The sequence below is a fragment of the Hyphomonas sp. KY3 genome (genome assembly GCF_017309975.1).
Taxonomy (GTDB): Bacteria; Pseudomonadota; Alphaproteobacteria; order Caulobacterales; family Hyphomonadaceae; genus Hyphomonas.
The window spans coordinates 952,719-1,006,281 of record NZ_CP022271.1 but is presented as its reverse complement, the minus strand read 5'-3'; the positions used below and the strand labels follow the sequence as shown (position 1 = coordinate 1,006,281).

66 protein-coding genes (2 of these 66 only partly in view) are annotated in these 53,563 nt (G+C 59.1%); 21 read left to right on the top strand and 45 right to left on the bottom strand.

Translation table 11 applies throughout. The features are described from left to right. The 4 genes from CFA77_RS05180 to CFA77_RS05165 all read left to right on the top strand — a co-directional run. Nucleotides 1-369 carry the final stretch of an SDR family NAD(P)-dependent oxidoreductase gene (locus CFA77_RS05180; protein WP_206992535.1) on the top strand. Its footprint begins 399 nt before the window's first position, so 369 of the gene's 768 nt are visible here — the last part of the coding sequence; its start codon lies off the left edge, out of view; it ends in the stop codon at nucleotides 367-369. A gap of 3 nt (nucleotides 370-372) precedes the next feature. Next, nucleotides 373-744 carry a tRNA-binding protein gene (locus tag CFA77_RS05175; RefSeq protein WP_206992534.1) on the top strand — a complete coding sequence of 124 codons (372 nt, stop codon included), beginning with the start codon at nucleotides 373-375 and terminating at the stop codon, nucleotides 742-744. Further along, nucleotides 741-1,220: a PaaI family thioesterase gene (locus CFA77_RS05170; protein WP_206992533.1), complete on the top strand. Its 480-nt coding sequence runs from the start codon at nucleotides 741-743 to the stop codon at nucleotides 1,218-1,220. The genes CFA77_RS05175 and CFA77_RS05170 overlap by 4 nt, the downstream gene beginning before the upstream one ends. A 72-nt stretch (nucleotides 1,221-1,292) precedes the next feature. Beyond that, complete coding sequence (locus CFA77_RS05165; protein ID WP_206992532.1) at nucleotides 1,293-1,688, top strand: hypothetical protein; 396 nt, start codon at nucleotides 1,293-1,295, stop codon at nucleotides 1,686-1,688. Between the two features lie 49 nt (nucleotides 1,689-1,737). Here CFA77_RS05165 and queA read toward each other — a convergent pair whose 3' ends face one another. The 6 genes from queA to ssb form a co-directional block, all read right to left on the bottom strand. Next, entirely contained in the window at nucleotides 1,738-2,796 is a 1,059-nt protein-coding gene (gene queA, locus CFA77_RS05160; RefSeq protein WP_206992531.1) for a tRNA preQ1(34) S-adenosylmethionine ribosyltransferase-isomerase QueA, read from the bottom strand. A 26-nt stretch (nucleotides 2,797-2,822) separates the two neighbouring features. After that, complete coding sequence (locus CFA77_RS05155) at nucleotides 2,823-3,719, bottom strand: peptidylprolyl isomerase (protein WP_206992530.1); 897 nt, start codon at nucleotides 3,717-3,719, stop codon at nucleotides 2,823-2,825. Then, a complete protein-coding gene (gene coaD / locus CFA77_RS05150) occupies nucleotides 3,716-4,213 on the bottom strand; it encodes a pantetheine-phosphate adenylyltransferase (RefSeq protein ID WP_034814135.1) in 498 nt (165 codons plus the stop codon). The genes CFA77_RS05155 and coaD overlap by 4 nt, the downstream gene beginning before the upstream one ends. A gap of 44 nt (nucleotides 4,214-4,257) precedes the next feature. Beyond that, on the bottom strand, nucleotides 4,258-7,050 hold the full coding sequence (gene gyrA / locus CFA77_RS05145; protein ID WP_206992529.1) for a DNA gyrase subunit A: 2,793 nt from the start codon (nucleotides 7,048-7,050) through the stop codon (nucleotides 4,258-4,260). Between the two features lie 132 nt (nucleotides 7,051-7,182). Continuing rightward, nucleotides 7,183-8,040, bottom strand: a complete 858-nt coding sequence (gene blaOXA, locus CFA77_RS05140; protein ID WP_206992528.1) for an OXA-1090 family carbapenem-hydrolyzing class D beta-lactamase — start codon at nucleotides 8,038-8,040, stop codon at nucleotides 7,183-7,185. Nucleotides 8,041-8,044: 4 nt separating this feature from the next. After that, nucleotides 8,045-8,524: a single-stranded DNA-binding protein gene (ssb, locus tag CFA77_RS05135; RefSeq protein WP_034814137.1), complete on the bottom strand. Its 480-nt coding sequence runs from the start codon at nucleotides 8,522-8,524 to the stop codon at nucleotides 8,045-8,047. A gap of 242 nt (nucleotides 8,525-8,766) precedes the next feature. Between ssb and uvrA the strand changes: the two genes are divergently transcribed. Beyond that, nucleotides 8,767-11,841, top strand: coding sequence for an excinuclease ABC subunit UvrA (uvrA, locus tag CFA77_RS05130; RefSeq protein WP_206992527.1), 3,075 nt, complete (start codon nucleotides 8,767-8,769; stop codon nucleotides 11,839-11,841). 12 nt (nucleotides 11,842-11,853) lie between these two features. On the opposite strand, the gene CFA77_RS05125 is transcribed toward uvrA, so the two are convergent. From CFA77_RS05125 to CFA77_RS05115, 3 genes are all read right to left on the bottom strand, one after another. Next, nucleotides 11,854-12,789: a hypothetical protein gene (locus CFA77_RS05125; RefSeq protein WP_206992526.1), complete on the bottom strand. Its 936-nt coding sequence runs from the start codon at nucleotides 12,787-12,789 to the stop codon at nucleotides 11,854-11,856. A 15-nt stretch (nucleotides 12,790-12,804) separates the two neighbouring features. Next, nucleotides 12,805-13,788 (bottom strand): hypothetical protein, encoded by a 984-nt coding sequence (locus tag CFA77_RS05120; protein ID WP_206992525.1) that lies wholly within the window; start codon nucleotides 13,786-13,788, stop codon nucleotides 12,805-12,807. 65 nt (nucleotides 13,789-13,853) lie between these two features. Next, on the bottom strand, nucleotides 13,854-14,657 hold the full coding sequence (locus tag CFA77_RS05115; RefSeq protein WP_206992524.1) for a hypothetical protein: 804 nt from the start codon (nucleotides 14,655-14,657) through the stop codon (nucleotides 13,854-13,856). 95 nt (nucleotides 14,658-14,752) lie between these two features. On the opposite strand from CFA77_RS05115, the gene trmFO reads away from it, so the two are divergent. Both trmFO and CFA77_RS05105 read left to right on the top strand, forming a co-directional pair. Continuing rightward, nucleotides 14,753-16,156: a methylenetetrahydrofolate--tRNA-(uracil(54)-C(5))-methyltransferase (FADH(2)-oxidizing) TrmFO gene (trmFO, locus tag CFA77_RS05110; RefSeq protein WP_206992523.1), complete on the top strand. Its 1,404-nt coding sequence runs from the start codon at nucleotides 14,753-14,755 to the stop codon at nucleotides 16,154-16,156. Nucleotides 16,157-16,158: 2 nt separating this feature from the next. Continuing rightward, a complete protein-coding gene (locus CFA77_RS05105; protein WP_206992522.1) occupies nucleotides 16,159-16,914 on the top strand; it encodes a 7-carboxy-7-deazaguanine synthase QueE in 756 nt (251 codons plus the stop codon). Nucleotides 16,915-16,917: 3 nt separating this feature from the next. Here the strand turns inward: CFA77_RS05105 and CFA77_RS05100 are convergent, their stop codons facing one another. After that, on the bottom strand, nucleotides 16,918-17,658 hold the full coding sequence (locus CFA77_RS05100) for a MauE/DoxX family redox-associated membrane protein (RefSeq protein ID WP_206992521.1): 741 nt from the start codon (nucleotides 17,656-17,658) through the stop codon (nucleotides 16,918-16,920). Between the two features lie 50 nt (nucleotides 17,659-17,708). On the opposite strand from CFA77_RS05100, the gene CFA77_RS05095 reads away from it, so the two are divergent. Continuing rightward, a complete protein-coding gene (locus CFA77_RS05095; protein ID WP_206992520.1) occupies nucleotides 17,709-18,131 on the top strand; it encodes a MerR family DNA-binding protein in 423 nt (140 codons plus the stop codon). Here the strand turns inward: CFA77_RS05095 and CFA77_RS05090 are convergent. Continuing rightward, the gene (locus tag CFA77_RS05090) at nucleotides 18,128-18,775 is read right to left on the bottom strand and encodes a squalene/phytoene synthase family protein (protein ID WP_206992519.1); all 648 of its coding nucleotides are present in this window, start codon (nucleotides 18,773-18,775) and stop codon (nucleotides 18,128-18,130) included. The genes CFA77_RS05095 and CFA77_RS05090 overlap by 4 nt on opposite strands. A gap of 65 nt (nucleotides 18,776-18,840) precedes the next feature. On the opposite strand from CFA77_RS05090, the gene CFA77_RS05085 reads away from it, so the two are divergent. The 3 genes from CFA77_RS05085 (at nucleotide 18,841) to CFA77_RS05075 (ending at nucleotide 21,868) form a co-directional block, all read left to right on the top strand. Next, nucleotides 18,841-19,449: a superoxide dismutase gene (locus tag CFA77_RS05085; RefSeq protein WP_206992518.1), complete on the top strand. Its 609-nt coding sequence runs from the start codon at nucleotides 18,841-18,843 to the stop codon at nucleotides 19,447-19,449. A gap of 43 nt (nucleotides 19,450-19,492) precedes the next feature. Continuing rightward, nucleotides 19,493-20,155, top strand: coding sequence for a zinc ribbon domain-containing protein (locus tag CFA77_RS05080; RefSeq protein WP_206992517.1), 663 nt, complete (start codon nucleotides 19,493-19,495; stop codon nucleotides 20,153-20,155). A 195-nt stretch (nucleotides 20,156-20,350) separates the two neighbouring features. After that, on the top strand, nucleotides 20,351-21,868 hold the full coding sequence (locus CFA77_RS05075) for a DEAD/DEAH box helicase (protein WP_242517491.1): 1,518 nt from the start codon (nucleotides 20,351-20,353) through the stop codon (nucleotides 21,866-21,868). Nucleotides 21,869-21,938: 70 nt separating this feature from the next. Here the strand turns inward: CFA77_RS05075 and CFA77_RS05070 are convergent, their stop codons facing one another. Next, nucleotides 21,939-23,375, bottom strand: a complete 1,437-nt coding sequence (locus CFA77_RS05070; protein ID WP_206992515.1) for a coniferyl aldehyde dehydrogenase — start codon at nucleotides 23,373-23,375, stop codon at nucleotides 21,939-21,941. A 148-nt stretch (nucleotides 23,376-23,523) separates the two neighbouring features. On the opposite strand from CFA77_RS05070, the gene CFA77_RS05065 reads away from it, so the two are divergent. The 3 genes from CFA77_RS05065 to CFA77_RS05055 all read left to right on the top strand — a co-directional run bounded on the left by CFA77_RS05065 (nucleotide 23,524) and on the right by CFA77_RS05055 (nucleotide 25,407). Then, entirely contained in the window at nucleotides 23,524-24,321 is a 798-nt protein-coding gene (locus CFA77_RS05065) for an enoyl-CoA hydratase/isomerase (protein ID WP_206992514.1), read from the top strand. Nucleotides 24,322-24,412: 91 nt separating this feature from the next. Next, nucleotides 24,413-24,907 (top strand): DUF3291 domain-containing protein, encoded by a 495-nt coding sequence (locus CFA77_RS05060; protein ID WP_206992513.1) that lies wholly within the window; start codon nucleotides 24,413-24,415, stop codon nucleotides 24,905-24,907. Then, complete coding sequence (locus tag CFA77_RS05055) at nucleotides 24,907-25,407, top strand: histidine phosphatase family protein (RefSeq protein ID WP_206992512.1); 501 nt, start codon at nucleotides 24,907-24,909, stop codon at nucleotides 25,405-25,407. The genes CFA77_RS05060 and CFA77_RS05055 overlap by 1 nt, the downstream gene beginning before the upstream one ends. A 5-nt stretch (nucleotides 25,408-25,412) precedes the next feature. Here the strand turns inward: CFA77_RS05055 and CFA77_RS05050 are convergent, their stop codons facing one another. The 3 genes from CFA77_RS05050 to CFA77_RS05040 are packed head-to-tail and all read right to left on the bottom strand — an operon-like array spanning nucleotide 25,413 to nucleotide 28,066. Beyond that, the gene (locus tag CFA77_RS05050; RefSeq protein WP_206992511.1) at nucleotides 25,413-25,670 is read right to left on the bottom strand and encodes a DUF3253 domain-containing protein; all 258 of its coding nucleotides are present in this window, start codon (nucleotides 25,668-25,670) and stop codon (nucleotides 25,413-25,415) included. Beyond that, entirely contained in the window at nucleotides 25,667-26,902 is a 1,236-nt protein-coding gene (locus CFA77_RS05045) for a serine hydrolase (protein WP_242517490.1), read from the bottom strand. Before CFA77_RS05045 ends, CFA77_RS05050 begins: the two co-directional genes overlap by 4 nt. Nucleotides 26,903-26,905: 3 nt before the next feature. Further along, complete coding sequence (locus CFA77_RS05040; protein ID WP_034814156.1) at nucleotides 26,906-28,066, bottom strand: acyl-CoA dehydrogenase family protein; 1,161 nt, start codon at nucleotides 28,064-28,066, stop codon at nucleotides 26,906-26,908. A 107-nt stretch (nucleotides 28,067-28,173) separates the two neighbouring features. Here CFA77_RS05040 and CFA77_RS05035 point away from each other — a divergent pair, with 107 nt between their 5' ends. Both CFA77_RS05035 and CFA77_RS05030 read left to right on the top strand, forming a co-directional pair. Beyond that, the gene (locus CFA77_RS05035; RefSeq protein ID WP_206992510.1) at nucleotides 28,174-28,602 is read left to right on the top strand and encodes a PaaI family thioesterase; all 429 of its coding nucleotides are present in this window, start codon (nucleotides 28,174-28,176) and stop codon (nucleotides 28,600-28,602) included. Beyond that, nucleotides 28,599-29,387 carry an SDR family NAD(P)-dependent oxidoreductase gene (locus CFA77_RS05030; RefSeq protein WP_206992509.1) on the top strand — a complete coding sequence of 263 codons (789 nt, stop codon included), beginning with the start codon at nucleotides 28,599-28,601 and terminating at the stop codon, nucleotides 29,385-29,387. Before CFA77_RS05035 ends, CFA77_RS05030 begins: the two co-directional genes overlap by 4 nt. Here the strand turns inward: CFA77_RS05030 and CFA77_RS05025 are convergent. The 3 genes from CFA77_RS05025 to CFA77_RS05015 all read right to left on the bottom strand — a co-directional run bounded on the left by CFA77_RS05025 (nucleotide 29,384) and on the right by CFA77_RS05015 (nucleotide 33,396). Next, nucleotides 29,384-29,998, bottom strand: a complete 615-nt coding sequence (locus tag CFA77_RS05025) for a glutathione S-transferase family protein (RefSeq protein ID WP_206992508.1) — start codon at nucleotides 29,996-29,998, stop codon at nucleotides 29,384-29,386. The two genes, CFA77_RS05030 and CFA77_RS05025, sit on opposite strands and share 4 nt — an antisense overlap. A gap of 10 nt (nucleotides 29,999-30,008) precedes the next feature. Further along, entirely contained in the window at nucleotides 30,009-32,021 is a 2,013-nt protein-coding gene (locus CFA77_RS05020; RefSeq protein ID WP_242517489.1) for a TonB-dependent receptor, read from the bottom strand. A 73-nt stretch (nucleotides 32,022-32,094) separates the two neighbouring features. Then, on the bottom strand, nucleotides 32,095-33,396 hold the full coding sequence (locus CFA77_RS05015) for a NupC/NupG family nucleoside CNT transporter (protein WP_206992507.1): 1,302 nt from the start codon (nucleotides 33,394-33,396) through the stop codon (nucleotides 32,095-32,097). Nucleotides 33,397-33,673: 277 nt separating this feature from the next. Between CFA77_RS05015 and CFA77_RS05010 the strand changes: the two genes are divergently transcribed. Continuing rightward, on the top strand, nucleotides 33,674-34,159 hold the full coding sequence (locus tag CFA77_RS05010; protein WP_206992506.1) for a CinA family protein: 486 nt from the start codon (nucleotides 33,674-33,676) through the stop codon (nucleotides 34,157-34,159). Nucleotides 34,160-34,162: 3 nt separating this feature from the next. Here the strand turns inward: CFA77_RS05010 and CFA77_RS05005 are convergent, their stop codons facing one another. Then, a complete protein-coding gene (locus CFA77_RS05005; protein ID WP_206992505.1) occupies nucleotides 34,163-34,531 on the bottom strand; it encodes a VOC family protein in 369 nt (122 codons plus the stop codon). A gap of 153 nt (nucleotides 34,532-34,684) precedes the next feature. Here CFA77_RS05005 and CFA77_RS05000 point away from each other — a divergent pair, with 153 nt between their 5' ends. Both CFA77_RS05000 and CFA77_RS04995 read left to right on the top strand, forming a co-directional pair. Then, nucleotides 34,685-35,605, top strand: a complete 921-nt coding sequence (locus CFA77_RS05000) for an SDR family NAD(P)-dependent oxidoreductase (RefSeq protein ID WP_206992504.1) — start codon at nucleotides 34,685-34,687, stop codon at nucleotides 35,603-35,605. A gap of 60 nt (nucleotides 35,606-35,665) precedes the next feature. Next, complete coding sequence (locus CFA77_RS04995) at nucleotides 35,666-36,070, top strand: Kazal-type serine protease inhibitor family protein (RefSeq protein WP_206992503.1); 405 nt, start codon at nucleotides 35,666-35,668, stop codon at nucleotides 36,068-36,070. Nucleotides 36,071-36,079: 9 nt separating this feature from the next. Here the strand turns inward: CFA77_RS04995 and CFA77_RS04990 are convergent, their stop codons facing one another. From CFA77_RS04990 to CFA77_RS04980, 3 genes are all read right to left on the bottom strand, one after another. Next, nucleotides 36,080-36,676 (bottom strand): HD domain-containing protein, encoded by a 597-nt coding sequence (locus CFA77_RS04990; protein ID WP_206992502.1) that lies wholly within the window; start codon nucleotides 36,674-36,676, stop codon nucleotides 36,080-36,082. Nucleotides 36,677-36,789: 113 nt separating this feature from the next. After that, complete coding sequence (locus CFA77_RS04985; protein WP_206992501.1) at nucleotides 36,790-37,869, bottom strand: hypothetical protein; 1,080 nt, start codon at nucleotides 37,867-37,869, stop codon at nucleotides 36,790-36,792. A gap of 256 nt (nucleotides 37,870-38,125) precedes the next feature. After that, complete coding sequence (locus CFA77_RS04980; protein ID WP_206992500.1) at nucleotides 38,126-39,337, bottom strand: RtcB family protein; 1,212 nt, start codon at nucleotides 39,335-39,337, stop codon at nucleotides 38,126-38,128. Between the two features lie 316 nt (nucleotides 39,338-39,653). On the opposite strand from CFA77_RS04980, the gene CFA77_RS04975 reads away from it, so the two are divergent. After that, the gene (locus CFA77_RS04975; RefSeq protein WP_206992499.1) at nucleotides 39,654-39,836 is read left to right on the top strand and encodes a hypothetical protein; all 183 of its coding nucleotides are present in this window, start codon (nucleotides 39,654-39,656) and stop codon (nucleotides 39,834-39,836) included. 322 nt (nucleotides 39,837-40,158) lie between these two features. After that, nucleotides 40,159-41,367, top strand: coding sequence for a glycosyltransferase family 2 protein (locus tag CFA77_RS04970; RefSeq protein ID WP_051607738.1), 1,209 nt, complete (start codon nucleotides 40,159-40,161; stop codon nucleotides 41,365-41,367). Nucleotides 41,368-41,402: 35 nt separating this feature from the next. Here CFA77_RS04970 and CFA77_RS04965 read toward each other — a convergent pair whose 3' ends face one another. The 23 genes from CFA77_RS04965 to rpsS form a co-directional block, all read right to left on the bottom strand. After that, complete coding sequence (locus tag CFA77_RS04965; protein ID WP_206992498.1) at nucleotides 41,403-42,530, bottom strand: iron-containing alcohol dehydrogenase; 1,128 nt, start codon at nucleotides 42,528-42,530, stop codon at nucleotides 41,403-41,405. A 183-nt stretch (nucleotides 42,531-42,713) separates the two neighbouring features. Next, nucleotides 42,714-43,136: a 50S ribosomal protein L17 gene (gene rplQ / locus CFA77_RS04960; protein WP_034814177.1), complete on the bottom strand. Its 423-nt coding sequence runs from the start codon at nucleotides 43,134-43,136 to the stop codon at nucleotides 42,714-42,716. Nucleotides 43,137-43,183: 47 nt separating this feature from the next. After that, entirely contained in the window at nucleotides 43,184-44,227 is a 1,044-nt protein-coding gene (locus CFA77_RS04955; protein WP_206992497.1) for a DNA-directed RNA polymerase subunit alpha, read from the bottom strand. Between the two features lie 60 nt (nucleotides 44,228-44,287). Further along, nucleotides 44,288-44,677 carry a 30S ribosomal protein S11 gene (gene rpsK, locus CFA77_RS04950; protein ID WP_034814179.1) on the bottom strand — a complete coding sequence of 130 codons (390 nt, stop codon included), beginning with the start codon at nucleotides 44,675-44,677 and terminating at the stop codon, nucleotides 44,288-44,290. 11 nt (nucleotides 44,678-44,688) lie between these two features. Next, on the bottom strand, nucleotides 44,689-45,057 hold the full coding sequence (rpsM, locus tag CFA77_RS04945; RefSeq protein ID WP_034814180.1) for a 30S ribosomal protein S13: 369 nt from the start codon (nucleotides 45,055-45,057) through the stop codon (nucleotides 44,689-44,691). A 144-nt stretch (nucleotides 45,058-45,201) separates the two neighbouring features. Further along, nucleotides 45,202-45,771, bottom strand: coding sequence for an adenylate kinase (locus CFA77_RS04940; protein ID WP_206992496.1), 570 nt, complete (start codon nucleotides 45,769-45,771; stop codon nucleotides 45,202-45,204). Further along, nucleotides 45,768-47,126 (bottom strand): preprotein translocase subunit SecY, encoded by a 1,359-nt coding sequence (gene secY / locus CFA77_RS04935; RefSeq protein ID WP_206992495.1) that lies wholly within the window; start codon nucleotides 47,124-47,126, stop codon nucleotides 45,768-45,770. The genes CFA77_RS04940 and secY overlap by 4 nt, the downstream gene beginning before the upstream one ends. An 89-nt stretch (nucleotides 47,127-47,215) precedes the next feature. Further along, the gene (gene rplO, locus CFA77_RS04930; protein ID WP_034814184.1) at nucleotides 47,216-47,695 is read right to left on the bottom strand and encodes a 50S ribosomal protein L15; all 480 of its coding nucleotides are present in this window, start codon (nucleotides 47,693-47,695) and stop codon (nucleotides 47,216-47,218) included. A 41-nt stretch (nucleotides 47,696-47,736) separates the two neighbouring features. Then, on the bottom strand, nucleotides 47,737-47,922 hold the full coding sequence (gene rpmD / locus CFA77_RS04925) for a 50S ribosomal protein L30 (protein ID WP_034814186.1): 186 nt from the start codon (nucleotides 47,920-47,922) through the stop codon (nucleotides 47,737-47,739). A gap of 14 nt (nucleotides 47,923-47,936) precedes the next feature. After that, entirely contained in the window at nucleotides 47,937-48,518 is a 582-nt protein-coding gene (rpsE, locus tag CFA77_RS04920) for a 30S ribosomal protein S5 (RefSeq protein ID WP_034814187.1), read from the bottom strand. Nucleotides 48,519-48,529: 11 nt separating this feature from the next. Beyond that, nucleotides 48,530-48,892 carry a 50S ribosomal protein L18 gene (gene rplR, locus CFA77_RS04915; RefSeq protein WP_206992494.1) on the bottom strand — a complete coding sequence of 121 codons (363 nt, stop codon included), beginning with the start codon at nucleotides 48,890-48,892 and terminating at the stop codon, nucleotides 48,530-48,532. Between the two features lie 4 nt (nucleotides 48,893-48,896). Further along, on the bottom strand, nucleotides 48,897-49,508 hold the full coding sequence (gene rplF, locus CFA77_RS04910; RefSeq protein ID WP_034814190.1) for a 50S ribosomal protein L6: 612 nt from the start codon (nucleotides 49,506-49,508) through the stop codon (nucleotides 48,897-48,899). A 10-nt stretch (nucleotides 49,509-49,518) separates the two neighbouring features. After that, nucleotides 49,519-49,914, bottom strand: coding sequence for a 30S ribosomal protein S8 (gene rpsH, locus CFA77_RS04905; RefSeq protein WP_034814196.1), 396 nt, complete (start codon nucleotides 49,912-49,914; stop codon nucleotides 49,519-49,521). A gap of 18 nt (nucleotides 49,915-49,932) precedes the next feature. Next, the gene (gene rpsN, locus CFA77_RS04900; RefSeq protein ID WP_034814198.1) at nucleotides 49,933-50,238 is read right to left on the bottom strand and encodes a 30S ribosomal protein S14; all 306 of its coding nucleotides are present in this window, start codon (nucleotides 50,236-50,238) and stop codon (nucleotides 49,933-49,935) included. Between the two features lie 19 nt (nucleotides 50,239-50,257). Then, nucleotides 50,258-50,812, bottom strand: a complete 555-nt coding sequence (gene rplE, locus CFA77_RS04895) for a 50S ribosomal protein L5 (protein WP_034814200.1) — start codon at nucleotides 50,810-50,812, stop codon at nucleotides 50,258-50,260. Then, nucleotides 50,805-51,122: a 50S ribosomal protein L24 gene (rplX, locus tag CFA77_RS04890; protein ID WP_034814202.1), complete on the bottom strand. Its 318-nt coding sequence runs from the start codon at nucleotides 51,120-51,122 to the stop codon at nucleotides 50,805-50,807. Before rplX ends, rplE begins: the two co-directional genes overlap by 8 nt. 1 nt (nucleotide 51,123) lies before the next feature. Beyond that, nucleotides 51,124-51,492 (bottom strand): 50S ribosomal protein L14, encoded by a 369-nt coding sequence (gene rplN / locus CFA77_RS04885; protein ID WP_034814203.1) that lies wholly within the window; start codon nucleotides 51,490-51,492, stop codon nucleotides 51,124-51,126. Then, complete coding sequence (gene rpsQ, locus CFA77_RS04880) at nucleotides 51,489-51,734, bottom strand: 30S ribosomal protein S17 (RefSeq protein WP_034814204.1); 246 nt, start codon at nucleotides 51,732-51,734, stop codon at nucleotides 51,489-51,491. The genes rplN and rpsQ overlap by 4 nt, the downstream gene beginning before the upstream one ends. 10 nt (nucleotides 51,735-51,744) lie before the next feature. Beyond that, nucleotides 51,745-51,945: a 50S ribosomal protein L29 gene (gene rpmC, locus CFA77_RS04875; protein ID WP_034814205.1), complete on the bottom strand. Its 201-nt coding sequence runs from the start codon at nucleotides 51,943-51,945 to the stop codon at nucleotides 51,745-51,747. Nucleotides 51,946-51,947: 2 nt separating this feature from the next. Then, nucleotides 51,948-52,364 carry a 50S ribosomal protein L16 gene (gene rplP, locus CFA77_RS04870; RefSeq protein ID WP_034814206.1) on the bottom strand — a complete coding sequence of 139 codons (417 nt, stop codon included), beginning with the start codon at nucleotides 52,362-52,364 and terminating at the stop codon, nucleotides 51,948-51,950. 3 nt (nucleotides 52,365-52,367) lie between these two features. Beyond that, on the bottom strand, nucleotides 52,368-53,105 hold the full coding sequence (gene rpsC, locus CFA77_RS04865; protein ID WP_206992493.1) for a 30S ribosomal protein S3: 738 nt from the start codon (nucleotides 53,103-53,105) through the stop codon (nucleotides 52,368-52,370). Beyond that, complete coding sequence (rplV, locus tag CFA77_RS04860) at nucleotides 53,105-53,494, bottom strand: 50S ribosomal protein L22 (RefSeq protein ID WP_034814208.1); 390 nt, start codon at nucleotides 53,492-53,494, stop codon at nucleotides 53,105-53,107. The genes rpsC and rplV overlap by 1 nt, the downstream gene beginning before the upstream one ends. Nucleotides 53,495-53,496: 2 nt before the next feature. Continuing rightward, nucleotides 53,497-53,563, bottom strand: the end of a protein-coding gene (rpsS, locus tag CFA77_RS04855) for a 30S ribosomal protein S19 (RefSeq protein ID WP_034814209.1). The gene runs 212 nt beyond the window's last position; the window shows 67 of its 279 coding nt (coding positions 213-279); its start codon lies off the right edge, out of view; it ends in the stop codon at nucleotides 53,497-53,499.

Sequence of the window (53,563 nt, the reverse complement as noted above, 5' to 3'; positions counted from 1 at the left end):
ATGAAAGAGCGCAAGGATGGCGCCATCGTCATCATCTCGTCAATCGGCGGCCTGAAAGGCTCAAGTACGATTGGCGCATACAATATTTCCAAGGCTGCCGACTTCCAGCTGGCCCGCAATTACGCACTCGAGCTCGGCCCTCACAATATTCGGGTGAACTGTGTCGCACCAGGCCTGATTAAGACAGATTTCGCCCGGGCCCTGTGGGAGAACCCCGAAATGGCGGCACGCGTAGAAAAAGGTACGCCCATGCGTCGCATCGGCGATCCGGAAGATATTGCCGGCGCCGCTGTCTTTCTCGCGTCCAAGGCGGGCGCCTACATGGCCGGCCAGATAGTGGTCGTGGACGGCGGGTCCGTGATCGTTTGATCCGTGCATCTTACAGACTCTCCTGAATCTGGCCCCGTCGACGAAACCAGTTTCGATACGTTTCGCCAGATCGACATTCGCGTCGGAACCATTATTGAGGCCGCGCCGTTGGAAGGCGCGCGCAAGCCTTCCATCCGTCTTCTGATCGATTTCGGACCGGGCGTCGGCAAAAAGAAATCGTCTGCGCAGATAACCGAACATTATTCCCCCGAACAACTGGTTGGGCGACAAGTCGCGGCCGTGGTCAATTTTCCACCGCGCCAGATCGGCAAATTCATGTCTGAAGTCCTGACGCTAGGGTTTCCGGACACGGATGACCGAATCGTCCTGTTCTCTCCAGATCATCCAGTCCCCAATGGCGCGAGACTCGCATGACAGAACGCACGCTTTCCACCCAAGCCAAAACCTTCCTCAGCAATTTGCAAGATGGCACATGGCAGCCTCCGATCGGCCTCAAGAATCTCGGCATTCGCCCGGACCTCTGGCTGAAGGAATTCGACTATGGCTATACGCGCTACGAATGGCCGAATACGGGCGACCGCGATATCAGTGAGAACCGCGCCTTCGGCGGTTGGGTAGCTGGCTTTTCAGACCATATCGTATCCATCACCATGGCAAGCGCGCTGGCCGAAGGCGAATGGTTCACGACAATGGAATTGCAGACCCGCATTCTACGCCCTGTCGGCCACGGCCTGATCACGATCGAAGGCCGACTTGTGAGTCGCGGTCGCACGACTGGGCTCGTCGAAGCCGAGTGGAAAGATACCAATGGACGCCTGTTGGCAAAGATCACCGCCGCCAAGGCCATCCGGACGCGCGACGAGCTGGGCCAGCCTGCCATCTCGAAATAAGGCAATATCAGGACATCAGGAACCTGAGCATTAGCGCTCCGTTTATAGCATAAGCTATTGAAGGAGCTGACCATGATGAAGTCATTGAAATATGTTGCCGCAGCTGGCGCCCTAGGCGCTGCAACCGCACTCGCCACATCTCCCGCATACGCTCAACTCGGGATCGGCGTAGGGGTAGACACCGATGTGGACGTCGGGGTCGGGGTAAGAACCGCTGATCCTCATCCGCGCCATCGACACGAAACATATGTTTACGATGGTTACGAGTCCGGTCATTGGCACACGCGCCATGAGATACGTCGTGAGCACCGCTGGAACGCGCGCTATAAAGGCTATGACTGCTACGAATCGTTCCAATATACTTGGGAAGACGGCGAACGCGTTCGCTATGACACCACGTTCTGCTACAATGACAATGGCCGCAAGTATGAACCCGATGGCGTTCGTGCAACCGTGAAAGTACGCTAGCAACTCGATGAACTGACCGTCAAATCCCCGTGCTTCAGGCGCGGGGATTTTACGTTGGGAGCAACAGGCATGCGTCACCATACGAGTAGAAACGGTACTCGCTGGCAATAGCGTGCGCATAAGCCGCCTGCATGATCTCCGTCCCCATAAGGGCGCAGACCAGCATGAACAGGCTGGAGCCCGAAAGGTGAAAATTCGTCACGAGGGCGTCTGTTGCGCGAACGGCATCGCCCGGCTTCAGGAAGATATCCGTAGGGCCGGTTGCCGCGTGCAGGATACCATCCGTATCAACACAACTCTCCAGTGTGCGCATAGCCGTTGTTCCGACTGGCACCACACGGTGTCCACCGGCCCGCGCTGTGTTCAGCTTGGCCGCCACCTCCGGCGTCAGGCGTCGCCATTCCTCATGCAGCCGATTCGCTTCAAGCTGCGCCGCTTCCAGGGGTTTGAACGTGCCGAGTCCAACATGGAGGCGGACGGTCTCTCGCACAATGCCAGCCGCATCGATGTCAGCCAACAAGCGCGGTGTGAAGTGCAAACCGGCTGTAGGAGCGGCAACGGAAGCTGCGTCCTCGCCAGCAAACTTGGTCTGATAAGTTTCCCGGTCCAAGGCATCCGCCGGGCGACGACGCGCGATGTAAGGCGGCAATGGCATCGCGCCATGGGCATCGAGCGCATCGGTCAACTCATCGCCCGCAAGCGAGAAGCACAATTCTATTTCGCCGCCTTCATGACGACCAGTGATCTCAGCGGAAAAGCCTTCGGCAAAGATAATCGTGTCGCTTTCTTTCAGCCGACGACCCGGCCTTGCGAGTGCGCGCCAGCGCCGCGCATCCATCCGCTCGGTCAGATTGACATCGCACGCCACGTCCTGCCCAGACTCATCGCGCGCCGGACGGACGCCGGTCAATGCAGCGGGCAGCACACGCGTGTCATTGAAAACCATGACATCACTAGCCGACAGGTAGCGTGGCAGGTCACGTATAGTCGCATCTTCCAACCGCCCATCGCCATGCACCACCAGCAGACGCGCAGAATCCTGCGGATCGGCCGGGCGCAGCGCAATCAACTGCTCCGGCAGGTCAAACTCGAATTCGGACAAGTCCATGCGGCGATGCCCCGACCAGAAAGTCTCTAGTCTTCAACGACCGTTGGAACGGGCGGCAGGCTACAAACATGCGGACGACCGGCCCCCGTGATGAGGCCGGCAAACAGGTCGCTGTCCGTGCGCATGACCCAAGCCTGGGGGCGCTCACCTTCCGGCAGGTCAGCCGCTACGGCGGCCGATTCCAACGTGTCTGGATCCGTGACCACTCCATCAGTGCCATCCGGACCTTTCTTGATCGACATGACCACATCCTGCCCGTCAAGCACACGGCCCCAGGCGGTGTACTGCTTGTCGAGATGTTCGGTATGTCCACGCATTAGGAAGAATTGCGAATTGCCGGAGTTCACATCATTGCCAAGGCGCGCAGTAGACACCACGCCCGCGCAATGCGGGATCCAGCTTTCGATGGTTTCGTTCCCGAGGTCTTGAGCCAGCCAAAGCGGGCGGGTCGCGATCGGAAAGCCGTTGATATAGCCATTGTCTGCGTCGTCGCGCTCACCAATCGCATAATCCAGCGGCATCTCCTCCGGATTGCGGCGGAAAGTGAATTCAGCTTCGATGCCCTGCAGGCCAGAGCCCACACCATTGATGGCGCGAATGTCGCCACCTTGCGCCATGAAACCTTCGATCACGCGATGGAACTTGGTGCCCGCATAATCGCCAGACCGGATAATGGTGGAGAACTGCTCGAAATGCTTGGGAGCAACTTCCGGGAACGCTTCGATCAGGATGCGCCCCTTGTTGGTATTGAAAATGAACAGACGCTCTGGGTCAACGGCACGCCAGCTGGCCGTATCGGCCTTGGCGTCTTCAACCGTATAAGTTGCCGGGGCGTCTTCCGCTGGCGCTGCGCTTTCTGTGGTATCGGCCGTGGCTGTCAGGGCGATGGCGGAAGCGGCAAGCGCGAAAGCGGCAAACTTCATTTTTCATACTTCTCCAGCAGGGCCCGTTTTACGTCGGGCGTTACAAACGGCGTGATATCTCCGCCCAGGCTCGCGATTTCCTTCACGAGCCGAGAGGCCACGGCCTGATGCCTAACATCGGCCATCAGAAACACGGTTTCAATGTCGGGATTCAGTTGCTCGTTCATCGCGGTCATCTGGAATTCGTATTCGAAATCCTGAACCGCGCGCAGGCCGCGCACGATAATGTGTGCTTCACAAGCCTCGGCGAACTTCATGAGCAATCCATGCATCGGCATGACCTTAATATCGGCCAGGCCCGGTCCGTTCATTTTGGCGCACTCCGACCGCACCATGTCGACCCGCTCCTGTAGTGGGAACAGGGGTTTCTTGGCTTCATTGATCGCCACGCCGATGATCAGCGTGTCCACCAGCTTGCGGGCGCGGCCAATGATATCAAGATGGCCGTTCGTCGGCGGGTCGAATGTTCCTGGATATAGTCCAACGCGATGCAAAAGCCTGTCCTCCCCGCCTTTCAGGTCCGATTTCCGTGCGGGATTTAGTCTCCCGCATCTTCGGCATCATCCATAGCGGTTTCAGCGTCTTCCACAAGCCGTGCGACAGAAACCACGCGTTCGCCTTCGGCTGTGCGGAGCACCCAGACGCCCCCCGTCGACCGACCGGCGATGCGGATCTGCTCAACAGGCGTGCGGATCAACTGGCCTGCATTGGTGACCAGCATGACCTGATCGCCGTCGCCCACCGTGAAGGATTGCGCAACCTGTTTGACCGGCCCCTGCTTCTTGTCGCGTCCCCAGATATTCTGGGCGACAAGGCCTTTGCCGCCGCGCCCGGTGACACGGTAGTCATAGGCCGACGAGCGCTTGCCCATGCCGTCATCGGCAATGGTCAGGATGAATTCCTCGGCGGCGCCGAGTTCGGCAATGCGTTCAGCGCTCAAGGCAGCCTCGTCGACGGCTTCTTCGCCATCATCGTCCGAGACTTCCTCTTCCTCGCCCGTCGCAGCGCGGCGCATCGCGGCGGCATGCTTCAGATAGCCGCGCGCTTCTTCCGACGTAACGTCCATATGACGCAGGATGCCCATGGAGATCACTTCATCTCCTTCACCCAGACGGATGCCCCGGACACCGGTCGAATTGCGCCCCGCAAAGACACGTACATCCGGAACGGCAAAGCGGATACACTGGCCAAGCGCTGTGGTCAGCAGGATATCGTCCTTCTCGGAACAGATCTTCACTGACACGATGCCGTCATCATCTTCCAGCTTCATCGCGATCTTGCCGTTGCGGTTCACGCGAGTGAAATCTGACAACTTGTTACGGCGGACCGTGCCGGTCTTCGTCGCGAACATGACGTCCAGCTCATTGCGGGACTCATCGTCCTCCGGCAGCGGCATGACGCTTTCGATACGCTCATCGGCGGCCAGTGGGAAGATATTGACCAGCGCCTTGCCGCGCGAGTTCGGCCCACCAATCGGCAAGCGCCAGACCTTCTCCTTGTAGACCATGCCGGCCGAGGAGAAGAAGAGGACTTCAGTATGCGTGGTCGCCGAGAACACGTTCACGACGAAGTCCTCGTCCTTCATGTTCATGCCCGAGCGGCCCTTGCCGCCCCGATGCTGCGTACGATAGGTCGAAAGCGGGGTGCGCTTGACGTAGCCGCCATGCGTCACGGCCACGACCATGTCTTCAACCTCGATCAGGTCTTCGTCTTCCATGTCGATGCCGCCAAAGGCGAATTCCGACCGACGTGGAACAGCGAATTTCTCTTTAACTTCAGAGAGCTCGCCCTTGATGATGTCCAGAACGCGCTGGCGCGACCGCAGGATGCTGAGGAATTCCTCGATCTTCTCGGACAGACCCTTGGCTTCATTGCCAATCTCGTCACGGCCGAGGCCCGTCAGACGGGACAGCTGCAGCGCAAGAATGGAGCGCGCTTGCTCATCGGACAGATAGATCGTGTCGCCGTCGCCCTTGCGGGTCCGGCGGTCCGCGATCAGATCCAGCAGCGGGCCCATATCCATGATCGGCCAAGCTTTCTCGAGCAGAGCTTCGCGGGCTGCATTCGGATCGGGCGAATAGCGTATGATGCGAATGACTTCGTCTATGTTGGCCACGGCCATGGCCAGGCCGACAAGGACGTGGGCGCGGTCGCGTGCCTTGTTCAATTCGTGCTTGGTGCGGCGAACCACGACTTCCTGACGGAAAGCCACAAAGCAATCGAGCACTTTGCGCAGGTTCATCAGCTCCGGGCGACCACCATTAAGGGCCAGCATGTTGACGCCGAAACTGGTTTGCATCTGGCTGAAACGGAAGAGCTGGTTCAGCACCACTTCCGCGCTCGCATCCTTTTTCAGTTCGACCACAACACGAATGCCGTTCCGATCGGATTCGTCCCGCAGGTCAGCGATGCCTTCGATGCGCTTGTCACGCACGAGTTCCGCGATCTTTGTAATCATCGCGGCCTTGTTCACCTGATAGGGAATTTCGGTCACGATAATGGCCTGACGGCCATTCTTGGCTTCTTCGATATCGGTCTTGGCGCGCATGATCACGCTGCCGCGGCCGGTGGTCATCGCCTTGCGGCTGCCGGACATGCCCATGATCTGGCCGCCGGTCGGAAAGTCAGGACCGGGGACGATTTCGAGCAGGGCGTCTTCATCCAGCGTCGGGTCTTCGATGATTGCCAGTGTCGCGTCGATCACTTCGCCCAGATTGTGCGGCGGGATATTCGTCGCCATACCGACCGCGATGCCGCCAGCACCATTGACCAGCAGGTTCGGATACTGCGCCGGCAGGACAATCGGCTCTTTCTGGGATCCGTCATAATTGTCCTGGAAGTCGACCGTATCCTTGTCGATATCGGCGAGCAGATAGGTCGCCTCCTTCGTCATGCGGCTTTCGGTATAACGCATGGCGGCTGGTGGATCATTGTCGATCGAGCCGAAATTGCCCTGACCGTCTACGAGCGTCACGCCCATCGAGAATGGTTGGGCCATGCGCACCAGCGCGTCATAGATCGCAGAGTCACCGTGCGGGTGGTAGTTACCCATCACCGCGCCGACGATATTTGCAGATTTCTTGTACGGCTTGCTGGGCGTATTGCCGCCCTCGTTCATCGCATAGAGAATGCGGCGATGAACAGGTTTCAGACCATCCCGCACATCCGGTAGTGCCCGACTCACGATGACGCTCATCGCATAGTCGAGATAGGAGCTTTTCAGCTCGGATTCGATAGAAATCAGCTCAATGCCGTCCGGAAGGGACGCGCTGCCCTCACCGCCATTTTCTGGCGTTTCCGGGTCGTCTGGCGGAGTTGTGTCGTCGCTCATGGAGAATTCGTCCTGGCTACGGTGAAATTAACGGGAATCACCTGTTCCGATACAGGAACATGTCTAGCATCCCGCCATGATTGAAACAAATGCGACAGGGCCAAAATAGCAGTAAATACGGGCGAAATCGCCCTAAAACGGGGTCTCGGAAGCAGGGCTCAGCGCCCCGATGGTTTCGAGCGCTTTGCGGACCGCCTCTTTGCGCGTTTTCAGTGCCGGATTTTCAGCGTTCATGTCCAGATTGAACGCGAATGCATATGTACCCGGAGCGCCACCTTCGGTCTGTTCCAGCCAACCAACATACCAGCCGATATCCGTTTCACCGGGCACACTCTTCCAACCCGTCTTGGCATGGATCGACCAGCCATCACCCTTCTCGGCGAACATCATCGGAATCGCCTGCTCATAGGTCCGCGCCGAAAGCGGCAAAGTGCGGGCAGACAGTTTCGCGAGAAACACGACTTGCTCCCGCGCGGAGATCTTCAGCGGGCCCTTCAGCCAATAGGTCTGAATATCATCCTCGGTGCCCGTGTCAGCGTTCCCATAGCCAAAGCGCGCGAGCCAAGTGCTCAGCGCGACATTGCCGATACGCGGCGTGACCGTCTGGTAAATCCACACCGTGGAACGCTGGAAGGCCGAAGCGAAATCCTGACTTTCATTCCACACCGGCAAGAACCGCGTCTCACCATCCCACTCAAACCATTCATCGGGGCCGCTGACAGCGCCTGTCTCCAAGGCAATCAGCGTGTGCGGGATCTTGGAGGTCGATGCGGCCACGAAACGCTCAGATGGACGCTCACCGCTGGTGGTCCATGTCCGACTGTCTTCAAGCCGGAAGACGACGAGCGCCGCTGTATCCGGCGTCAGGGATTCGCTGGTAAGGACAGAATCAAGATTTCCGACCGGGACGATCGGCGGAGACTGGCATGCGCCCAGTAAGGCGACCACAGTCGCCGCCAACCAGTGCGCAGGATGCCAGCCTGCCCGCATAGCGCTAGAACGGGATCTCGTCGTCGAGGTCCTGGCTGAAACTTTCCTGCGGACCGCTCATCTGGCGCGGCGCGCCGGCCTGCCCCTGATAGCCGCCGAAATCATTGCCGGACGACCGGCCACCGCCTTCATTACGGCTGTCCAGCATGGTCAGCGTGGAATTGAAGCCGCGCAGCACGACTTCAGTCGTGTAGCGATCCTGGCCATCCTTGTCCTGCCATTTGCGGGTCTCGAGTTGGCCCTCGATATAGAGCTTGGAGCCCTTTTTGATATAATTCTGGACAACGCGGACAAGGCCTTCGCTGAAAACCGAAACGCGATGCCATTCGGTCTTTTCCTTGCGTTCGCCCGTATTCTTGTCCTTCCACGTCTCGGACGTGGCGAGCGAGAAGCTGGCGACCTGGCCGCCATTCTGGAACTGGCGGACTTCCGGGTCCTGTCCAACATTTCCGACAAGGATGACCTTGTTCACTGATCCTGCCATGGTTCCAACTCCGCTCCGGTCTGTTTCGCTTTCGATTCGAATCCGCTTTTACTCTGCTCAAGGCGGTGTGTCGCCCGCTGCGGTGAAAATTCCCCCGCCTTCGGCATGAAAAAGCAGCGCCCGCTGTATGTTCACATTTTGTTCTTGTCGTCAAGCTGGACTCAAGGCACACATAGGACCTAGCAGATATTTAGCTCCGTTTCGCTGGCGAAACGAGCATCAATCCAGCAGAGAGCCCGTCAATGGCAGAGTCTCCCTTCATCCGCGTGCGCGGCGCCAAGGAACACAATCTCAAGAATGTCGACGTGGATATCCCCCGCGGCGAGCTGGTCGTGATGACCGGCCTGTCTGGATCAGGCAAATCCTCGCTGGCATTCGACACGATCTATGCCGAAGGCCAGCGCCGTTATGTCGAGAGCCTTTCAGCGTATGCGCGCCAGTTCCTGGAGCTGATGCAGAAGCCGGATGTAGAGAGCATTGAGGGCCTGTCGCCCGCTATCTCGATTGAGCAGAAGACGACCAGCCGAAACCCGCGCTCGACCGTTGGTACGGTTACCGAGATTTACGACTACATGCGCCTGCTGTGGGCGCGCGTCGGCATTCCTTATTCGCCAGCCACCGGCCTGCCCATCGAGAGCCAGACCGTCAGCCAGATGGTCGACCGCACAATGGACCTGCCCGAAGGCACGCGGCTCTACCTGCTGGCGCCTATCGTCCGTGGCCGGAAAGGGGAGTACCGCAAGGAATTCGCCGAATTGCTCAAGAATGGCTACCAGCGGGTCAAGGTCGACGGCGAGTTTCACGAACTGGAAAACCCGCCCAAACTGGACAAGAAATTCAAGCATGACATCGACGTCGTGGTCGACCGGATCGTCGTGCGCGAGGGCATGGAACAGCGCCTCGCCGAAAGTTTCGAGACGGCGATCGGACTCGCCAATGGCATCGCTATCGGCGAATATGCCGATCTCGAAGACGGCGAGACCGAGCCGAAGCGCATCACCTACAGCGCCAATTTCGCCTGCCCGGTCTCCGGCTTCACAATCCCTGAAATCGAACCCCGCCTCTTCTCGTTCAACAATCCCTTCGGGGCCTGCCCGACCTGTGACGGCCTCGGACAGCAATTGAAGGTGGATGCCGGACTGGTTGTTCCGGACAAGGATCTTGACCTGCTGAACGGTGCGATCGCGCCCTGGGCCAAATCGACCTCACCCTACCAGACCCAGACTCTGCAGGCCTTGTCGGCGCACTACCGATTTGACCTGAAGAAGCCCTGGAATAAACTGTCGGAGGACATCCACCAGATGATCCTGTTCGGCACGGGCGAAGAAGAAATCAATTTTGTCTACGATGACGGCATGCGCCGTTATGAGGTGAAGAAGACGTTCGAAGGCGTCATCCCGAACCTTGAGCGCCGCTATCGCGAAACCGACAGCCAATGGGTGCGTGACGAGATCGCGAAATTTCAGGCAGCCGCACCCTGCCCGGCCTGCGGTGGCAAGCGTCTGAAACCTGAAGCGCTGGCGGTGAAGATCGACAGTCTCGACATTTCCGACGCCTCGGTCTTCTCGATCAAGCAGGCACATGACTGGTTCGCTGCCGTTCACAAGTCGCTGACGAAACAGCAGAATGAGATCGCCGGACGCATCCTGAAGGAAATCAATGACCGGCTCGACTTCCTCAATGATGTCGGCCTGGAATACCTCACGCTCAGCCGCGCCTCGGGCACGCTGTCTGGCGGGGAGAGCCAACGCATCCGGCTCGCCAGCCAGATCGGCTCCGGCCTGACCGGCGTGCTCTACGTGCTGGACGAGCCGAGCATTGGCCTGCACCAGCGCGACAATGATCGCCTGCTGGAAACGCTGAAACGCCTACGTGACCTTGGAAACTCCGTGATCGTCGTGGAACATGACGAGGATGCTATCCTGACCGCTGACCATGTTATCGACATGGGACCGGCCGCAGGTGTGCATGGCGGCCAGATCATTGCCGAGGGCACGCCCGATGAGGTGATGGCCAGTCCGAAAAGCCTGACAGCAGACTATCTGAACGGCACCAAGGAAATCCCGATTCCGACGCGCCGTCCGGTCGAGAAAGCCAAGCGCAAGGTGACCCTGAAGGGGGCCACCGGCAACAATCTGAAAAATGTCGACGCCACGATCCCGCTTGGCAGCTTCACCTGCATCACGGGCGTCTCCGGCGGCGGCAAATCCACGTTGATCATCGAAACGCTCTATAAAGCACTGGCTCGCAAGCTGAACGGCGCGTCCAGCCCGCCACAGCCGTACCAAAGCCTTGAAGGCCTGCAGCATCTCGACAAGGTCATCGACATTGACCAGAGCCCGATTGGCCGTACACCGCGCTCTAACCCGGCCACTTATACCGGTGCCTTCGGCCCGATCCGCGACTGGTTTGCCGGACTGCCCGAGGCCAAGGCGCGCGGCTACGCACCTGGCCGGTTCAGCTTCAACGTGAAGGGTGGGCGTTGTGAAGCCTGTCAGGGCGACGGCGTCATCAAGATCGAGATGCATTTCCTGCCAGACGTCTATGTCACGTGCGAAACCTGCAAGGGCAAGCGCTACAATCGCGAGACGCTGGAAGTCCTGTTCAAGGGCAAGTCGATTGCCGACGTGCTGGACATGACCGTGGAAGACGCCGCGAAATTCTTCTCCGCCGTGCCTGCGATTTCGACCAAGCTCGACACGTTGAACCAGGTCGGCCTTGGCTATGTGAAAGTCGGCCAGCAGGCGACGACTTTGTCGGGCGGCGAAGCCCAGCGGGTGAAGCTCGCCAAGGAACTCTCCAAGCGCGCCACCGGCAAGACGCTCTACATTCTCGACGAACCGACGACCGGCCTGCATTTCGAGGACGTTCGCAAGCTTCTCGAAGTGCTGCACTCCCTCGTCGACACCGGCAACACGGCCGTCGTGATCGAGCACAATCTGGATGTGGTGAAAACGGCGGACTGGGTGCTGGACCTCGGTCCTGAAGGCGGCGATGGCGGCGGCGAACTCGTCGCTTATGGCACACCGGAAGATATTGCTGCCTGCACCGACAGTTGGACCGGTAAACACCTCGCCGAGACGTTCCGACGTCAGGACGAGCGCCGCGCCGCGCGCAACAAGCGATTGCGAGCCGAAGGCACGAGCAAGGCAAAGCCTGCCGCCAAACCGAAAAAGGCCGCCGTAAAGGCGCCTGCGAAAGCCAAAGCTGCAGCTAGGCCGAAGGCCAAGGCCCCTGCAAAGGCCGCAACCAAGGCAACGCCAAAAGCCAAGAGCCCGGCAAAGCGGAAATCCCGCACGCCGAGCCCTGCCAAGTAATCGCCTGTCGCGCTAGACGAAGGTTTCGTTGATCGCCGCCGTGTCCGTCCAGTTCGGGTCGGTCTTCGCAGCCAGCGCTGCGGGGCCACCGAACACATGCATCATGATGCCAGCCAGCCCCATATAGATCAGCCCGAAGAAAATCGCGGGGATGATGAACCCCGGCGATGCAAAGGCAGCAAGTATCGCGGCCGGATCGTCCGATCCGCTCTGCATGACCGGCATCAACGCCAAGACAGCGGTCACCGCGAAGACCAGATACAAGACAAAGATGATCGCCATCATGATCAGCGCCAGGATCAGCCAGCTGCCGATCAACGTCCACACCTTGCCTTTGGTGGCGCGCCACGCACTGCCGAACCGAATCTTGCGATCCCGAATGGTCATGGCGGCCGCGGGTGAGAAGCGCACAGCAACCCATATTGCGAACACCATGTAGGCAAGCATGACAATTACCGCCACAGCTCCGGCGGCCATGGCGCCATCACCGCCCGCGGCGACTCCGATGATCATGGGGATCATCATCAATATGAACATCCCTATATAAAGCAGGATCAGCAGACCGAACCAGAACAGGCCGACCACGAACAGGCGGCCTTCATCACCGCCAAGCTTCAGGCTGAACCCGTCGGCGCGCATGTAGCGACGCTGGCTGGCGGCTTCGAACATGATCCACATCAGGATACCAAAGACAAAAGAGACCAGATAGCCGAGCGCCACCCGGCCCATATTCTCCAGCATCACCTGATCCATCATGTCGGGATCTTCCATGACGATGGGATTGAACGCAGCACCATAGATGGGCGCCATGAGGTAGAGGCTGAGCCCCTGCACAACAATTCCGATCAGCGCGTATGCCAACGCATACTTCCAGAGAAACCCTTTCGGTCCCCCGGTTTTGCGGAAGTGCCCCATCGCATTCCCGACTGAAAATTCCAGAGTATTCATCAGCTCGCCCTCTCTCTAGCTGAAAGTATCCACACGATACGTATCGTCCACACTGCCGCGCGGGTCATGCCTCGCCGCAAACGCAGCCGGCGCGCCAGCGACATGCATGAGCAGCCCCGACAGGAACAGGCGCGCGATCAGGTAGACGGCCAACACCACGATCACCCCACTGCTCATGAAGGCTGCGGCAATGTCATCGCCAGTCTGAACATTCTCAAATGCTGGCGCCATCATGAACATCATAGGCAACTGGAGCAGTTGGTCGGCGATGCTGACGACGATTCCGCCCACGATGGTGAGAATGAGATATGCACCGAGGATTGGCCAAAACCGTCCACGCGACACGTTCCAGGCATCGAAAAACCGGAAAGCCTTGTCTTTTATGGTGAGACCAAAACACGGTGCCAGCCGCGTCGCGAAAAACGCGTAGACAAAAAACAGCACGATCCAGAGCCCGAATGCACCCAGGATCGTACCCACGACGCGGCTCGCGATCTGTGACTCGGTAACGCCATCGGCCGCAAGCCCCACTGCCGTGGACACGGCCCCAAAGAACATGAGCACCGGTACAATGATGAACAGGGTTTGCATCACGGCCCAACAGAGTCCGACCGCCATCATTCGTATTTCATCCCCTCCGAAACCGAGGGAAAATCGCTCATCGCGAACATATCGCCGTTGCGACGCGGCTTCGAACATTGCCCAGATGATCCAGCTGCCGAGCATGGCGAAGACCGCCCACCCGACCAGTGGCTCCATCGCACCCAATATCGCGGCGAATACGGCTTGAGGGTCCCCCCGACCGACCGAGGCCTGCTCCAGCATTTCTATGGTCTGGAATACTTGTAAAAAATCGTCTTTGGCGAAAATCAGGATCGCCAAGCTGAACAGGGTGAACACACCGGCAAAGGCGAGAGGAAAGACCCAGAGAAAGCTCCGCACATGCGCCGCACGGAACGCGAACATCAGCGCGCCATCAAATGAAAACCGGCTTGGCATGTGGCAGAGCCCCCCTGAACTGCTTATCAGGCGTCAGGATAGGACGATTTAGATGACAGGTGCAATCATTCGCTTGGCTCGGCACCAGGGTGCAGCTGGCGCAGGGTGGCCACCGCCAGGCCATGTCCGCCAAGCAGGAACGGCACCAGCAGGGCCATGCCAATCGCGCCTGACAGGAAGGCCCCAATGGCGCTATCGCCCCAGATATCCCGCAAGGTCCAGTTGATCAGAACCGCCACAGCAAATGGCAGGATATGTGTCGCCAGTCCCGCGAGACCGAGTTTCACAGCGTGGCCCTTGGTCCATGGCCATGTGCGAAACACCAGTGTCTGGCCCGTCGCAACCGTTGCAGCGCCAACCAGCAACAGACGCAATGCCATGAAGAACAGTATGGCTGCACCCGCCAGACAGGCAAGGATCAGCACCGCGCCATAAGCGGTCGGCAGCATGTCGATCAGCGCGGCCTGCACGACTTCTGGCGGCGTCTCCGCATCAACATCCACCCGCCCGGAAGCCTTGAGCAGGATTCCGGGCAGAATCAGGAGGAAGAACCCGATGAAGACACCCACAAACAGGAATGCCACGTAGATCGCCAGATTTGCATGGGCGAGGCGCAATCGGTCTCCCGTCCCGGTGTCCAGCATGGCGCGGTACACAACCAGCGAAAATTCGATGCCGACTACGAACACGACCAGCGCAGCAATGGCCGGCGCTGCATCGCCCATTGAAGATCCAGGTCCCACGGCGAACGTGTAAACCCCGCCTGCCACAATCAGGGCCAGCATGATGACCAAGCTGGGCCGCGCCGCTTTCAGCGCAAGGGACCAAGCCTCTGAAACAAGGCTGGGAATGAAGAGTTCACGAGTCATATCCGACTCCTTACACGCCTCACCGCGCGCTCGCCACGAGGAATCACGGCAAACGCCATCTTGACGGAGGGGCCGTCGCCCCGCACATCCGGCCCATGAGCATCAAACCCATTCATATTATCGGCGGCGGCATGGCCGGGTCGGAGGCCGCCTGGCAGGCCGCAAATGCAGGCGTGCCCGTCATCTTGCACGAAATGCGCGGCGTCAAAGGCACTGATGCGCACCAGACCGACAAACTGGCGGAGTTGGTCTGTTCCAATTCGTTCCGGTCGGACGATCACGTCTCGAATGCCGTCGGCGTGCTGCATGAGGAAATGCGCCGCGCGAATGGCCTGATCATGCATACGGCAGCCGAGCACCAAGTGCCCGCCGGCAGCGCGCTGGCCGTGGACCGCGAAGGTTTTGCAGAAGCTGTCACTGCCAAGCTGGAAGCCCATCCGAACGTCACCATCATCCGCGAGGAAATCGACGGTATCCCGCCCGAAGACTGGGACAGCGTGATCGTGGCCACCGGGCCGCTCACCTCGCTCAAGCTCGCGGAAGCCATCCACGCCCATACTGGCGAGGATGATCTCGCTTTCTTCGACGCCATCGCGCCAATCGTCTATTTCGACTCCGTCGACATGACCAAGGCTTGGCGCCAGAGCCGCTATGACAAGCCCGGACCCGGCGGAGACACAGCGGCGTATATCAACTGCCCGCTGGATGAAGACCAGTACAATGCCTTCATCGACGCGCTGATCTCGGGCGAGAAGACCGAGTTCAAGGAATGGGAAAAAAACACGCCTTACTTTGAAGGCTGCCTGCCGATTGAAGTCATGGCAGAGCGCGGTCGCGAGACGCTGCGATTCGGACCGATGAAACCGGTCGGCCTGACCAATCCACACCAGCCGGACATCAAGGCGCACGCCATCGTCCAGCTGCGCCAGGACAATGCCCACGGCACCTTGTGGAACATGGTCGGCTTCCAGACCAAGCTGAAATATGGCGCGCAGACCGATATCTTCCGGATGATCCCCGGCCTCGAAAAAGCAGAGTTTGCGCGGCTTGGCGGCATCCATCGCAATACGTTCCTGAATTCGCCGAAACTGCTCGACGAGCAGCTGCGCATGAAAACCCTGCCGCGCTTGCGCTTTGCTGGCCAGGTTACCGGCGTCGAAGGCTATGTCGAAAGCGCGGGCATGGGCTTGCTCGCCGGTCGCTTTGCCGCGGCAGAGCGCCTTGGCCGTCCATTGGCGCCGCCGCCCGAGACGACCGCACTCGGCTCGCTAATCCGCCACATCACCGGCGGACACCTTGAAGGCAAGGCGACGTTCCAACCGATGAACGTGAATTTCGGCCTGTTCCCTGAGATCACCGATTTCCCCAAACACGGGCCCGACGGCAAGCGCCTGCGCGGCAAGGACAAGGGCCGCGCCAAGAAACGCGCGCAGGCCGTACGCGCACTGGAAGACTTTGATTCCTGGCTGTCGGCCACCAGCCTGGTCCCGGCAGAATAAACATGCGCCTCGCCGTCACAGAGCCCGGCGTGCCCGAGATTTTCCATTCGCTACAAGGCGAGGGCGTCTCGGCCGGCAAGCCGAGTGTATTTGTGCGCTTTTCCCAGTGTAACCTGCACTGCGTCTGGTGCGACACGGCCTATACATGGAATTTTCTGGGGACGGAGTTTGCTCATCGCGATGACCTGCCGGGCGCCCCGAAAAAATTCGACCGCACCGCAGAGACCGTCGATGTATCTGTCGACGCCCTGACCGAGAGACTGATCAGCCAGCCTTGCCGCCGCATCATCTTCACCGGTGGTGAACCTTTGCTGCAACAACGCGAACTCGGTGAGTTAATCCAAAATCTCAAAACCTTCGACCCAGACTTCTATATCGAGATCGAAACCAATGGCACGATCAAGCCTATTGGTCTCGCGGCGGAGCTGATCGACCAGTTCAATGTCTCGCCGAAGCTGGCCCATTCCGGCAATTCGGCCTCAATCCGTCTCAGGCCCGAAGTGCTCGACTTCTATGCGAGCGACCCGCGCGCTAACTTCAAGATCGTCGTCGCAAACCCGTCAGACCTCACAGAAGTTCACGCCCTTGTTGCACAATCCGGTATGCCCACCGGTCGCGTATGGCTGATGCCCGAGGGCCGTACGCCCGCCGAACTTCGTGCGCGAGAAACATGGCTTGCCGAGGCATGTCTTGAAGCTGGCTACAATTTCACTGACCGCCTGCACATCCATCTGTATGGCGATACACGCGGCACCTGAGCCTTATTTGGCCAGCATCCACACAGCCATTGCGATCATCATCAGGTTTTCGGTCAGGGAGACAAAGCCCAGCGGCACATTGCTGTCTCCGCCGACACAGGCGCATTTCAGGTCTCGCTTCTCGATATAGACCGCACGGAAAACTGATACCGCACCAATCGTGCCGATGAACAGGGCGACCGGCGCCGCCAGAAAGATCAATGCGCCAGCAATCATCAGCACGCCTGCCAGCAATTCCGCAAACGGATAGATATAAGCGTACCTGACCCATTTCCGCGCCAACAGGTCGTAGCCGAGAAACGAGTTGGAAAAGCTTTCAAGGTCCCGCAATTTCTGGATGGACAGGATGCACATGCTGATCGCAATGAACCACTCCGCTGCACGGATGGTCAGCAAGCTGCCATAGGCTGCCCAGCTGACAGCTAGCGCCATCAGGGCAGCCGACGCGAAGATGGCCATGACCGGCGTATAGGTCTTCGTGTCCTTATCCTTCGCAGGCTGGCCGAAGAATTCCTTCAAGGCGTCGTATCCGCCGATCCGCTTTCCGTCGATGAAAGTCTGAGGCGTCGTCTTTACATCATGCTCTCGCTTGAAGGCATCGGTCTCCTCGCGGCTGGTCAGGAGATGATCATCCACCGCATACCCTTTGCGGTTCAGAAGCGCCCGGCTTTTCAGCCCGAACGGACAGACATGCGACGGTGTTTTCATCCGGTAGAGATGGGCGACGGGTTTGGTCGTAGACATGGGAAACTCCGATTGTGGACTTCAGACCTTGCCTATATAACCCCCGTACCATGGTACGGTTGCAACACGATCTTCAAATCTCGATTGGAAAATTGGCCAAAGCTGGAGGCGTAGGTGTGGAAACCGTCCGCTATTATCAGCGTCTGGGTCTGATGCCGCTACCGGAGCGCCCACAAGGCAGCGGCGTCTCAGGTGGCATCCGCCAATATGGCCGTGCAGATATGGAACGCCTTCGCTTCATTCGCTCTGCGCAGGCCGCCGGCTTCACGTTGAAGCAAATTGCCCGCCTGATCGAACTCGACGCGATGACAGACCGCACGGAAGCGAGACAAATGGCAACAGATCGTCTCAAGGCGCTGGATGCCCAGATCAACGAGCTACAGCAGGCCCGGGCGTCATTGAAACGGCTTGCGGAAGAATGTGCATATGAGGATGGCGGCCCATGTCCCATCCTGAAGGCGTTCGAGCCCTAGACCTTGCCGCTACGGACCGCCTGCAGCACGCAGAGCCGTTTCTGGATCGCGTTCGGCGTCTTGCCCTCGGTGTAGAGTTTGCGCAGCCGGAAATGCGCAATGGCTGGCCGGATCGGCTTCGGTGCAGGCGGCAGGATCGGGCCGAATGCCTTGGAGTCAGAGCGGCGAGCGGCGGCAAAATAGGGCGCGACGTTCCGGATTTCCTCAGCCCAGTTATGCATCGGCGTCAGCACATGCGCCGCCGTCAGCGCAAGCCAGCCTTCCGGTTCCAATGCCCGGTCCTGCGCTTCAAAGGCAGCCTGATAACCATCAATCAGATCCTGCAAGGCGCGTGCTTTCAGGCGCCCGGCCTCGATCTCTTCTTTCAAGGCCCGCGCGACGTCATGTTCGCGCACTTTGCCCATTTCAATTTCGGAAATTGCATCCCGCCACCATTGGAACCGGATCAGGCCAAGACCCTCTTCCGAAACCACCAGGCGCACCCGTGCCAGCTCGTATGCCAGCGCATAAAGTGCCGTCAGCGCCTGTCGCTGATCGTCCTTCGCATAGCGGCTGGAAATCCAGCGGTCTTCGTCTGCCCGCAGAATCCGCTTGTCGATTGCGGCCCATTGAGATTTGGAAAGAGGGCTAGTCTGGTTTGACATGCAACCCATATGTGGGAAGACGCGTAATTAGACCAGATACTTTGCTGCAAGAAAGGACGCCCAAAATGGCATTTTCCCTCCCTGATCTCCCATACGGACGCGACGCCCTGGCGCCGCACATCTCCGAGGAGACCTTGAACTTTCACCACGGCAAGCACCACGCCGCTTATGTCAACAACCTCAACGGCCTGATCGAGGGCACCGACCTCGAAAACGAGTCGCTCGAATCCATCATCAAGAAAGCCGCAGCCGATAGCGGCAAGGCCGGCCTGTTCAACAATGCGGCCCAGGTCTGGAACCACACATTTTACTGGCACTGCATGAAACCGGGCGGCGGCGGCAAACCGCACGGCAAAGTGGCAGAACTGATCGACCGCGACCTGGGCGGCTACGACCAGTTCGTGAAGGACTTCAAAGCAGCAGGCGGCGGTCAGTTTGGCTCCGGTTGGGCCTGGCTGGTCTACAAGGGCGGCAAGCTGCACATCACCAAGACCCCGAACGCGGAAACGCCGGTCACAGATATCGACGCTACGCCGATCCTGACCATGGATGTCTGGGAGCACGCATACTACCTCGACTACCAGAACAGCCGCCCGAACTATATGGGCGCTTTCCTGGACAATCTCGTGAATTGGGATTTTGCGAACCAGAATCTCGCTGACGCGGGCGCCTGATTTGGGGTAAGGTCCTCTCGTCATATGGACGAGGGGACCGCCCATGTTTTGTACAAATTGCGGACAGAAGCTGGGAGATGGCCACCGCTTCTGCGCCAATTGCGGAACAGCTGTTACAGACGGCGCACACTCCGCCTCACCGCCATCCTTCCCTGCACAGAATGTTGATCCCAGCGTCGATTGGCGCAATTCGATGAATGTGGGAGAGATCATCAACCATCCCGATGTTCGAGCACGGGTCGTCCAAGTCACCGGGGCGACTCCCCAAGGGATGACCGCAGAACAGTTCTTCAAATATGCCGAGCCCGTCATGGCGGCGGCTGGCGCGGGCGGGGTCCCGCTGGCCGCGATGAAAGACATCGCCATCCCGCTTTATGCCAAGCTCGGCCTCAAGATGGACCGCGAACTGTCGCAAGGCTTTCGCAACACGTTCGGCGAAACGCTCGCTGCCGTGGTCTGTTCGCTCGCCAGCCGTAGCCAGCCAATCGTGGATATTTCAGAGGCAGGCGATGGCTGCATCATCAATTCCAAAATGGCCTCTTCTGTCTGGTCCTGGGAAGGCAACATGATCATCACTTTGGAATCCCGTGAGGAAGGCACATTGCTGAAAGGCACGATTACCGTGCCCGGACAGGCATTTGATTGGGGCCGATCCAAGCGCGTGCTGCAAAATCTGATCGATGACGTCCAGCGCTATCGCGTCTGACCTGCGCGCTCTCGGGCGAAAGCTGGGCGGCCCCCCTTCCATTTAGTCACAATTTGGCTTATGTGCAGCGCAACACGACGCTCCGGGCATGGAATTCGCCCGGCCCGCCAAAAGTGCACTAAGGCACTGAACGCGGGAAACTGCGGCCACCAAGGCCGCCGGGTTGAATCAGAAACCATTCCAGGAACCATAACATTGACTGACGTAACATTTGCAGACCTCGGCCTTGGGCCGAACGTACTTAAGGCTGTGGAAGAGGCAGGCTATACCACGCCCACGCCGATCCAGGCCGAAGCCATCCCCCATATCCTCGCCGGCGGCGACGTCACAGGCATCGCGCAAACCGGCACCGGCAAGACGGCGGCCTTCGTGCTCCCGATGATCCATCGCCTTGCGCGCGGACGGGCGAGGGCCCGCATGCCCCGTTGCCTGATCCTCTGCCCGACGCGCGAACTGGCCGCGCAGGTGGCCGAGAATTTCGAGAAGTATGGCAAGCACCTGAAACTCACCATGGCCCTGCTCATTGGCGGTGTCAGCTTCAAGGAACAAGAAGGCCTGCTCCAACGCGGTGTCGACGTACTGATCGCCACACCGGGCCGCCTGATGGACCAGTTCGAACGCGGAAAGCTGCTGCTGATGGGGGTCGACTACCTCATCATTGACGAAGCCGACCGCATGCTCGACATGGGCTTCATTCCCGACATCGAGAAGATTGTCTCCAAAATTCCGGCGAAACGGCAGACTCTGCTATTCTCGGCAACCTTCCCGACTGATATTCAGAGACTGGCGAAGACCTTCCAGCGCGACCCGGTCAAGATCGAAGTTGCCCGTCCGACGGACGCCGCCAAGACGATCACACAGCACGTGGTCCACATTCCGACCAATGACGCGAAGGCCAAGCGCACCGCGCTGCGCCGCGTGATCGAGTCCCGCGACGTGAAGAACGGCATCGTCTTCTGTAACCGGAAGGTCGAAGTCGATATCGTCGCGGCCTCTTTGCAAAAGCATGGCCACGACGCCGCCGCCATTCATGGCGACCTGCCGCAGGCCTTTCGCACCCAGGTGCTGCAGCGTTTCCGTGACGGCGACCTGAAGCTGCTCGTAGCGTCGGATGTCGCCGCACGCGGGCTAGACATTCCGGACGTCGGGCATGTCTTCAACTATTCGCCGCCACCCAAAGACGAGGATTATGTTCACCGGATCGGGCGGACCGGCCGCGCCGGGCGTACGGGCGAAAGCTTCACGGTTGTGTCACCGTCGGACGAAAAATCCTGGGGCTTTGTCCTCAAGATGATCCAGCAGGATGTCGAGGACTATATGCCCGAGGGCCTGCTTGAAGAACTCGGAGACCTGCCACCGGATGAAAGTCGCAGCCGCGGCCGTTCCCGGTCAGGCAGTCGTGACGACAAATCACGCGGAGGTCGCTCGCGCAGCCGTCGGCGCGACGAGAACGCCGACAAGCTGGAAGAGGCAACTCCCGCCGAGTCCAAGCCTAAAGCCAAGGCTGAAGAGCCCAAGGCAAAGACTGAACCGAAGTCCGATGCCCAGACCGATGATCGCCCGGAAGAGAAGCCAAAGCGCGAGCGTGCGGCGAAGCCAAAACGCGATCGCGAACGGGACCGCAAGCGCAAGGATGACGACCCTATCCTCGATCCGGCTCCTGAAAAGGTCAAAGGCTTCGGCAGCGATATTCCAGCATTCCTGAAACGCTAGTTCGAACAGACCGCAAAAGAAAAAGCCCGCCAGCATTGCCGGCGGGCTTTCTTGTTTCCGGAAACAGAGCCTAGCGCTTGATGCGGCCTTTCACCTGACCCCGGAACTTGTCGCCATAAGGCGGGCGCATCATGGCCAGCATCTCACTGCCCGTTTGCGTGTACACTGACTTCTTGTGACTGAACTCCATGAAGCCGTCCCGACCGTGATAGCTGCCCATGCCGGATGGACCCACACCGCCAAAGGGCAGGTCTTCCTGCGCGACATGGAAGATGACGTCATTCACGGTCACGCCCCCCGACGTCGTATTGTTCAGCACGTAATCTTTCTCGGTCGAGTCCTCACCGAAATAGTAAAGCCCAAGCGGCCGGTCATGCGCGTTTACATATGCCACCGCATCTTTTGTTTCACCATAAGACTTGATGGGCAGGATCGGACCGAAAATTTCATCCTGCATAACTTTCAAATCATCGCCCGGATTGACGATAATGTGCGGCGGGATCTTGCGGTGCGGCTGTTGGGAGAAGTTCTCTCCCGCCGGATTGAGCTCGTGGACCTCCGCGCCTTTTTCGCGCGCTTCCTCGATATAGCTCATGATCCGGTCATAATGGCGCTGGTTCACGACTGATGTGTAGTCGTCATTGTCTTTCAGGCCCGACGGATACATCGTCTCAATGGCTTTGGTCGCCGCGCCCACAAATTCTGCGGTCTTTTCCTGCGGCACGAAGGCATAGTCTGGAGCCAGGCAGATTTGGCCTGCGTTCAAAGTCTTGCCCGCCATGATACGGCTTGCCGCTTTTTCCATATTGGCCGACCGCCCGAGGATGACCGGGCTTTTCCCGCCAAGCTCCAGCGTCAGCGGCACGAGATTGTCTGCTGCGGCGCGCATGACGTGGTGCGCAATCGACGTCGCGCCCGTGAAGACCATATGGTCAAAAGCAAGCTTGGAGAATTCCGCGCCCACTTCCGGACCGCCCGTGATGACCGCGACTTCTTCTTCGTCATAATACTGACCAATCAGCTGTTTCATCAGCTCTGAGGTCGCCTCGGTGAATTCCGATGGCTTGATCATCGCGCGATTGCCAGCAGCGAACACGCCCGCCAGCGGCGCGAAGGTCAAATTGACCGGGAAGTTCCAGGGGCTGATCACACCGATCACGCCCTTTGGCTGGAACTGAAGCTCCGCGCGCGAGCCGAGCAAGCCAAGCGGAAATTCGACCTTGCGTTTCTCAGGCCGCATCCATTTGGCGACATGCTTCTTCGAGAATTTGAGCGCGCCGATAGACCCGGCAATATCGGTCAAATTCGACTGGTCCACAGATCGATGGCCAAAATCTTCCCGCATGGCTTCGGCCAGAGCGTCGCCATGCGTCACCAGAAGGTCGATGGACTTGTCCAGCCATTCGATTCGTTTCGAAACGGAGGGAATGCCGTCGCGAATATGTGCGGCTTTCTGGCGGCTCAGTATCGAGCTCATGCCGGATCCGGTAGCACTATCTAGGGCCATGTATTTCTTCCTTTGGGTCGTTTCCTCACCTGAGTGTAACGCGCATTGACCCCTGAACAAAATAAAAAACATTTCCGTTGGGTCAGGCGTTCACGCGGGCCAGACGACACAATAGGGTGTAAAAAAACGTCCATCGGGAGCGGAACACATGGCCTACACAAAAATTTCCTATGAGCTGAAAGGCGACATCGCCGTCATCAGCTTTGATGATCCAAGCACGCTGAATGCCTGCGGCGTCGATACAGCGCAGGAATTGCTCCACGCATTCGAAGTGGCAGCGGACGAGGCGCGTTGCACTATTCTGACCGGCTCAGGTCGTGGCTTCTGTTCCGGCGCGAATCTCGGCCCCGGCGGTCTCAGCGTACAACTCAGCCATGAAGGCTCCAAGCCAGATGCGGGGCGCGCCCTCACAACGCACTACAATCCGCTGATGCAGGCCATCAAGGAACATCCGCATCCGGTCATTACTGCCGTGAATGGTCCCGCTGCTGGCGTCGGCTGTTCACTCGCACTTGTTGGCGACATCGTGGTTTGCGCCCAGAGCGCCTATTTCCTTCAAGCCTTCCGCCGCATAGGCCTCGTACCAGATGGCGGATCGACCTGGCTTCTGGCCCGCACGATCGGCCGCGTGCGCGCAATGGAAATGGCGCTGTTCGGCGATAAGGTCCCTGCGGAAAAAGCGTTGGAATGGGGCATGGTCAATCGCATCGTTGAGGATGACCAATTGATGCCCACGGCTTTGGAAATGGCCGAGAAGTTGGCAACCGGCCCGACCATCGCCCTGTCTCTGGCACGCGAGCTGATCTGGAAAGCCTGCGAATCCGACTTCGACGAAGCCATCTACGACGAGCGCATCGCTCAACGCACTGCTGGGCGCACGGATGACTTCAAGGAAGGCGTTACCGCATTCCTCAAGAAACGCCCGGCAGAGTTTAAAGGGAAGTAGCCGGAAGGTTTATTTTTTGCCGTCCGTTTTCTCTTAACAATTGCGAAACGGCTTTGTCATATCCCTGTCCAGATTGGACGGGGACATTTCAATGACGACGGAATACCGATTGATTCACTTCAATTGCGCGCGCCCATTAGGCGCGTTCAACATGGAGAATGAATTCGTCCGGGTATTCATGGCAATTTTGCCCCGTATCTTCACTGACGCGGACTCGTTTGACGGCATGCATTGGCATACGCACGGCATCCGGCGCCCAAATGGTGACTGGTATGGCATGCAAGATGCCTTTCCTTATCCCCGCGACATGGCTGCGCCGGATGTGTGCACCATGGCTGGCTGGACATCGATCGAAGCCCTGAAAGAGTTCTCTTACAATGGACGCACACACCCACCCGGGATGCGCCGTCTGTCCGACAGTCTGGACCGCAGTGACGGGGCCAGCTTCGTACTCTGGTGGGCCCCGCGGGGTGAGCGCTTCTCGATGCAGGATGGCTGGGAGAGGCTGCAATCCCTGAGGCAGAACGGTCCGACAGAATCTGCGTTTTCCCTTGAGCGCCCGATCCGCAAACCGGTGGCAGCCTGATGCTGACACGGAGACTTGCACTCGGGCTTTTGGCGTCGATCCCATTGGCGGCGTGCGCCTCGTCGCCTGCGCCAGATGCCCGCCAAATCTATCTGGTCCGCCACGCAGAGAAAGCCGCCGGAGACGATCCGGACCTGACGGTTGTCGGTCGGGCCAGGGCTGATATTCTCGCAAACGAATTGAAGCAGGCCGGCCTTACAGCGATCTACTCAACCGATACCCGGCGCACGCGACAGACAGCTCTTCCAATTGCCAAGGCCACTGGCCTCACCGTGCTGCCCTATGACGCCGGTAATCTGGAGACCTTTGCGAACATGCTCCGCGCGACGCCCGGAAACATCCTCGTCGTGGGCCATTCCAACACCACGCCCGAACTCGTCAAAGCACTCGGCGGCAAACCCGGCGCGCCGATTGTCGAGGCCACTGAGTATGACCGCCTTTATGTACTGACTTCCAAAGGCCGCGGATTCCAGACAGAAATCCGCCGCTATGGAAACTAGCTACGTCAGGCTGGAAGGCCCAGCCGATAGACGCCCTTGAACACATCCGGATCCTCGACAGGTTTGCCTTTCCGATAGATCAAGACTGTGCCCGCCTTGTGCAGGCGCACGGCTTCTGCCCGCACATCCTTCAGCACACGTTGAAAATTCGCATCACTCACGGCGCGCGCTGCCTGTTCAGCACTGATCGTCTTGCCTGCACCAGCTTCTGTGGTCAGATCTAGAATCGCCTGCCTGACCGGGTTCGCTTTCTCCTCGCTCACCAGTCCACCGCCGCATACACGAGTTGCTGCAATTGTGGCCTGATCGGATAGGTGCCTGAAGGGATCATCTGTGTCGCCTGGATGACGACCATTTCTTCTTCGGGATCAATCCAGAAGAAGGTGGACGCAAGGCCACCCCAGCTGAAATTGCCCAGACTGGAAGGCTGCATCGAGGCAACCGGATCAGTCAGCACAGAGCCCCCGAGCCCGAAACCATTGCCTTCCATCCGCGCTTCGGAGAACGTCTTGTCTCCCATCTCCTTGATCGTCTTGCCATCCGGAAGATGATTTTGGCGCATGAACTCCCACGTCTTCGGGCTGATGATGCGGGCGCCGTCCAGCGTACCGCCACGCATCAGCATCAGGCAGAAACGGTGATAATCCCGCACGGTAGAGGCCAGACCGCCGCCAGCATTCAGTAGTTTCGGACGCTTGCTATAGAGCTTCGATTCCTTGCCAGCGGCATCGGACATCGATATCTCGCCAGTCAACGGATGCTTGTTGTAGCATGCCATCAACCGGTCAATCTTGCTCTCCGGCACCCAGAAGTCGGTATCATCCATGCCAAGTGGACCAAAAATACGTTCCCGGAAGAACTCATCGAGAGGTTGCCCCGCAACGATTTCGACAATCGCGCCGAGCACGTCAATGGAATGCCCATATCCCCATTGTGTACCAGGCGAGAAGGAGAGCGGCAGTTTCGCGATCCGCTGGCTCATTTCCAGCAAGGTTTCGGTCGGCGCACCGATCTTGTGCTTGCGATAGATCGCGTCAGGTTCGTCCTGCATCAGGAAGCCGTACGTGATTCCCGATGTATGCGTGAACAAGTCCAGGATTGTCATCGGGCGGTCAGGTGCGCGGGTCGTATAATCCTCGCGATTGCCTCCGTCGAAAACCTGGACGTCCGCGAACTCGGGAATGAAGCGCGACACTTCATGGTCCAGGCGCAACTTGCCCTCCTCGAACAGCATCATCGCCGCCAGCGACGTGACTGGCTTGGTCATGGAATAGATTCGGAAGATCGTATGCGGACCGATCGGTTCGCCTTCGCCAATATGCGTGGTGCCGGAATAATCCTCCAGCGCCACCTCGCCCCCGCGTGACACCAATGTCGCCACGCATGGTAATTTGCCTCGGTCGATATAGTTCTGCTGGAAATATTGCGGAATGGCTGCAAGCCGTTCGGCATTCAGGCCCACATCATGCGGGTCGGTCAAATCGTGTTCGAACATGGCTTAAAGTCTCCCGGCTTTGGCCGCCTTGGCCAATTCGCGTGCGATGATGATCTGCTGGATCTGGCTGGTGCCTTCATACAGGCGGAAGATGCGCACGTCGCGGTAGAATCGCTCGATGCCATAGTCGGAGACATAGCCTGCGCCGCCAAACACCTGCACCGCACGATCAGCCACCCGGCCGCACGCCTCGGTGGCAAACAGTTTCGTGGAAGAGGCGAGTAGGGTGACATCCTCGCCCGCATCGCGCCGACGCGCGGCGTCCATGATCATGCATTCCGCCGCATAAGTCTCAGCTTGACTGTCAGCGATCATCGCCTGGATCATCTGGTGGTTCATGATGGCCGTGCCGAATTGCTTCCGCTCGAGGGCATAATTCACCATCTCGCGGATCAGGCGTTTCGACACGCCCGTCGCTACGGCTGAGATGTGCAGGCGTCCCTTGTCGAGCACGCTCATCGCAACCTTGAAGCCTTCGCCTTCCTTGCCGATGATGTTCTCGGCTGGCACGCGGGCATCTTCGAAGATCACGTCACAAATGTGCGCGCCCTGCTGGCCCATCTTCTTTTCCGGCACGCCAACCGACACGCCCGGTGTGTCGCGCTCCACGACAAAGGCTGACACGCCCTTTGGGCCCGGCGTATCCACATCGGTCCGCGCCATGACTGTGAACAGGTCCGCCTTGTTGGCATTGGTGATGTAGCGCTTGGTGCCGTTCAGCACATAATGATCGCCGTCACGGATTGCCTTTGTGGTCAGGCTGCCCGCATCAGAGCCCGCTTCCGGCTCGGTCAGCGCAAAGCTCGCAATCAGATCGCCTGACGCGATGCCCGGCAGCCATTTTTCCTTCTGCGCGTCGGTCCCGAACAGGACGAGCGCCTGGCTCCCAATACCGATATTCGTGCCGGCCACACTGCGGAAGGCTGGAGAGGTCTGGCCGAGTTCAAACGCCACCAGCGCCTCGGTCTCCATGTCCAGCGCGAGGCCGCCATACTCTTCCGGCACCGCAATGCCGAACAGGCCGAGATTCTTCATCTCATCGACCACAGCCTGCGGAACTTCGTCCTCGTCGCCCACTTGCGCCTCGATCGGCACGCATTTCTCGGTCACGAAGCGGCGGACCTGCTCGATCAGCGCCGCGCGGATTTCGGCATCGAATGCCATACGATTTCCTCCGATTATATACCTTCCCGCGTAATCTATGCCCCAACGGCACGCTTGTCGAAGGGTGACTGTGCGGTATCGTGCCGGAAAAACAGCAGGGAGGCGGAATGACCGCAGAAACAGTCCAAACCGGGGAGTTTGCCGGCTGGCAGACATGGCCCGACGAGCCGTTTGAACACGATGCCGCCGGTCCGTTCTATTTCAAGATTGACGATGATGGCCCGGTCGCGGCCTTTCGGGCACAACGCAAGCATATGAATGCGGGCGGCGTGATGCATGGCGGCTGCCTGATGGCGTTCGGTGACTTCTCCCTGTTCGCGATCGCGCATGACGGCATGGAGGGCGAATATGGAGTCACGGTCGCCTTCACGTCTGAATTTCTGGATGGCGCGCTGGAAGGCGAATATATCGAGGCGCGCGGCGAAGTGCTCCGCAAGGGGGGCTCCATCACCTTCGTGCGCGGCCTTGTCACCGCGAATGGCCGACCCGTCCTCAACTTCTCCGGCACAATCAAGAAACGAAAGAAACGCACATGAGCCACCCGCCATATCAGGATCTCTCGCGCTCCATTGAAGGCAAGACCGCACTCATTACCGGCGCCGCCAGCGGCATGGGCCGCGCCACCGCCCACCTGTTCGCCCGCCAAGGCGCCAACGTCGCCGTGACAGACCTCAAGCAGGAAAATGTCGATGTCGTTGTTCAGGAAATCCGTGATGCTGGCTTCGCCAATGTGCAGGGCTGGGCGCTGGACGTCAGCGACAAGGACGCGATCAAGCGCGTCGTGGACGAGACGGCCGCGCATTTCGGCGGGCTGGAAATTCTCGTGAACAATGCCGGCTTCGCCAGGATGGCTGACGTTGCCGAGGACAGCTATGAAGACGCATGGGCCGACAGCATCAATGTCATGCTGACCTCCCACCAGCGCGCCATCCGCGCAGCGCTCCCTTACATGCGCAAGGCATGCTTTGGTCGCATCGTGAATATTGCGTCCACGGAAGGCCTTGGCGCCACGCCGGGCAATTCGCCCTATGTCGCAGCCAAACATGGCGTCATCGGCCTGACCCGCGGGCTCGCCGTCGACCTTGGTCGTGAAGGCATCACCGTCAATGCGATCTGCCCCGGCCCGATCCATACGGGCATCACCGCTGGCATCCAGGACGAGCACAAGGAAATCTACGCCAAGCGCCGCGTGCCTTTGCGCCGTTACGGCATCCCGGAAGAGGTGGCCAATATGACGCTATCTCTCGTCCTGCCAGCGGCCAGCTTCCTGACCGGCGTGCATATCCCGGTCGATGGCGGGATGAACATCAAGAACGCCTAGCCCGCAAAACCGCGTGCCTTCATGGCGTCGTACCAGCGACCGAGATTCTCGTGCTCCTTGTGCGGCGCCCATTTCATCACGCGGCAGAAGCCACAGGTGATGAACAGCGTAATGTCCGCAATCGAGAACCGGTCAGCCGCGAGATATTCGTGGTCGGCAAGGTGGGCATCAAACCGCTCAGCCATGCGCTTGGCGTTCTTCTCACCCTTGGCAGCGGCCTCGGCGCTCTGCGGGACTTCCAGCGGCGCCATCATCTCATGCGCATTGCGGAACCAGGTCGCGAACTGCACCATGAACATCAGCTCGACCCGGCGATCCCACATCTCGATCAGGGCCTTTTCCTTCGCGTCCGTTCCCATCAGGTTCGGCTCCGGGAAGACATTCTCGAAATAGGTACAAATCGCCCGGCTTTCGGTGACCTTGGTCCCATCATCCAGCACCAGCGCCGGCACCTGCGCAAACGGAGAGACCTCGCGATATTCCTTCGTCCGGTGCTCCTGTTTCATGATGGAGACTTCTTCCAGATCCACCGCGTCCAATTTGCCTTTCGCGCGCAGGAAAAAGACAACCCGGTCCGGATTGGGGGCCATGGGGCTATGATAGAGTTTCATCGGTTTCCTCCTAGAATGTTTTTCTCATGCCCAGCGTCGCATTCAGAGGTTCGCCAGGGAAGTAGCGTTCATTGCCAAAGGCGAGATCTGCCCGGTCGGCATATTTCTCATCTGTCAGATTCCGCACGATCAGGAACAGCTCGGCCGTTTCGCTGAGGGCCCACGCGCCCCGCGCGCCCAGCACAGTATGTCCGGGATAGGTCGTCGTGTTCGCCGGGTCGACAAAATATTCGCCGACATGATCAACATTCAGCGACAGCTTGATCGCGTCCGTCGCCTGCCAGTCCAGCGAGACATTGGCCAGCCATTCCGGCGCCGTGTCGATCTCGTTGCCGTCGCGGATGGTCTCGGTGCCGGAGCCGGTGATCCGGTCGAATGTATAGGTCTGGTCAGACCAACTGGCCGAGCCGGACACGCTCAGGGCAGGCGTCAGATCAAATGCCGCGGACATCTCAACGCCCTTGTGTTCGGTCGCCCCATCCGGAACGTTCAGCCCGTCACTGTCACGGAAGAAGAAATTGTCCTTCTCCATCCAGTAGGCCGCAACATCATATACCAGCCGACCGTTCAGCGCTTTGCCCCGCGCGCCAATCTCGACGCTGTCGAGCGTCTCTTCCTTCACCTGCCCGGCCACTTGCAGGCTTTGCAGGCGGTAGAGATCAGAGGCCTGCGGAGCGCGCTCGCCGCGGGCATAGTTCGCATAAAGATCGGTCACCTCCGTTACCGACCAGATCAGGCCCAGCTTCGGCGTCAGGAGGTCAAAATTATCGGTCCGGTCATCCGGCACATTGAACCGGCCATTGATGCCGGGCGCCACATCGGTCGAATAGTCATACTCATGCGCTTCCGCGCGCAGCCCAGCCAGCACGTGCACATCCTCACCCAGCGCAAAATCCAGCTCGCCCCAGACCGCCCCCATCAACGTGTCGACGGTGTAGTCATAGTGTTTGCCTTGCGGGAAACGCGAGTCGCCCGGAAAGAAGCCGAACGGTTCGGGCTGGATTTCAGTCAGCCAGCCGCTTGCAACATCAACATCCGCGCCCACGCGCCAGGTCAGGCTGTCGGAAGCCTCCCGCTCAAAGCGCGCCATCACACCCCCACCGGTCGAGCCATTCTTCTCCACGCCACCATTCGGCAGGAAGTGCTGTGCAAAGATCATCGACTGGGTGTGCGCATACGGCGTCAGGGTCAGCGTGCCGCCGCTGAGGTTTCGAGACAGCCGCGCGCCTGCCCGCGCCGACCACGCATCGCGGTAGGCTTCCGGGTTCGGATTGGATTTGGCAATGTCCTCATCCTTGTAGGCATCCGGCCCCTGTGCAAAGCCGGCCGTTTCCTGGTTGAGGTTTGACGCGGTGAGCCATGTCGTCGTGTCCCAGTCGCCCAGCATCCAGTCGCCGACCAGTGTCAGCTTCTGCTGGTCGACGCCGGTATTGTCGCGCCAGCCGGTATCCTTTTGTAGCGACACCGCCGCCAACCAGTGCTCTCCCTCGTCCAGCGTCACATCCGTACGCCAGCGACCGAGTGTGCCATAGCTCGCGACCACCTGGCCGCCGCTGCCGACTTCCGGCAAGATGACATTGACCAGTCCGTGCACGGCATTGGAACCGTATTTCGCACTGCCCGGCCCGCGCACGACTTCAATCCCGCTCGCCACTTCATGATGTGGCTCGAACAGACTGTTGACGTTGCCAAAAGCGGGCGAGCGCACCGGGATGCCATTCTCCATGATCAGGAAACTTCCCTGCCCGGCCCCTCCGGTCAGGACGGGTGAGCGGATTGCAACCAGATGCTCCTGCCCGGAATTCATCTGAATGTTCACACCGGGTAATTTATTCAGGATTTCCGCCGGATGATCGGCGAGGATCTCGTCGATCTCAGCAGCGTCCAGACCCGCAAGGCTCCCAGGATCGGTCTCTGTCCGATCACCCCAGACGCTCACCGGCGCCAAGCGTTCCTGTGCCAAAGAAGGCATAGCCGTTGCCATACCGCAGGCGGCCAGCAACCCAATTCGAAATCGTCTCATCTTCATATCCCGCACTCGTGCCAATCCCAGCCCTGAAGTCTAGGCCTGACCGTGCGGGAGGCGAGCGGAAAGATCAGCCACCCACACCTGCAAATAGCTGATATGGCAGCGCCCCGACCACCGCGCCAGAGAGACACGTCGCCAGCGTCCCCGCCAATAGCGTCCGCCAAGCCAGCGCCAGGAAATCATCCCGCCGCGCCGGTTCCACAATGCTCAGGCCGCCAATCAGGATGCCCATGGAGCCGAAATTCGCAAAACCGCAAATGGCGTGCGCCGTGATGATGCGCGTGCGCGGGTCCATTGCGTCCTGAGGCACTTCAGCGAGTTGCAGGAAGGCCACGAATTCGGTCAGCACCGTCTTCACGCCCATCAGCGAGCCCGATTGCGCCGCCTCGCCCATCGGCACGCCGATCATGTACATAAGCGGCGCGAAGATCCAGCCAAGGATACGCTCAATGGAGAGCGGTGCACCCGCCACATCCGGGAATGCGCCCAGCCCTGCATTGACCAGCCAGAGCAGCGCCAGCGCCGCGATCAGCATGGTCGCAATGTTCAGCACGATCTTCAGGCCGTCAGAGGCGCCCGTCGAAAAAGCATCCATCGTGGAAGAATAGCTGAAATCAGGTTCCTTCATCCGCTCGGTCGCGGGCGTCGTCTCCGGAATCAGGCAGAGCGCCACGGCCACCGCTGCCGGGGCCGCCATGATGGAGGCGGTCAGCAATTGTGCCAGCGGATTGTCCATCTTGCCTTCAAGGAACGCCCCATACACCACAAGCACACTGCCTGCGATGGTCGCAAAGCCCGCCGTCATCATGATCAGCAGCTCAGACCGGGTCATACCCTTGATGTAGGGCCGGATCAGAACCGGCGCCTCGGTCATGCCCATGAACACATTGGCCGACACGGCGAGAGACGTCGCCCCGCCAAGGCCCATCGCGCGCTGAAAGATATAGGCGAACCCGTTTGTGACCCATTGAAGGATGCGCCAGTGCCAGAGAATGGCGGACAGCGCGGCGACGACGATCACGATTGGCAGAATCTGGAAGAAGAACAGCGGCGGCGGCGACCCATCCATCAATTGCTGCGCGGCCACATTGTCACCGACATACCCGAACACAAAGCTGGTGCCGGCCCGCGTCGCATTTTGCAGGCCATCGACCACGTCATTGGCCTTGAACAGGATCGCCCGCACAAAGGGGATGCCAAACAGGATCAGCGCAAACACGAACTGCATGATCGTCGCGCCGATGATCAGCCGGAACGGAAACAGTTTCCGCTTCTCTGACAACACCCAGCACACACCATAGATCAGCAAGATGCCGAGCAGCGCCCGCGCATTGTCCCAGCCCCATTCATACCCTGCGATGGAAAGCATTCGCCGCTCCCTTTCCCCAAAACTGTCACATTCAGGCTTAGCGGCGCCTTGGCCGGAGGGGAAGTATTCATGTGCGCAACTGCGTGTAACTCCCCCAGCCTGCCCATCCTTCGACTTCGCTCAGGTTGAGCGCTGCAACCTGGCAGCTGAGTGCGGACTCATCCTGAGCGAAGTCGAAGGATGGGCGAAGTCGAAGCACCGGCGCGGGAGACCAGGGCCCGGCCCTCTCCCAACGTCCGGCTTGCGCCGCCCGATTGTGCCTGCTCAACTGCCTCGCATGGAAACGCTCATCCCCATCGCGCACGAAATTGCCGACAAGCTCATGACGCGCGGCGAAACCGTCGCCATCTCGGAATCCTCGGCTGGCGGCCTCATCTCGGCGGCGCTACTCGCCGTGCCCGGTGCCTCGACCTATTATCGCGGGGGTGGCGTCATTTACACGCCCAAGGCATTCAAACATCTGCTCGGCCTGACACGGGAAGATATTGGCGACATGCGCTCCTCGACCGAGCCCTACGCCCGTCTGCTGGCCAACACCATTCGCGGCAAGCTCGCCGCCGATTGGGGGCTCTGCGAGACCGGTGCCTCAGGCCCAACCGGCAATGGCTATGGCGACGCCGCAGGCCACACCTGCATCGCCGTAGTCGGCCCGAACCGGTTCGAGATCTCCACCACTTTGGAGACCGGCCTCAGCGACCGCCCGGAAAACATGCGCCTCTTTGCAAAAGAGACGCTCGAAGTCTTCCTGGCGGCGCTGGGCTGATACCTAGCCCAGCTTGCAGACGCAGAGCTTGTTGCCGTCGGGGTCCCGGAAATAGGCACCGTAGAAGTTTGGCAGGCGTTGGCCCGGCTCGCCTTCACAGGTGCCGCCCATTTCTAGCGCTTTCTTGTAGGCGCGGTCGACGGTCTCATTATCCTTGCAGCCAAGCGCTGGCATGACGCCGTTTCCGACCGTCGCCGCTTCGCCATCATAAGGACCGCCAATCGCGATCATCGGCTGGCCGGGGCCGGTGCCATAAAATTGCAGCCGGTCATTGGCGAAGACGCGTTGCCCGCCCAGTTCCCCCATGACCGCGTCATAGAATTCGACGGCCTTGTCCTTGTCGTTTGATCCCAGTGTTACATAAGCCAGCATGACGATCCTCCCTGGATACTTTTCTTCGGTTGGCCGAAACGCAATCACGGCGCGGCAATCCGCGCAAGAGGTGACGCTACGGGTATGCTTGACGTTTACGTCAGCGTTTGGTCTGACACGAGGCAGAACAGTCAAGGAATGAGGAATAGTCCCATGTCAGATATCCGTTTCGACGATCGCGTCGCCATTGTCACCGGAGCCGGTGGCGGTCTCGGCCGTTGCCACGCGCTGGAACTCGCCCGCCGCGGCGCGAAAGTTGTCATCAACGACCTCGGCGGCACGCTGGACGGCACCGGCGGAAATTCCGAAGCGGCCGAAGCCGTTGTGAAGGAAATCGAGGCCATGGGCGGCGAAGCCATTGCGAACGGATCGTCCGTTTCCGACGAGGCTGGCGTCAAGAAGATGATCGATGACACGATGGCCAAGTGGGGCCGCATCGACATCATCATCGCGAATGCCGGAATCCTGCGCGACAAATCTTTCTCCAAGATGACCCAGGCCGACATCGATCTCGTAATTGACGTCCATCTGCGCGGCAGCTTCATGCCGGTCCACGCAGCCTGGAACATCATGAAAGAGCAGAATTTCGGCCGCATCGTCGTGACCACATCCTCGACCGGCCTCTACGGCAATTTCGGCCAGGCCAACTATGGGGCTGCCAAGCTCGGCGTGGTGGGCATGATGAACACGCTGAAAATTGAAGGCGCGAAAAACAACATTAAAATCAACGCGGTTTGCCCGATTGCTGCAACTCGCATGACCGAGGGCCTGATGCCCGACGAAGTGCTCGCCCAGCTCAAGCCGGAATATGTCACGCCCGGCGTGATGAACCTCGTCAAGGATGAAGCCCCGACCGGCATGATCCTGTCAGCCGGTGCCGGTGCCTTCTCGATGGCGCGCATCGTTGAGACCGAAGGTGTGTTCGTTGGCCAGGGTGAAGGTCTGTCGGCTGAAGCCGTTGCGGCGAAATGGGACCAGATCACCGATGTCTCGACCACGAAGCCTGCCTTCCAGTCTGGCGGCGAGCACGGCCAGAACATCTTTGCGGCTGTCGCAGCCGGCATGAAAGGCTAGGCTCCGGCTTGCCAAATACGCGATTGGGGCGCAGGTATCTCCCGTAAAAGGGAGATCACCATGCGCCTCATCGCTCTTGTTCTGTCTGTCACGCTCCTCACCGGCTGCGCCTGGTTCGAGAAGCCCCCGGAAGACACTATACTTGTTGAGGTTGAGCCAATTCCCTCGCCTCCCCCAACGCAACTGCCGCCTGGCCCACCAATCGCAGGTGTTGGTGAAACCTGCGGAGGCATTGCCGCCATCCAGTGTAGAGATGGCTTGTTCTGCAAAATGGATGACGGGGCCTGCCGCAACATCGCAGATGCGGCCGGCGTCTGCACCGAAGTCCGCTCGATGTGCACACGCGAATATCGCCCGGTCTGCGGCTGTGACGGGAAGACCTATGGCAACAAGTGCGAAGCCCACGCCGCGATGACAAGCATCGCCAGCGAAGGCCCCTGCATGCTGGAAACGTCTGAGGAGTAATACCTCAGACTATTCCTGCATCGCCTTGAGATACATGGAATTTACCGGCTTCGAGAAGACGCGCTCGACCATCGGGATGAAGAATTCCAGCGGCTCGCTCTCATAGTCCGGATCGAACGCGGCTTGGTCGTAGAGATGGCAGAACTGCGCGCAATATTCGTAATGCGGGCTGTCCTTGAAATGCTCCCGCAGATTCCGGTCCAGCCCGATATGGTGGAAGAAGTAATAGCCCTGGAACGCGCCATGATTGGCCACCATCCAGAGATTGGCCTCTGACACGAACGGCTTCAGGATCGCGGCGGCCACATCCGGATGATTGTAGCTGCCCAGCGTGTCGCCAATATCGTGAAGCAGCGCGCAGACCACATATTCCTCGTCGCGGCCGTCGCGATGCGCGCGGGTCGCGGTCTGGATGGAATGTTCCAACCGGTCGATCGGGAAGCCACCATAATCGCCATCGAGCAGGCGCAGATGGTCGATCACGCGCTTGGCGAGCCCCTTGTTGAAGCTCTTGGAATGCTCAACGATGATATCCCAATCATCCTTGGTGCCTTCCAGCATTTCGCGAAACTTCGCGCGTTCGCCCATGTCGTGTCCGTCGGCCATGCTTTCCTCCTGATATTTTCAGGCAGAATACACCGATGACGCCCGCGTCACAAATGGAAACGCCCCCGAAGCCATAAGCTTCGAGGACGCTTCTATGCGATGCTGGCCTGCACTCAGTCCCAGAGAGAGCCAAGTGCCAAACGCTGGCGCCAGGTAGTGCGCGGTGGCACATGCGCAGGCCCGCAATCCGGACAGACATGATCGTGCAACCGCTGGGACAAGGCCCAGGCGGATTCCCCGGTCCTGACACCAACCGCGGTGAGCACATCGATCAGCTGACGCAAATGCGCGTCACTCAGATCGTCATTGCCCTTCAGCAACGCCTCGGCCAGTCTCCAGCCGGCCACATCCTGGCGCAGGGCCAGAGCCACCGGTGGGCTGGACGATTTGCGAACCGCGTAAACCGCCATCCGGCCCATGGCGAGGTCGGCGGCAAAGTCTCGCAAGCAATTGCGGAACTCCAACGCCATCTCGTTCAGCGCCTTTCGGGTCCGGACCGGTTCGAACCAGTCCGGCAGGGCGGGTGGAGCCAGCACCCGTCCAAACTCGACCGGCTGCAGAGCTTCGGCGGCCATGTCGAACAGGGCCAACGCGCTGTTTGCACGCTCCCAACGCTGGACCAGACGAGACGCTCCGCTCACCCCGTGGATTAGCCGTGCGAGCTGGTAGGCTGCGGCAAGGTCTTCCACAGCTTGGGGCGTTTCGGGCAAGTTCGCCACGATACCCGGAACCCGCAAGGCTTCCGGCACCGCCACGATCACGCCCAGACGATCTGCTCGAATCTGCGGCATGTGCCGCAAGACTTTCACCGCTTCAGGATCTGCAAACAGGCTGAGGAAGTTGGCATAGTCACCCACCTCCCACAATTGTTCACCCATCCGGCCGAGTGCCTTCATCAGGCCGCCCGGCGCATCGCCGCGCATCAGGATACGCGCAAGCTCGGCGTCGCGGGCGCGTTCCACCACTCGCACGATATCCATGCCATCATCGCTGGTGCTGCTCCAACGCCGCTCCAGCAGAATTGCCGCCGCATGGCGCCGTGCCGACGGCAGGGTCAGGAACCCGGCATGCGGCACAGGCCAGAAACGAGCAATCCGCTCTGCGTGGGGGCCGGCAATATAGCCCAACAATGGCGTCGCTGCCGACGGCTTGCCAAACAGCAAGACACCAGCACGGGTCATGGGCGCGCCCATGATCCACCTCCTTTCACATCTTCCGACAACTGAACTCTTCAGAAACGGACTATCGAAATTCAATCTGTGATTATATCAGGAGGCGACCGGCCAATGCGCGGGAGCCGCTGATAGCGCTCCCCGCATCTGCAAGGAGCTGTTTGTCGTGTTACAACTCAGCTTCATCTTGTTTCTTTCGGTTGGTCTGCCAGGCCTTCCGTAAACGCACGAACGGCCTGACAGGAATTGGGCGTATAATCCAAAGCGCGACAATGTGTCAACCTTTGACGCAAACGATTTGTTTCAACGTGTGAACCACCTCCACCAGATCAGTCTGCGCCGCCATGACTGCGTCGATGTCCTTGTAGGCCATTGGCGTTTCGTCAATCACGCTGGAATCTTTCCGGCATTCGACGCCATCCGTTGCCGCCCGGTGGTCCTCGACCGAGAACCGCCGCTTGGCTTCAGTCCGGCTCATGGCACGGCCTGCCCCGTGCGAGCACGAGCAGAAGGAGTCGACATTGCCCTTTCCGCGAACAATGAAGGATTTCGCCCCCATTGAACCGGGAATGATCCCCAGTTCGCCCTTCCCGGCACGGACGGCCCCCTTGCGGGTCACCCAGATGTCCGCCCCGAAATGGTGTTCCCGCTCCACATAATTGTGGTGGCAGTTCACCGCCTCCTTCTCCAGCGAGAAGGCCGGAAAATGCTCACGCAAGGCAAACAGGACACGGTCCATCATCACCTCGCGGTTCAGGCGAGCATAGTCCTGCGCCCAGCTGACCGCATAGGTATAGTCGTCGAACAGGTCTTCTCCTTCAACAAAGAAGGCGAGATCCTTGTCCGGGACATGATAGCCCAGCACGCGCCGCTCCAGTGCCTCACGCGCCTCCCGGATAAAGTAGGCACCCAGAATGTTCCCGGTCCCGCGCGATCCGGAGTGCAGCATGACCCAGACTCGGTCCACTTCATCGAGACACAGTTCGATGAAATGGTTCCCGCCGCCAAGCGTCCCCAGCTGTTTGGCGAAGGCCGTCCGCTGGATGCGCTTGTGCTTCTTCAGGATCACGTCGAGCCGCTCCACCATGCCGGAGGCCCGAAGCGCCGTGGCTGCACGCGCCGGAGTTTCCTTGTGGCTGCCACCGCGCCCATTTCCCACAGGCACCTTGCGTTCGATCTCACTACGGATGGCCGACAAGCTATCAGGCAAGTCAGTTGCCGTCAGGCTCGTCCGGATGGCCATCATCCCACAGCCAAGATCGACTCCGACCGCCGCCGGGATGATCGCCCCCTTGGTGGGAATGACCGAGCCGACCGTTGCGCCGCGCCCGAAGTGGACATCGGGCATCACGGCAAGGTGGCTGTGAATGAACGGCAAGCCTGCAACATTCTCAAGCTGTGTACGGGCTTGTGGTTCTACAGGCACACCCTTTACCCAGGCCTTGATACGTCCGCCGGCGCGGGTTTCGATCACTTCAAATTCACTCATTGGTCTCAGCTTCGTTTCACGAAGCTCCTCCTGACAAGCCCTCCACGCGTCTCCATCGGGTTCGAAAGACAAAAAAAAACCCTCCGGGCGAAAACGCGCGGAGGGCGGCATAAGACCGAAAAACGGTCCCCGGGCTGATGATCAGCCCTATCCAGCAACCTCCATGCGGCAGCATTCGCAACCCAGTTGTAGGGTGCGTTCATATGCCTGGAAATTTGAGTTTGGCCGTTTCATGGGTCCGTCCTCGGGCTGGAATGAGCGCGCCTTATGATCGTGAGAATACGAGGCGTCAACCAATAAATGGAAAAAGCCCCGAATGAAGATCATCCGAAGCCTGTCTAGTTTTTCCGAATCCGCCTTGTGCGACAAGGCTCTATACACTTTGGCGGACAACCGGAAAAAATCTCGCCGCGTGGTCTATTCCGTTGCCGATGATGCCGATACCGCCAATGATCATGCCTTGCTGAAACAGGTATGTCATGAAGTCCGGCGATCGTGAAAACCTGATCCGGCGCAATCTGCGCCTCAATATCCGAGGTCATTAATTCGCCTCTCAGGGGTGTCTGGAACTCCCCGCTCGATTAACAGGCCTTGATGACGCTTTCTTTGGCCCCGCCAGGGCATTCCGACAAAACATGAAACATGCGCTTTTTCGCGACTATTGCAGCTGATCCTGACGGGATTTTACGTATTTCGTGCTAGTCTTAGAGGTTCAAGTAATGAATTGGAAAAGCAGAAGCGCTATCCTTGCAATCAAATTACTTTTTCTTGGCGGTCTTTTCGCCAGCGTAGCGTGAACACCAGAACGGGACCCTATTGGAATGCAATCGACCTCGGTAGTCATTCCGACCTGCAACAGAGCGTCTCTTCTTGCGGATTCCCTGAAGTCCGTTTTTGCCCAGACCGTACAGCCGGATGAAGTCATCCTGATAGATGATGGATCGACCGACAACACGCCGGACGTCGCAGCGCGCTACCCGCAGGTGCGCTATGTGCGCACTGAAAACCAGGGCAAGTCCGCGGCCATCAATCTGGCCATGACGCTGATGACCGGCACCCGGCTCTGGGTTGTTGACGATGACGACATCGCCTGCCCGGACGCCCTCCAAAAACTGGGGGCTGCGCTCGACGCCAACCCGTCCGCTGGCTTCAGCTATGGACGCCATGACCGGTTCACCGACCCCGCAAATGGCGGCGAGCGAGTCTGGCAGGACACCGGCTATTGGCGGGAGTGTCACCCGCGTGACTTCCTGATCGCCACGATGGAAGACATGTTCACACACCAGTCTGGCATGCTGTTCCAAAAGACGCTGCTGGATGCGACTGGCCCGTTCGATACCGGGCTCAAGCGCTCGGTCGATTATGACTATATTCTCCGCGCAGCGCGGATCAGCACCAGCGCCGCCTGCCCCGCCATCGTCTTCCACCAGCGCCAGCATGATGGGGATCGCGGCTCAGGCGCGAACAGATTTCCAGCCTCGGAACTGGTGCGTCGCTGGATCCAGCATGACCAGATCATCTTCAAGCGCATCTACGAGACCTGGGCGCTCGACGAATTCCTGCCGCGGGGCGAGAGTGTTGTCGGCACCCCCAGTAAGCGTCAGGCGCTGATTCAACGAGGCGCCATCATGGCACGCAAGAAATTGTGGGATCATGCCATGCGGGACTTCGCGAATGCGGCGCTCCTGATGGATCTCGATCTGACTCAGGCAGAACGTGCAATCGCCCGGCGAGGGAGCCAGTCGAAATATGGTATCCAGGAATTGCTGGACGATCATGTGATTGGTCAGGGCTTGCGGGATGTCGCTGGCCTGTCCCGTAACGGCGCTGAACTCATTGGCGAACTCGCGACCGGTTTTCGGTGGCGTATCCGGGATGAGTTGACAAGCGGCCACCCCCGCAAGGCCTCGCGACTGCTCCAGCTCTATATCACGCTGACCTCGTCAGCCTTTCATAATTCCCGGCCAACTGATTCCCCCTGGTATCCGGACGACCTTCTGACAGAGCCACATAAATCGCCCGGCAAGTAGGCGTGGAACCGGGTCAGTGATCCCACGAATCCATCTCAGAGCACGTCTTCATAGAGCGCCAGCGCATCGTCATACGTGACAAGACGGGGGTTGTTCTTCATCAGGCGCTCATTCTTGACCGCATCCTCAGCCATTTTTGGCAAGTCATTGTGATTGACGCCAACCTCGGTCAGCTTCAGGGGCGTGCCGCTTTTCGCGCACAGCTCCACCATATGGTCGATAAAGGCACTCGCGTCCTGGGCCACGCCAACGACGGGGCCGAGATCCGCATAGTCCTTGGCGGCGACGACCGCATTGAACCGCAAGACCGGCGACAGCATCAGCGCATTCGACACACCATGCGGCACATGGAACAGCGCGCCCAGCGGATAGGCCATCGCATGCACGGCCGCGACCGGCGCATTGCTGAAGGCCTGCCCGGCGAGCGTTGCTCCGATGCACATGGCCTCGCGCGCTTCGATATCATCCGGGTGCTCACATGCGCGCAACAGATTCCCGGCCAGCAGGCGCAGGCCTTCCTTGGCGAGTGCACCCGAGACCGGATTGCGCAACAGCTTTGACGTATAGGATTCGATGGCATGAACCATCGCATCGATCCCGGTTGCCGCCGTCACACCGCGCGGCGCGGTCAGCGTCAGCATCGGATCGACAATGGCGAGATCAGCAAACAACTGGTCTGACACGACTCCGATCTTCTTCATGTCATCTGACGTGACGATGGAGATCGCGGTGACCTCTGACCCGGTCCCTGCTGTCGTTGGTAACAGCACCAGCGGTGGGCGCGAGCCTTTCACATTGCCGACGCCGTAGACGTCTTCCAGCGATTGCCCGGAATCCATCAGCACGGCAATCAGCTTTGCGGTATCCAGTGACGAGCCTCCGCCCAGCCCGATTACGCCATCGGCGCCATGTTCGCGAGCCGCAGCGACCGCATCGCGGATCGTGGCAGCGGGCGGGTCGGCTACGACCTTGTCATAGACAAACACTTCAAGACCCGCATCGCGCAGGCTTTCCAGCGCGCCCTCCACCAAGCCGGCTGCGATAACGCCCTGGTCCGTCACGAAGACCGGGCGTTTCATGCGATCACTGACCAGCTTGCCGAGTTGGGCAGCACTGCCCCGTTCGAACAGGATGTGCGGCGGCGTCTTGAAGCTGAATCCCATCGGTATTTCTCCCATTTTCACTACAGGCTTACGCCTATCGGGCCTGAACAGTAAATGTCGCAGATTGCCCGAAAATCGCACGGTCTGTCATGTCGTACACGCGGAAACCCTTTGCCCAAACGCAAGAAACCCCGGACCAGCGGTCCGGGGCTCCTGAAACAATTCGAATACAGCGAGGAAAGACTAGCCTTCCATCGACTCCATTTCGGCTTCGTGACGTGCACGATCCGCAGCACCCTTGGCGCTCTCGTCACGGTCGACCAGTTCCAGAACGGCAACAGGTGCGTTGTCGCCATGGCGGAAGCCAGCTTTCAGAACGCGGGTATAGCCGCCATTACGGTCCTTGTAGCGCTCGCCCATCACGTCGAACAGCTTGCGGACAGCCGCTTCGTCACGGACCTTCGAAAGGGCCTGACGGCGTGCGTTCAGGTCGCCCTTCTTGGCGAGGGTCACCAGCTTGTCCATGAGCGGAGCCATTTCCTTCGCCTTCGGAAGGGTGGTCACGATCTGCTCATGCTCGATGAGGCTGGCAGCCATGTTCGCGAACATCGCCTTGCGGTGCGATGTCGTCTTGTTCAGTTTACGGTATCCAAGGCGATGGCGCATTGTCGTGTTCCTTAAGGAGGTGGTCAGGCCCCCGATTACTCAGTGGGCTAGAGGTGGTCGTCGTATTTCTTGGCGAGGCCTTCAATGTCTTCCGGCGGCCAATCCGGCACTTCCATGCCGAGGTGCAGGCCAAGACCGGCGAGGACTTCCTTGATCTCGTTCAGGGATTTGCGGCCGAAGTTCGGCGTGCGCAGCATCTCTGCTTCGGACTTCTGGATGAGGTCACCAATGTAAACAATGTTGTCGTTCTTCAGGCAGTTTGCCGAGCGAACGGACAGTTCAAGTTCGTCGACTTTCTTGAGCAGGACAGGGTTGAAGCCGAGATCGGTTTCTTCTGTCTGTGCGCCCGTTTCCACGGTCGGCTCTTCGAAGTTGATGAACAGTTGCAGCTGATCCTGCAGGATACGCGCGGCATAGGCCACGGAATCTTCCGGCGTGACAGACCCGTCTGTCTCGATGTCGAGGGTCAGTTTGTCATAGTCGAGAACAGTACCCTCACGGGTGTCTTCGACCTGATAGCCAACGCGGCGGACCGGGCTGTAAATCGCGTCAATCGGAATATAACCGATTGGGGCATCTTCCGGACGGTGCGCCTCGGCCGGGACATAGCCCTTGCCGGTCGCAACGGTGAATTCCATGCGCACTTCAGCGCCATCATCCAGAGTACAGATCACGAGATCCGGGTTCAGGATCTTGGTGTCACCGGAGGTTTCGATCTGGCCGGCTTTGACTTCGCCCGGACCTTTCGCCTTCAGCACCATGCGCTTTGGCGTGTCGCTCTCCATGAAGATCGCAACCTGCTTCAGGTTCAGCACGATCGTCGTGACGTCTTCGCGAACACCCTGGATCGCAGAGAATTCGTGAACGACATTGTCGATCTGAACGCCGATGATCGCAGCACCTTGCAGGGACGACAGCAGCACGCGACGCAGCGCGTTGCCGAGAGTCGTACCATAGCCACGCTCCAGCGGCTCAATGACGAGCTTGGCTTTGCGCTTGGCATCGTATCCGGCCTGGACGACAGGACGGTTCGGGCGGATCAGCACTTTCCAGTTACGGTCGTTGACGTTGGTGGGTTCGATGTCTGCCATGGGCGACGGATCCTCAGAATGGGTCAGGCGACATGAAATTATGCCGCCAATAAATACGAACTAGACGCGGCGGCGCTTTGGTGGGCGGCATCCGTTGTGCGGAATTGGCGTCGTGTCTGTGATAGCCGTAACGGTCAGGCCAGCAGCCTGAAGAGCGCGCAGTGCGCTCTCGCGGCCCGAACCTGGTCCACGCACGCTGACTTCAACAGTCTGCATACCGTGATCCATGGCCTTCTTTGCGGCATCTTCTGCCGCCATCTGGGCTGCGTAAGGCGTCGACTTGCGCGAGCCCTTGAAGCCCATCATGCCGGAGGACGACCACGAAATCGTGTTGCCCTGGGCATCCGTGATGGTGACCATGGTGTTGTTGAAGCTGGAGTTCACGTGAACAACACCAGAGGTGATGTTCTTGCGCTCTCTCTTGCGGACGCGGGTCGTTTCACGAGCCATTGAAGACTATCCTATTTCTTCTTGCCGGCGATCGGCTTAGCCGGGCCCTTGCGGGTACGGGCGTTGGTGTGCGTACGCTGACCGCGAACCGGCAGTTTACGGCGGTGACGCAGGCCACGGTAAGAACCGAGATCCATCAGGCGCTTGATGTTCATCGACGTATCGCGGCGAAGGTCGCCTTCGACGAGATAGTCGGCATCGATCGTTTCACGGATCTTGATGACTTCGGCATCCGTCAGCTCGTTCACGCGACGGGTCGACTCAACGCCAACCTTCTCGATGATCTCACGGGCCATGGATGGGCCGATGCCATGAATGTACCGCAGCGCGATTTCCACGCGCTTGTTGGTCGGGATGTTAACGCCTGCAATACGGGCCAAGGCCGATCTCCTAAGCGGACTGTTCATACATAAAGAGCGCGCCAAGGCGGAAACATCCGTCCTGCGCGCCGGCGATTAAGCCTAAAGCTAAGAAACGAGGCTTATAACGATGGAAATTAACGCGTCAACCGCGGAATCCCACCTTTACGCCGTCTCTTTCAGGGCCGCGTCGATTGCGGTTGCAACCGCCTCGATTGAGCCCATTCCGTCGACTTCCACGAGGATACCACGCTCGGCATAAATAGGCACCAGAGGCGCTGTATCTTCGTAGTATTTTTCGAGGCGTTTCGAGAACGTCTCGGGATTGTCATCCTTGCGGCCCTGTTCTTCGAACCGCTTGGTGACACGTGACAGCAGCTTGTCATCATCGACAAGGATGCGGATCACGCGATTGACGGCTTCACCGCGGGATTCGAGTAGACGATCCAGCGCTTCAGCCTGACCGACTGTGCGTGGGAAACCATCAAAGATGAATCCCGGCGCGCCGGCCTGAACTTCCAATTGCTCGTCGATCAGGGCGATGACGATCTCGTCGGAAACGAGGCTGCCTTCATCCATGATCTGGGCAACTCTTTCGCCGAGTTCGGAGCCAGACGCGCGCGCCGCGCGCAGCATGTCACCGGTAGAGAGTTGAACGAACCCCCGCTCTTCGACCAGGCGTTGCGCCTGCGTGCCTTTTCCGGCCGCTGGCGGCCCGAACAGAATTAGGTTCATCTCTTACGACCCCCGAGTTTCGACTTCTTGATCATGCCCTCATACTGGTGCGCGATCAAATGCGACTGAATCTGTGTCACTGTATCCATCGTAACAGATACAACGATCAGAAGAGAAGTACCGCCAATATAGAAAGGTATCTCTGGGAAATATCGCCGCAGGAGTTCAGGAAGGATACAGACGAACATCAGGTACAGGGCCCCAATGGTCGTCAGTCGGGTCAAAACATAGTCGATATAGGCCGCCGTGTTCGAGCCAGGACGGATACCGGGAATAAATCCGCCATACTTGCGCAGATTGTCCGCCGTCTCTTCCGGATTGAACATGATGGAGGTGTAGAAGAAGGCAAAGAAGATCACCATCGCCCCGTAAGACGTGATGTAGGTCCACGAACCCGGCGCGAAATGCGTCGCCAGCCAGCCCAGAACGCCACTCACAGCGCCGGAGGCTTCGGCATCGGCCGGATTGCCACCCAGGAAGCCCACCGCCGTCAGCGGCAGCATCAGCAGCGCAGAGGCGAAGATTGGCGGGATAACACCAGACGTGTTGATCTTGAGCGGCAGGAAGCTCTTCTGGCCCTGGGCAACACCGTGGGCCTGCTGTCGCTTCGGATACTGGATCAGCAGCCGCCTTTGCGAGCGCTCCATGAAGACGATGAAGACAACCAGCGCGATCACCATGGCCGCAATCGCCACCACAAACGCCACGTTCACAGAGGTCGTGCGCGCCTGCGAGATCAGGTTGAAGATCGCCTTTGGCATTTCAGCGATAATGCCCGCGAAGATGATCAGCGAGATACCGTTGCCGATGCCGCGCGCCGTGATCTGCTCACCCATCCACATCAGCAGCATCGTGCCGCCGGTCAGCGTCACAACGCCGGTCAGGATGAAGAACCAGGACGAGATGCCCTCAATGCGCACAGCGGCAAGGCCGCCAGCAATTGCAAAGGACTGGACCAGCGCGAATCCCAGTGTGAGGTAACGCGTATACTGGTTGATCTGCTTGCGGCCGGACTCGCCTTCCTTCTTCAACTTCTCAAGCGTTGGAGAGGTCGCGGTCAGCATCTGGATGATGATCGAGGCCGTGATGTAAGGCATCACGTTCAGGGCGAACACACCCATCCGTTCCACCGCGCCGCCGGCAAACATGTTCATGTTGCCAAGCAAGCCATCGGACTGGCTCTCGAAGAATTGGGCGTATTGCTGCGGGTCGAGTCCCGGCAGCGGGATGAACGTCCCGAGCCGGTAGAGGATCAAAATCCCGAGAGTAAACAGGATCCGGCTCTGCAGGTCCTTGGCTTTTGCAAAGCTCCGGAAATTCATGTTCCGAGCCATTTGTTCGGCAGCATTCGCCATGGGCCGCTTGACCTCCCTGAAAAAGCGTTCGCCGCCTAAATCGGCGGCGAAACAGTATTTGTGAAGGGGTTACCGGTAAAAACCGCCGATTATTCGTCAGCAGTCTCTTTAGCCGGCCCCGTGACGGTGACTTTACCGCCAGCCTTCTCAACAGCTTCAATAGCTGCCTTCGAGGCGCCTGTCACAGTGATATTCAGATTCTTTGGTGCGTCACCTTTGGCAAGCAGACGCACGCCATCGCGCACATTGCGAACCAGACCAGCGGCCACCAGCGACTCTTCGGTCACATCCTTGGCATCCAGCTTGCCAGCGGCAATCGCCTTGCCGAGACGGCCAAGGTTCACCCAGGCATGGGACTTGGAGTTACGCGCCGTGAAGCCGCGCTTTGGCAGACGCATGTAGATCGGCATCTGGCCGCCTTCAAAGCCATTCACGGCAACGCCGGAACGAGCCTTTTGGCCTTTGACACCGCGACCAGCCGTCTTGCCCTTGCCAGAGCCGACGCCGCGGCCAACGCGCAGGCGGTTCTTTGTTGAGCCCTCAGCGGGAGACAATTCGTTCAGTTTCATCGGTCTATCTTTCGATATCGTGCGGCTGCGAATGGTGGCGATTACTCGCCAACCACCTCAACCAGGTGAGCCACCTTGCGGATCATGCCCCGCACGGACGGCGTATCTTCGAGTTCCTTGGTGCGGCCGACCTTGTTCAGGCCCAGCCCCATCAGGGTCTGGCGCTGCTCAGGACGACGGCCAATCGGGCTGCCAACCTGGCGGACAGTGACTTTGCTTTTAGCCATTTTCGTGCCCTTCCCTAGTTCGTCGCGTCAGCCATGCCGGCTTCGGACGCGCCATCATTGCGGCGACCGACGACATCCTGAACCTTCAGGCCACGCTTGGACGCAACGGTCCGCGGGCTGTTCTGCTCTTTAAGCGCATCAAACGTTGCACGCACCATGTTGTAAGGGTTGGAGGAACCGATCGACTTGCCGACCACGTCCTGAACACCCAGAACTTCCATGACAGCACGCATCGGACCACCTGCGATCACGCCGGTACCTGGAGGCGCTGCACGCAGCACAACCTTGCCTGCGCCGTGACGGCCACGGCCATCATGATGCAGAGTGCGACCTTCGCGAAGCGGCACGCGAACCATGTTGCGCTTGGCTTCTTCTGTGGCTTTGCGGATCGCTTCAGGCACTTCGCGGGCTTTACCCTTGCCGAACCCTGCGCGGCCCTTCTGGTCACCAACGACAACCAGGGCTGCAAAACCGAAATTCTTACCGCCTTTGACCGTCTTCGCGACGCGGTTGATACCAACCAGCTTGTCGACGATGTCGGACTGCTCCTCGTCGCGATCGCGATTCCGGCGGCCTCTTCCTCTTTCTTCAGCCATAGGGCCTCTCCTTAGAATTTGAGACCGCCCTCACGGGCGGCGTCTGCCAGGGCTTTCACCCGGCCGTGGAACATGTAACCGCCACGATCAAAGACGACGTCTTCGACGCCTGCTTCTTTCGCGCGCTCTGCGAGCGTCTTGCCGACGAGGGCAGCCGCAGCGGCGTCACCACCGGTCTTGGCCGAGCCGAGCACATCCTTTTCCAGCGTCGAAGCCGAAGCGAGCGTAATGCCTTTTTCGTCATCGATGATCTGGGCGGAGATATTCTTGTGGCTGCGCGCAACCGACAGGCGTGGACGACCCTCAGCAACCTTGCGGAGCTTGGTACGAACCCGCTGGGCGCGGCGCAGCATCTTATCGCGTGAGCTTTTCATGGGCTTACTTCTTCTTGCCTTCCTTGCGGCGGACATATTCGCCCTGATAACGGATACCCTTGCCTTTGTATGGCTCAGGCGGACGGAATTCGCGGAGTTCGGCAGCAACCTGGCCAACAGACTGTTTGTCTGCACCAGAGACGATGATCTCGGTTGGCTTCGGCGCTTCCAGCTTGATGCCGTCCGGAGCCTTGAAGATCACATCGTGCGAGAAGCCGAGTGCGAGCTTGAGATCGGTACCCTGCATTTGGGCACGATAACCAACGCCAACCAGTTCCAGCGTCTTCGAATAACCATTCGAAACGCCTTCGACCATGTTCGCGGCGCGGGCACGAGCGGTGCCCCACTGCGTACGGGCCTTGGAATCAAGGGCTTCAGCGAAGGTTGGCAGGCGACGACCCCGAGCCTTTTCAGCCTCGATACGGTCATTTGCAGCCTGCACGAGATCTTCGCGCGGCGAAACGGTCAGCTCGTTGTTCTCGAGCTTTGGCGTGATCAGCTCAGACAGGACCAGCGAAAGCTCACCCTTGGAGCCTTTTGCCTTGATCGTCTGACCTTCGACCGAAACGGTCGTGCCATTCGGAACTTCGATCGGGAGTTTACCAATACGTGACATGATAGCTCTCCTAGAATACGCGGCAGAGCACTTCGCCGCCTACATTCTCGCTGCGGGCAGAATTGTCAGACATAACGCCTTTCGAAGTCGAAAGGATCGAAATGCCCAGACCATTGCGCACCAGCGGAATGTCGGAGACAGAAGAATACACCCGGCGACCTGGCTTGGAGACACGTTTGATCTCCGAAATCACTGGCTGACCTTCATAGTACTTCAGCTCGATATCAATATTCTTGTGACCGTCTTTTTCAACTTCGGTGTAGCCGCGGATGAAGCCCTCATTGATGAGAACCTCCAGGACGCGAATACGAAGTTTCGAAGACGGCGTGACGACTTTAGACATGCCGCGCATCTGAGCGTTGCGGATGCGTGTCAGCATATCTCCGAGGGGATCAGAAATGTTCATCTTTGATATCCTCCTCTCTTACCAGCTGGACTTCACGAGACCGGGGATCTGACCGTTTGAGCCAAGCTCACGCAGCGCGATCCGCGACATTTTGAGTTTGCGATAGTAGCCGCGCGGACGCCCGGTTACTTCACAGCGATTACGCACACGGTTTGGTGCCGAGTTACGTGGAAGTTCAGCAAGCTTGAGACGTGCCTTGAAGCGCTCTTCCAGTGAAAGGTCCTCATTCATGGCGACGGCCTTCAGCTCGGCACGCTTTGCAGCGTACTTTTCGACAAGCTTCTGACGCTTCTTGTTCTTCTCGATTGCGCTCTTCTTTGCCATATCAGCAGATCTCCTGGCGCTAGTTCCGGAACGGGAAGCCACACTCGGCGAGGAGTGCCTTGGCTTCTTCGTTGGTTTCAGCCGTGGTGCAGACGATGATGTCCATACCGCGAATATCTTCCACCTGATCGTAATTGATCTCCGGGAAAACGATGTGTTCTTTGAGGCCCATGGCGTAATTGCCCATGCCGTCGAAGCTCTTTCCGTTCAGTCCACGGAAATCCTTCACGCGCGGCAGCGCAATATTGGTGAGCCGGTCAAGGAACTCGTACATGCGCTCACGGCGCAGGGTCACTTTCGCACCGATCAGCATGCCTTCGCGCAGCTTGAAGCCAGCGATCGACTTGCGTGCCTTGGTGGCAACAGGCTTTTGGCCTGCGATCAGTTCGAGCTCGGCCAGGGCAGCCTTGATCTTCTTGGAGTCGGAGACAGCTTCGCCGACACCCATATTGATCACGACCTTGTCCAGTTTCGGAACCTTCATCGGGTTCGAATACTTGAACTGCTCCTGCAGCTTGGCCCGGATCTCTTCACGGTACTTCGTCTTGAGACGGGGTTCGTATGCCTTAGACATCGATGGACTCCCCTGAGCGTTTGGCAAAGCGCGTCTTGCGGCCATGCTCATCAGTTTTGAAACCAACACGCACTGCTTTTCCGTCGCGCGGATCGGCATGAGCCACGTTGGAAACGTGGATCGGTGCTTCGAAAGACTTCAGACCACCGGGGTCCATCTGGCTCGGCTTCTGGTGCTTCTTGACGACGTTCACACCGCGCACAACAACGCGATCCTCGTCGACCAGCACTTTCAGCACTTCGCCTTTGGTACCTTTGTCGCGGCCTGCGATCACGACAACGGAGTCGCCTTTTTTGATCTTAGCAGCCATCTTACAAGACCTCCGGGGCCATGTTCGCGATCTTGACCTGGTTCTTGCCGCGCAGTTCACGCGGGACCGGGCCAAACACACGAGTGCCGATTGGCTCACCATTGGTATTGATGAGAACGGCAGCGTTTGAGTCGAAACGAATGGTCGTGCCATCCGGGCGGTTGATGTCCTTTGCCACGCGAACGACGACAGCCTTGCGGACGTCACCCTTCTTCACGCGGCCCGTAGGAATTGCTTCCTTGATGGACACCACGATCACGTCACCAACCGATGCATACCGGCGGCCTGCGCCACCCAGCACCTTGATGCACTGAACGCGGCGCGCGCCGGAATTGTCGGCGACGCGAAGGTTTGATTGCATCTGGATCATGCGTCACCTTCCCCGCCGGTCACAAGTTCCCAGCGTTTCAGTTTGGAATGCGGAACGCACTCCTGGATCGTTACGATTTGACCCTCGACAGCCGCATTGGCTTCGTCATGGGCGTGATACTTCTTAGAGCGGCGAACAATCTTCTTCATCACAGAATGTGTGAAGGTCCGCTCTACACGGACGATTGCGGTCTTGTTCTGCTTGGCAGAGACCACGACGCCTTCCATAATACGCTTTGGCATGATCTCTCTCCTACGCCTGACCTGCTTCGGCTTTTTCGCGAAGGATCGTCTTGACGCGTGCAATATCGCGGCGGACCTCCTTCACTCGGGCCGTTTTCTCCAGTTGGCCGGTGGCCGTCTGGAAACGCAGGTTGAACTGCTCTTTCTTCAGCTTGACGAGCTCATCCTTGAGCTGGTCGAGGCTTTTCGTTCTTACATCTTGGGCTTTCATGATCAGATACCCTCAATCCGCTTGACGACTTTCGTCTTGATCGGAAGCTTCGCAGCGCCGAGGCGCAGGGCCTCGCGTGCGACATCCTCAGACACGCCGTCGATTTCGAACAGGATGCGGCCAGGTGCGACCCGAGCGACCCAACGGTCGACAGAGCCTTTACCTTTACCCATCCGGACTTCAATCGGCTTTGCCGACACTGGCAGGTCCGGGAATACACGGATCCACACTTTGCCCTGACGCTTCATGTGACGCGTGACAGCCCGGCGGGTTGCCTCGATCTGGCGCGCTGTGACCCGTTCCGGCTCGAGAGCCTTCAGGCCAAACTCGCCGAATGCCAGCGATGAACCGCCCTTGGCATTGCCCCGGATCTGGCCCTTGAAGGCCTTACGGAATTTGGTTCGCTTCGGTTGACGCATCTCTTACGCTCCGGAGGCTTGCGCGCCGGTGGCCGGTCCGCGCTGGTTTGCATTGGCACGTGCACGGGACTGGCCGGAAGATTCCAGACGCTTGTCCTGAGCCATCGGGTCGTGCTCCATGATCTCGCCTTTGTAGACCCAGACCTTGATGCCGATGATGCCGTAAGTGGTGGCCGCTTCTGCAGTGCCGTAATCAATGTCGGCGCGCAGCGTGTGCAGCGGCACGGAGCCTTCTGCATACTTCTCGGTCCGCGCAATCTCTGCGCCGCCAAGACGACCGGACACCATGATCTTCACACCGTCAGCGCCGAGACGCATGGCGGACTGGATGGCCCGCTTCATGGTGCGACGGAACGAGGCACGGCGCTCAAGCTGGCGAGCAATGTCGTCGGCGATCAGCGTGGCATCGATTTCCGGCTTGCGGATTTCAACCAGGTTCACGCGAACTTCGTCGGTCGTCATCTTCGACAGAACTTTGCGAAGGGCTTCGATGTCGCCGCCCTTCTTGCCGATCACGAGACCCGGACGTGCCGTGTGGATCGTGATGAGGCATTTCTTGTGCGGACGCTCGATGATGATCTTCGAGATGCCGGCTTGCTTCAGACGCTTGCGGATTTCCTTGCGGATCGCGATGTCTTCGTGCAGCAGGCGACCGAAGTCGGCCGTGTCGGCATACCAGCGGCTGTCAGACGTCCGGTTGATGCCCAGACGCAGGCCGATCGGATTTACTTTCTGACCCATTATGCGGCCTCCGCTTCAACTGAGGTGTCACGCAGAATGATGGTCATCTGCGAGAATGGCTTCTGGATGCGAGCAGCGCGGCCACGAGCACGGGCGCGAATACGCTTCATCACGAGGTTCTTGCCGACATGGGCTTCTGCAATGACGAGGCTGTCGATGTCGAGGCCGTGATTGTTCTCGGCGTTCGCGATGGCGCTCTGCAGCAGCTTGCGGACATCCTGGGCAGGACGCTTCGGCGAGAACTGCAGCTGAGCCAGCGCACGCTCGACCGGCATGCCGCGGATCTGCTGAGCCAGAAGGTTCAGCTTCTGCGGGCTTGAACGGTACATGCGCAGAACAGCGCGCGATTCATTCGAAGCCTGCTTCGGAGGATTCTTGGCTTTAGCCATGACTACTTCCTCTTCGCTTTCTTGTCCGCACCGTGGCCATAGTAGGACCGCGTTGGCGCGAACTCGCCG

Bases quoted from the DNA above. Each gene is read 5' to 3' on its own strand.
- CFA77_RS05170 (WP_206992533.1), top strand. From the start codon at position 741: ATGACAGAACGCACGCTTTCCACCCAAGCCAAAACCTTCCTCAGCAAT.
- CFA77_RS05165 (WP_206992532.1), top strand. From the start codon at position 1,293: ATGATGAAGTCATTGAAATATGTTGCCGCAGCTGGCGCCCTAGGCGCT.
- queA (WP_206992531.1), bottom strand. From the start codon at position 2,796: ATGGACTTGTCCGAATTCGAGTTTGACCTGCCGGAGCAGTTGATTGCG.
- CFA77_RS05155 (WP_206992530.1), bottom strand. From the start codon at position 3,719: ATGAAGTTTGCCGCTTTCGCGCTTGCCGCTTCCGCCATCGCCCTGACA.
- gyrA (WP_206992529.1), bottom strand. From the start codon at position 7,050: ATGAGCGACGACACAACTCCGCCAGACGACCCGGAAACGCCAGAAAAT.
- blaOXA (WP_206992528.1), bottom strand. From the start codon at position 8,040: ATGCGGGCAGGCTGGCATCCTGCGCACTGGTTGGCGGCGACTGTGGTC.
- ssb (WP_034814137.1), bottom strand. From the start codon at position 8,524: ATGGCAGGATCAGTGAACAAGGTCATCCTTGTCGGAAATGTTGGACAG.
- uvrA (WP_206992527.1), top strand. From the start codon at position 8,767: ATGGCAGAGTCTCCCTTCATCCGCGTGCGCGGCGCCAAGGAACACAAT.
- CFA77_RS05125 (WP_206992526.1), bottom strand. From the start codon at position 12,789: ATGAATACTCTGGAATTTTCAGTCGGGAATGCGATGGGGCACTTCCGC.
- CFA77_RS05120 (WP_206992525.1), bottom strand. From the start codon at position 13,788: ATGCCAAGCCGGTTTTCATTTGATGGCGCGCTGATGTTCGCGTTCCGT.
- CFA77_RS05115 (WP_206992524.1), bottom strand. From the start codon at position 14,657: ATGACTCGTGAACTCTTCATTCCCAGCCTTGTTTCAGAGGCTTGGTCC.
- trmFO (WP_206992523.1), top strand. From the start codon at position 14,753: ATGAGCATCAAACCCATTCATATTATCGGCGGCGGCATGGCCGGGTCG.
- CFA77_RS05105 (WP_206992522.1), top strand. From the start codon at position 16,159: ATGCGCCTCGCCGTCACAGAGCCCGGCGTGCCCGAGATTTTCCATTCG.
- CFA77_RS05100 (WP_206992521.1), bottom strand. From the start codon at position 17,658: ATGTCTACGACCAAACCCGTCGCCCATCTCTACCGGATGAAAACACCG.
- CFA77_RS05095 (WP_206992520.1), top strand. From the start codon at position 17,709: ATGGTACGGTTGCAACACGATCTTCAAATCTCGATTGGAAAATTGGCC.
- CFA77_RS05090 (WP_206992519.1), bottom strand. From the start codon at position 18,775: ATGTCAAACCAGACTAGCCCTCTTTCCAAATCTCAATGGGCCGCAATC.
- CFA77_RS05085 (WP_206992518.1), top strand. From the start codon at position 18,841: ATGGCATTTTCCCTCCCTGATCTCCCATACGGACGCGACGCCCTGGCG.
- CFA77_RS05080 (WP_206992517.1), top strand. From the start codon at position 19,493: ATGTTTTGTACAAATTGCGGACAGAAGCTGGGAGATGGCCACCGCTTC.
- CFA77_RS05070 (WP_206992515.1), bottom strand. From the start codon at position 23,375: ATGGCCCTAGATAGTGCTACCGGATCCGGCATGAGCTCGATACTGAGC.
- CFA77_RS05065 (WP_206992514.1), top strand. From the start codon at position 23,524: ATGGCCTACACAAAAATTTCCTATGAGCTGAAAGGCGACATCGCCGTC.
- CFA77_RS05060 (WP_206992513.1), top strand. From the start codon at position 24,413: ATGACGACGGAATACCGATTGATTCACTTCAATTGCGCGCGCCCATTA.
- CFA77_RS05055 (WP_206992512.1), top strand. From the start codon at position 24,907: ATGCTGACACGGAGACTTGCACTCGGGCTTTTGGCGTCGATCCCATTG.
- CFA77_RS05045 (WP_242517490.1), bottom strand. From the start codon at position 26,902: ATGTTCGAACACGATTTGACCGACCCGCATGATGTGGGCCTGAATGCC.
- CFA77_RS05040 (WP_034814156.1), bottom strand. From the start codon at position 28,066: ATGGCATTCGATGCCGAAATCCGCGCGGCGCTGATCGAGCAGGTCCGC.
- CFA77_RS05035 (WP_206992510.1), top strand. From the start codon at position 28,174: ATGACCGCAGAAACAGTCCAAACCGGGGAGTTTGCCGGCTGGCAGACA.
- CFA77_RS05030 (WP_206992509.1), top strand. From the start codon at position 28,599: ATGAGCCACCCGCCATATCAGGATCTCTCGCGCTCCATTGAAGGCAAG.
- CFA77_RS05025 (WP_206992508.1), bottom strand. From the start codon at position 29,998: ATGAAACTCTATCATAGCCCCATGGCCCCCAATCCGGACCGGGTTGTC.
- CFA77_RS05020 (WP_242517489.1), bottom strand. From the start codon at position 32,021: ATGAGACGATTTCGAATTGGGTTGCTGGCCGCCTGCGGTATGGCAACG.
- CFA77_RS05015 (WP_206992507.1), bottom strand. From the start codon at position 33,396: ATGCTTTCCATCGCAGGGTATGAATGGGGCTGGGACAATGCGCGGGCG.
- CFA77_RS05010 (WP_206992506.1), top strand. From the start codon at position 33,674: ATGGAAACGCTCATCCCCATCGCGCACGAAATTGCCGACAAGCTCATG.
- CFA77_RS05005 (WP_206992505.1), bottom strand. From the start codon at position 34,531: ATGCTGGCTTATGTAACACTGGGATCAAACGACAAGGACAAGGCCGTC.
- CFA77_RS05000 (WP_206992504.1), top strand. From the start codon at position 34,685: ATGTCAGATATCCGTTTCGACGATCGCGTCGCCATTGTCACCGGAGCC.
- CFA77_RS04995 (WP_206992503.1), top strand. From the start codon at position 35,666: ATGCGCCTCATCGCTCTTGTTCTGTCTGTCACGCTCCTCACCGGCTGC.
- CFA77_RS04990 (WP_206992502.1), bottom strand. From the start codon at position 36,676: ATGGCCGACGGACACGACATGGGCGAACGCGCGAAGTTTCGCGAAATG.
- CFA77_RS04985 (WP_206992501.1), bottom strand. From the start codon at position 37,869: ATGGGCGCGCCCATGACCCGTGCTGGTGTCTTGCTGTTTGGCAAGCCG.
- CFA77_RS04980 (WP_206992500.1), bottom strand. From the start codon at position 39,337: ATGAGTGAATTTGAAGTGATCGAAACCCGCGCCGGCGGACGTATCAAG.
- CFA77_RS04975 (WP_206992499.1), top strand. From the start codon at position 39,654: ATGAAGATCATCCGAAGCCTGTCTAGTTTTTCCGAATCCGCCTTGTGC.
- CFA77_RS04970 (WP_051607738.1), top strand. From the start codon at position 40,159: ATGCAATCGACCTCGGTAGTCATTCCGACCTGCAACAGAGCGTCTCTT.
- CFA77_RS04965 (WP_206992498.1), bottom strand. From the start codon at position 42,530: ATGGGATTCAGCTTCAAGACGCCGCCGCACATCCTGTTCGAACGGGGC.
- rplQ (WP_034814177.1), bottom strand. From the start codon at position 43,136: ATGCGCCATCGCCTTGGATACCGTAAACTGAACAAGACGACATCGCAC.
- CFA77_RS04955 (WP_206992497.1), bottom strand. From the start codon at position 44,227: ATGGCAGACATCGAACCCACCAACGTCAACGACCGTAACTGGAAAGTG.
- rpsK (WP_034814179.1), bottom strand. From the start codon at position 44,677: ATGGCTCGTGAAACGACCCGCGTCCGCAAGAGAGAGCGCAAGAACATC.
- CFA77_RS04940 (WP_206992496.1), bottom strand. From the start codon at position 45,771: ATGAACCTAATTCTGTTCGGGCCGCCAGCGGCCGGAAAAGGCACGCAG.
- secY (WP_206992495.1), bottom strand. From the start codon at position 47,126: ATGGCGAATGCTGCCGAACAAATGGCTCGGAACATGAATTTCCGGAGC.
- rplO (WP_034814184.1), bottom strand. From the start codon at position 47,695: ATGAAACTGAACGAATTGTCTCCCGCTGAGGGCTCAACAAAGAACCGC.
- rpmD (WP_034814186.1), bottom strand. From the start codon at position 47,922: ATGGCTAAAAGCAAAGTCACTGTCCGCCAGGTTGGCAGCCCGATTGGC.
- rpsE (WP_034814187.1), bottom strand. From the start codon at position 48,518: ATGGCTGAAGAAAGAGGAAGAGGCCGCCGGAATCGCGATCGCGACGAG.
- rplR (WP_206992494.1), bottom strand. From the start codon at position 48,892: ATGAAAAGCTCACGCGATAAGATGCTGCGCCGCGCCCAGCGGGTTCGT.
- rplF (WP_034814190.1), bottom strand. From the start codon at position 49,508: ATGTCACGTATTGGTAAACTCCCGATCGAAGTTCCGAATGGCACGACC.
- rpsH (WP_034814196.1), bottom strand. From the start codon at position 49,914: ATGAACATTTCTGATCCCCTCGGAGATATGCTGACACGCATCCGCAAC.
- rpsN (WP_034814198.1), bottom strand. From the start codon at position 50,238: ATGGCAAAGAAGAGCGCAATCGAGAAGAACAAGAAGCGTCAGAAGCTT.
- rplE (WP_034814200.1), bottom strand. From the start codon at position 50,812: ATGTCTAAGGCATACGAACCCCGTCTCAAGACGAAGTACCGTGAAGAG.
- rplX (WP_034814202.1), bottom strand. From the start codon at position 51,122: ATGGCTGCTAAGATCAAAAAAGGCGACTCCGTTGTCGTGATCGCAGGC.
- rplN (WP_034814203.1), bottom strand. From the start codon at position 51,492: ATGATCCAGATGCAATCAAACCTTCGCGTCGCCGACAATTCCGGCGCG.
- rpsQ (WP_034814204.1), bottom strand. From the start codon at position 51,734: ATGCCAAAGCGTATTATGGAAGGCGTCGTGGTCTCTGCCAAGCAGAAC.
- rpmC (WP_034814205.1), bottom strand. From the start codon at position 51,945: ATGAAAGCCCAAGATGTAAGAACGAAAAGCCTCGACCAGCTCAAGGAT.
- rplP (WP_034814206.1), bottom strand. From the start codon at position 52,364: ATGCGTCAACCGAAGCGAACCAAATTCCGTAAGGCCTTCAAGGGCCAG.
- rpsC (WP_206992493.1), bottom strand. From the start codon at position 53,105: ATGGGTCAGAAAGTAAATCCGATCGGCCTGCGTCTGGGCATCAACCGG.
- rplV (WP_034814208.1), bottom strand. From the start codon at position 53,494: ATGGCTAAAGCCAAGAATCCTCCGAAGCAGGCTTCGAATGAATCGCGC.